47 protein-coding genes (2 of these 47 running past the window's edge) are annotated in these 57,472 nt (G+C 73.3%); 30 read left to right on the forward strand and 17 right to left on the reverse strand.

Annotated elements, in window-relative coordinates:
* Both QEZ54_RS16675 and QEZ54_RS16680 read left to right on the forward strand, forming a co-directional pair.
* Nucleotides 1–83, forward strand: the end of a protein-coding gene (locus QEZ54_RS16675) for a hypothetical protein (protein ID WP_281305528.1). Its footprint begins 208 nt before the window's first position; the window shows 83 of its 291 coding nt (coding positions 209–291); the start codon falls outside the window, past its left edge; its stop codon occupies nucleotides 81–83.
* A 10-nt stretch (nucleotides 84–93) separates the two neighbouring features.
* Nucleotides 94–987 (forward strand): hypothetical protein, encoded by an 894-nt coding sequence (locus tag QEZ54_RS16680; RefSeq protein ID WP_281305529.1) that lies wholly within the window; start codon nucleotides 94–96, stop codon nucleotides 985–987.
* Between the two features lie 65 nt (nucleotides 988–1,052).
* On the opposite strand, the gene QEZ54_RS16685 is transcribed toward QEZ54_RS16680, so the two are convergent.
* Complete coding sequence (locus QEZ54_RS16685; RefSeq protein ID WP_281305530.1) at nucleotides 1,053–2,600, reverse strand: MFS transporter; 1,548 nt, start codon at nucleotides 2,598–2,600, stop codon at nucleotides 1,053–1,055.
* Nucleotides 2,601–2,733: 133 nt separating this feature from the next.
* Here QEZ54_RS16685 and QEZ54_RS16690 point away from each other — a divergent pair, with 133 nt between their 5' ends.
* A complete protein-coding gene (locus tag QEZ54_RS16690) occupies nucleotides 2,734–3,348 on the forward strand; it encodes a TetR/AcrR family transcriptional regulator (RefSeq protein ID WP_281305531.1) in 615 nt (204 codons plus the stop codon).
* A gap of 289 nt (nucleotides 3,349–3,637) precedes the next feature.
* Here QEZ54_RS16690 and QEZ54_RS16695 read toward each other — a convergent pair whose 3' ends face one another.
* The 3 genes from QEZ54_RS16695 to QEZ54_RS16705 form a co-directional block, all read right to left on the reverse strand.
* The gene (locus tag QEZ54_RS16695) at nucleotides 3,638–3,847 is read right to left on the reverse strand and encodes a DUF1737 domain-containing protein (protein WP_281305532.1); all 210 of its coding nucleotides are present in this window, start codon (nucleotides 3,845–3,847) and stop codon (nucleotides 3,638–3,640) included.
* Nucleotides 3,848–3,991: 144 nt separating this feature from the next.
* Entirely contained in the window at nucleotides 3,992–4,636 is a 645-nt protein-coding gene (locus QEZ54_RS16700; protein ID WP_281305533.1) for a response regulator transcription factor, read from the reverse strand.
* Nucleotides 4,633–5,808: a histidine kinase gene (locus QEZ54_RS16705; RefSeq protein WP_281305534.1), complete on the reverse strand. Its 1,176-nt coding sequence runs from the start codon at nucleotides 5,806–5,808 to the stop codon at nucleotides 4,633–4,635. The genes QEZ54_RS16700 and QEZ54_RS16705 overlap by 4 nt, the downstream gene beginning before the upstream one ends.
* 146 nt (nucleotides 5,809–5,954) lie before the next feature.
* On the opposite strand from QEZ54_RS16705, the gene QEZ54_RS16710 reads away from it, so the two are divergent.
* From QEZ54_RS16710 to QEZ54_RS16735, 6 genes are all read left to right on the forward strand, one after another.
* Nucleotides 5,955–6,713, forward strand: a complete 759-nt coding sequence (locus QEZ54_RS16710; RefSeq protein WP_281305535.1) for an ABC transporter ATP-binding protein — start codon at nucleotides 5,955–5,957, stop codon at nucleotides 6,711–6,713.
* On the forward strand, nucleotides 6,710–9,271 hold the full coding sequence (locus QEZ54_RS16715) for an ABC transporter permease (RefSeq protein WP_281305536.1): 2,562 nt from the start codon (nucleotides 6,710–6,712) through the stop codon (nucleotides 9,269–9,271). The genes QEZ54_RS16710 and QEZ54_RS16715 overlap by 4 nt, the downstream gene beginning before the upstream one ends.
* 325 nt (nucleotides 9,272–9,596) lie before the next feature.
* Nucleotides 9,597–10,826: a hypothetical protein gene (locus QEZ54_RS16720; protein WP_281305537.1), complete on the forward strand. Its 1,230-nt coding sequence runs from the start codon at nucleotides 9,597–9,599 to the stop codon at nucleotides 10,824–10,826.
* The gene (locus QEZ54_RS16725; protein ID WP_281305538.1) at nucleotides 10,810–11,580 is read left to right on the forward strand and encodes a hypothetical protein; all 771 of its coding nucleotides are present in this window, start codon (nucleotides 10,810–10,812) and stop codon (nucleotides 11,578–11,580) included. The genes QEZ54_RS16720 and QEZ54_RS16725 overlap by 17 nt, the downstream gene beginning before the upstream one ends.
* Before the next feature lie 246 nt (nucleotides 11,581–11,826).
* Nucleotides 11,827–12,126, forward strand: coding sequence for a hypothetical protein (locus QEZ54_RS16730; RefSeq protein ID WP_281305539.1), 300 nt, complete (start codon nucleotides 11,827–11,829; stop codon nucleotides 12,124–12,126).
* 22 nt (nucleotides 12,127–12,148) lie between these two features.
* The gene (locus QEZ54_RS16735) at nucleotides 12,149–12,538 is read left to right on the forward strand and encodes a hypothetical protein (RefSeq protein WP_281305540.1); all 390 of its coding nucleotides are present in this window, start codon (nucleotides 12,149–12,151) and stop codon (nucleotides 12,536–12,538) included.
* 70 nt (nucleotides 12,539–12,608) lie between these two features.
* Here the strand turns inward: QEZ54_RS16735 and QEZ54_RS16740 are convergent, their stop codons facing one another.
* Genes QEZ54_RS16740 through QEZ54_RS16750 form a run of 3 tightly spaced genes read right to left on the reverse strand, consistent with a single transcriptional unit; the run spans nucleotide 12,609 to nucleotide 25,896 of the window.
* Nucleotides 12,609–17,879, reverse strand: a complete 5,271-nt coding sequence (locus QEZ54_RS16740; RefSeq protein WP_281305541.1) for a non-ribosomal peptide synthetase/MFS transporter — start codon at nucleotides 17,877–17,879, stop codon at nucleotides 12,609–12,611.
* Nucleotides 17,876–21,076 carry an amino acid adenylation domain-containing protein gene (locus QEZ54_RS16745; protein WP_281305542.1) on the reverse strand — a complete coding sequence of 1,067 codons (3,201 nt, stop codon included), beginning with the start codon at nucleotides 21,074–21,076 and terminating at the stop codon, nucleotides 17,876–17,878. Before QEZ54_RS16745 ends, QEZ54_RS16740 begins: the two co-directional genes overlap by 4 nt.
* Nucleotides 21,077–21,078: 2 nt before the next feature.
* The gene (locus QEZ54_RS16750; RefSeq protein ID WP_281305543.1) at nucleotides 21,079–25,896 is read right to left on the reverse strand and encodes a non-ribosomal peptide synthetase; all 4,818 of its coding nucleotides are present in this window, start codon (nucleotides 25,894–25,896) and stop codon (nucleotides 21,079–21,081) included.
* Nucleotides 25,897–26,292: 396 nt separating this feature from the next.
* Between QEZ54_RS16750 and QEZ54_RS16755 the strand changes: the two genes are divergently transcribed.
* The 4 genes from QEZ54_RS16755 to QEZ54_RS16770 all read left to right on the forward strand — a co-directional run bounded on the left by QEZ54_RS16755 (nucleotide 26,293) and on the right by QEZ54_RS16770 (nucleotide 30,318).
* A complete protein-coding gene (locus tag QEZ54_RS16755) occupies nucleotides 26,293–26,703 on the forward strand; it encodes a DUF1232 domain-containing protein (RefSeq protein WP_281305679.1) in 411 nt (136 codons plus the stop codon).
* 95 nt (nucleotides 26,704–26,798) lie between these two features.
* Nucleotides 26,799–27,605 carry an MOSC N-terminal beta barrel domain-containing protein gene (locus QEZ54_RS16760; protein WP_281305544.1) on the forward strand — a complete coding sequence of 269 codons (807 nt, stop codon included), beginning with the start codon at nucleotides 26,799–26,801 and terminating at the stop codon, nucleotides 27,603–27,605.
* A gap of 332 nt (nucleotides 27,606–27,937) precedes the next feature.
* Nucleotides 27,938–29,563 carry a family 10 glycosylhydrolase gene (locus tag QEZ54_RS16765; protein ID WP_281305545.1) on the forward strand — a complete coding sequence of 542 codons (1,626 nt, stop codon included), beginning with the start codon at nucleotides 27,938–27,940 and terminating at the stop codon, nucleotides 29,561–29,563.
* Nucleotides 29,564–29,652: 89 nt separating this feature from the next.
* Nucleotides 29,653–30,318 carry a spermidine synthase gene (locus tag QEZ54_RS16770; RefSeq protein ID WP_281305546.1) on the forward strand — a complete coding sequence of 222 codons (666 nt, stop codon included), beginning with the start codon at nucleotides 29,653–29,655 and terminating at the stop codon, nucleotides 30,316–30,318.
* Nucleotides 30,319–30,331: 13 nt separating this feature from the next.
* Here the strand turns inward: QEZ54_RS16770 and QEZ54_RS16775 are convergent, their stop codons facing one another.
* Nucleotides 30,332–30,505 (reverse strand): hypothetical protein, encoded by a 174-nt coding sequence (locus QEZ54_RS16775; protein ID WP_281305547.1) that lies wholly within the window; start codon nucleotides 30,503–30,505, stop codon nucleotides 30,332–30,334.
* A 41-nt stretch (nucleotides 30,506–30,546) separates the two neighbouring features.
* Nucleotides 30,547–31,428, reverse strand: a complete 882-nt coding sequence (locus QEZ54_RS16780; protein ID WP_281305548.1) for an oxidoreductase — start codon at nucleotides 31,426–31,428, stop codon at nucleotides 30,547–30,549.
* 155 nt (nucleotides 31,429–31,583) lie between these two features.
* Between QEZ54_RS16780 and QEZ54_RS16785 the strand changes: the two genes are divergently transcribed.
* From QEZ54_RS16785 to QEZ54_RS16800, 4 genes are all read left to right on the forward strand, one after another.
* The gene (locus tag QEZ54_RS16785) at nucleotides 31,584–32,789 is read left to right on the forward strand and encodes an RNA-guided endonuclease TnpB family protein (RefSeq protein WP_281305549.1); all 1,206 of its coding nucleotides are present in this window, start codon (nucleotides 31,584–31,586) and stop codon (nucleotides 32,787–32,789) included.
* A 188-nt stretch (nucleotides 32,790–32,977) separates the two neighbouring features.
* Entirely contained in the window at nucleotides 32,978–33,820 is an 843-nt protein-coding gene (locus QEZ54_RS16790) for a hypothetical protein (RefSeq protein ID WP_281305550.1), read from the forward strand.
* Nucleotides 33,821–33,914: 94 nt separating this feature from the next.
* Complete coding sequence (locus QEZ54_RS16795; RefSeq protein ID WP_281305551.1) at nucleotides 33,915–35,105, forward strand: MFS transporter; 1,191 nt, start codon at nucleotides 33,915–33,917, stop codon at nucleotides 35,103–35,105.
* Nucleotides 35,106–35,656: 551 nt separating this feature from the next.
* A complete protein-coding gene (locus QEZ54_RS16800) occupies nucleotides 35,657–37,228 on the forward strand; it encodes a pectate lyase (protein WP_281305552.1) in 1,572 nt (523 codons plus the stop codon).
* A gap of 188 nt (nucleotides 37,229–37,416) precedes the next feature.
* Here QEZ54_RS16800 and QEZ54_RS16805 read toward each other — a convergent pair whose 3' ends face one another.
* On the reverse strand, nucleotides 37,417–39,462 hold the full coding sequence (locus tag QEZ54_RS16805) for a diguanylate cyclase (protein WP_281305553.1): 2,046 nt from the start codon (nucleotides 39,460–39,462) through the stop codon (nucleotides 37,417–37,419).
* 223 nt (nucleotides 39,463–39,685) lie between these two features.
* Nucleotides 39,686–40,150, reverse strand: a complete 465-nt coding sequence (locus QEZ54_RS16810; protein ID WP_281305554.1) for a hypothetical protein — start codon at nucleotides 40,148–40,150, stop codon at nucleotides 39,686–39,688.
* Between the two features lie 306 nt (nucleotides 40,151–40,456).
* Between QEZ54_RS16810 and QEZ54_RS16815 the strand changes: the two genes are divergently transcribed.
* The 6 genes from QEZ54_RS16815 to QEZ54_RS16840 all read left to right on the forward strand — a co-directional run bounded on the left by QEZ54_RS16815 (nucleotide 40,457) and on the right by QEZ54_RS16840 (nucleotide 47,454).
* Nucleotides 40,457–41,467 carry a hypothetical protein gene (locus tag QEZ54_RS16815; RefSeq protein ID WP_281305555.1) on the forward strand — a complete coding sequence of 337 codons (1,011 nt, stop codon included), beginning with the start codon at nucleotides 40,457–40,459 and terminating at the stop codon, nucleotides 41,465–41,467.
* Between the two features lie 192 nt (nucleotides 41,468–41,659).
* Nucleotides 41,660–42,175: a hypothetical protein gene (locus QEZ54_RS16820; protein WP_281305556.1), complete on the forward strand. Its 516-nt coding sequence runs from the start codon at nucleotides 41,660–41,662 to the stop codon at nucleotides 42,173–42,175.
* Between the two features lie 295 nt (nucleotides 42,176–42,470).
* Complete coding sequence (locus QEZ54_RS16825; RefSeq protein ID WP_281305557.1) at nucleotides 42,471–43,175, forward strand: hypothetical protein; 705 nt, start codon at nucleotides 42,471–42,473, stop codon at nucleotides 43,173–43,175.
* 44 nt (nucleotides 43,176–43,219) lie between these two features.
* Nucleotides 43,220–43,729: a DUF664 domain-containing protein gene (locus QEZ54_RS16830; protein WP_281305558.1), complete on the forward strand. Its 510-nt coding sequence runs from the start codon at nucleotides 43,220–43,222 to the stop codon at nucleotides 43,727–43,729.
* A gap of 164 nt (nucleotides 43,730–43,893) precedes the next feature.
* A complete protein-coding gene (locus tag QEZ54_RS16835; RefSeq protein WP_281305559.1) occupies nucleotides 43,894–45,807 on the forward strand; it encodes a carbohydrate binding domain-containing protein in 1,914 nt (637 codons plus the stop codon).
* Between the two features lie 351 nt (nucleotides 45,808–46,158).
* Nucleotides 46,159–47,454, forward strand: coding sequence for a S1 family peptidase (locus QEZ54_RS16840; protein ID WP_281305560.1), 1,296 nt, complete (start codon nucleotides 46,159–46,161; stop codon nucleotides 47,452–47,454).
* An 87-nt stretch (nucleotides 47,455–47,541) separates the two neighbouring features.
* Here the strand turns inward: QEZ54_RS16840 and QEZ54_RS16845 are convergent, their stop codons facing one another.
* Complete coding sequence (locus tag QEZ54_RS16845; RefSeq protein ID WP_281305561.1) at nucleotides 47,542–48,105, reverse strand: TetR/AcrR family transcriptional regulator; 564 nt, start codon at nucleotides 48,103–48,105, stop codon at nucleotides 47,542–47,544.
* Nucleotides 48,106–48,160: 55 nt separating this feature from the next.
* Between QEZ54_RS16845 and QEZ54_RS16850 the strand changes: the two genes are divergently transcribed.
* Nucleotides 48,161–49,222 carry an FAD-dependent monooxygenase gene (locus QEZ54_RS16850; protein WP_281305562.1) on the forward strand — a complete coding sequence of 354 codons (1,062 nt, stop codon included), beginning with the start codon at nucleotides 48,161–48,163 and terminating at the stop codon, nucleotides 49,220–49,222.
* A gap of 13 nt (nucleotides 49,223–49,235) precedes the next feature.
* Here QEZ54_RS16850 and QEZ54_RS16855 read toward each other — a convergent pair whose 3' ends face one another.
* Nucleotides 49,236–49,613, reverse strand: a complete 378-nt coding sequence (locus QEZ54_RS16855; RefSeq protein WP_281305563.1) for a helix-turn-helix domain-containing protein — start codon at nucleotides 49,611–49,613, stop codon at nucleotides 49,236–49,238.
* 104 nt (nucleotides 49,614–49,717) lie between these two features.
* On the opposite strand from QEZ54_RS16855, the gene QEZ54_RS16860 reads away from it, so the two are divergent.
* Complete coding sequence (locus QEZ54_RS16860) at nucleotides 49,718–50,080, forward strand: DoxX family protein (protein ID WP_281305564.1); 363 nt, start codon at nucleotides 49,718–49,720, stop codon at nucleotides 50,078–50,080.
* 251 nt (nucleotides 50,081–50,331) lie between these two features.
* Nucleotides 50,332–50,778, forward strand: a complete 447-nt coding sequence (locus QEZ54_RS16865; protein ID WP_281305565.1) for an ATP-grasp domain-containing protein — start codon at nucleotides 50,332–50,334, stop codon at nucleotides 50,776–50,778.
* Between the two features lie 95 nt (nucleotides 50,779–50,873).
* On the opposite strand, the gene QEZ54_RS16870 is transcribed toward QEZ54_RS16865, so the two are convergent.
* The gene (locus QEZ54_RS16870) at nucleotides 50,874–51,635 is read right to left on the reverse strand and encodes an ester cyclase (RefSeq protein ID WP_281305566.1); all 762 of its coding nucleotides are present in this window, start codon (nucleotides 51,633–51,635) and stop codon (nucleotides 50,874–50,876) included.
* Between the two features lie 107 nt (nucleotides 51,636–51,742).
* Nucleotides 51,743–52,339, reverse strand: coding sequence for a TIGR03086 family metal-binding protein (locus QEZ54_RS16875; RefSeq protein WP_281305567.1), 597 nt, complete (start codon nucleotides 52,337–52,339; stop codon nucleotides 51,743–51,745).
* 240 nt (nucleotides 52,340–52,579) lie between these two features.
* Between QEZ54_RS16875 and QEZ54_RS16880 the strand changes: the two genes are divergently transcribed.
* Nucleotides 52,580–53,206 carry a hypothetical protein gene (locus QEZ54_RS16880; protein WP_281305568.1) on the forward strand — a complete coding sequence of 209 codons (627 nt, stop codon included), beginning with the start codon at nucleotides 52,580–52,582 and terminating at the stop codon, nucleotides 53,204–53,206.
* Between the two features lie 129 nt (nucleotides 53,207–53,335).
* Here the strand turns inward: QEZ54_RS16880 and QEZ54_RS16885 are convergent, their stop codons facing one another.
* Entirely contained in the window at nucleotides 53,336–55,048 is a 1,713-nt protein-coding gene (locus tag QEZ54_RS16885; protein WP_281305680.1) for an ABC transporter ATP-binding protein, read from the reverse strand.
* 161 nt (nucleotides 55,049–55,209) lie between these two features.
* Here QEZ54_RS16885 and QEZ54_RS16890 point away from each other — a divergent pair, with 161 nt between their 5' ends.
* On the forward strand, nucleotides 55,210–55,626 hold the full coding sequence (locus QEZ54_RS16890) for a MarR family winged helix-turn-helix transcriptional regulator (RefSeq protein WP_281305569.1): 417 nt from the start codon (nucleotides 55,210–55,212) through the stop codon (nucleotides 55,624–55,626).
* A gap of 33 nt (nucleotides 55,627–55,659) precedes the next feature.
* Here QEZ54_RS16890 and add read toward each other — a convergent pair whose 3' ends face one another.
* Complete coding sequence (gene add, locus QEZ54_RS16895) at nucleotides 55,660–56,613, reverse strand: adenosine deaminase (protein ID WP_281305570.1); 954 nt, start codon at nucleotides 56,611–56,613, stop codon at nucleotides 55,660–55,662.
* Nucleotides 56,614–56,784: 171 nt separating this feature from the next.
* Here add and QEZ54_RS16900 point away from each other — a divergent pair, with 171 nt between their 5' ends.
* Both QEZ54_RS16900 and QEZ54_RS16905 read left to right on the forward strand, forming a co-directional pair.
* Entirely contained in the window at nucleotides 56,785–57,099 is a 315-nt protein-coding gene (locus QEZ54_RS16900; RefSeq protein ID WP_281305571.1) for an STAS domain-containing protein, read from the forward strand.
* Nucleotides 57,100–57,172: 73 nt separating this feature from the next.
* Nucleotides 57,173–57,472, forward strand: partial view of a cyclase family protein gene (locus tag QEZ54_RS16905; RefSeq protein ID WP_281305572.1) — the 5' end (the start) only. The gene runs 612 nt beyond the window's last position; the window shows 300 of its 912 coding nt (coding positions 1–300); it begins with the start codon at nucleotides 57,173–57,175; its stop codon lies beyond the right edge, outside the window.

A 57,472-nucleotide genomic window follows, 5' to 3' on the forward strand; every position in this document is an offset into this window, starting at 1 on the left:
CGCGGACGGAGCTGTCCTACCGGGCACCGCACTTCCACGGCGCCCACGGCCGGATCAAGGTGCTGGCCCTCAGCGGTACGTAGACTCCTGGCGGTGAGTGGCGGACCGCTGGACGGCGTCGACACGGTGCGGTGGCACCGGCTGCACCACGCGTACGGGGCGGCGACCGACGTGCCCGATCAGCTTCGCGCGCTGCGCGGCCCCGACCCGGACCGGCGCGGCGCGGCCCTGTCGCGGCTGTCCGGCAGCGTCTACCACCAGGGCACCAGGTGGCAGGCCAGCCAGGCGGTCGTGCCGTTCCTGGTCGCGCTGGTCGACGACGCCGGGACGCCGGACCGGGCCGCCGTCCTCGAACTGCTGCGCAAGGTCGCGATCGGCGACCGGCGCGACGACGAGCTGCCCTTCGACCCGGCGCGCGCGTTCGCGGCGGCCGACGCTTTCGACAGCGTCCGCGACGGGAGCCTGCTGCTGCGGTTCTTCGCGGAGGAGGACGAGTTCACCGAGGACGAGATCGGCGTGCTGGACGGCGCGGCGGTGAGCTGGGCGGCCGACAGCTACTTCGGCGCGGCGGCCTGCCTGGACGCCGTCGTCAGCTGGGTGTCGGACCCGGACGACGAGGTGGCCGCCAGGGCGGCGGCCCTTACCGCCTGGTTCCAGCCCACGGCTGCTCGCGTGGCCGCGCTGGTCGCGGTGCCCGAGGGCCGGACGCGGGTCAGGGCGAGCGCGAACCTGGTGCTGGCCCATACGCCGTCGGCGGATCCGCGCGTCGACCTGCTGCTGCGCGAGCTGACCGGTTCGGACAGCGAGACGGTCGCGGTCACGGCGGCTGTCGCCGAGGCGTACCGCCGCGGGGGAGCGGTGTCCGAGGAGGCGTTGTCGGTCCTGGCCGGCGTGGCCGAGCGGGACGATCTGGCGGCGGTCGCGGGGTGGGACCGGGCCCTGCGCGGTTTCGTGATGCTCGCGCTGCGGCGTCTCGGCCTGGGCTGAGAAACGGCTCGGGCCGTGGCCGCCGGTGTCGGCGGCCACGGTCCGGGGTGAGCGGAGCCGGGGCGTCAGCCGACCTGAGCGTGGCCGGCGGCGTCGCGGCGGCCCAGGTGCGGGTGCAGCTCGACCGGCTCGGCGGGCAGGTCGGCCACGCCCGCCGCGACGGACTCGGCCCGGCGGCGACGGGCCGAGGGCAGGATCAGCGACGCGACCACGGCCAGTACCGCGACCCCGGCGCACACCCAGAAGCCGGAGGTGAACGCCTGGTCGGTGGGCAGGCCGCGGGGCGTGGTGTGGCCCGCGATGACGGCCGCGACCACGGCCGTGCCGATGCTGCCGCCGATGGTGCGCACGATGCTGTTGACGCTGGTCGCCTCACCGGTGTGCGTCGCGGGGACCGACTCGATGATGGCGTTGGACATGGCCGCGAAGGCCAGGCCCATGCCCGCGCCGGTGAGCAGCCCCGAGACGACCAGCTGCCAGAGCTCGTCGTGGACGGCGGCGGGCAGCGCGTACGCGGCGGTGACGAGGGTGGCGCCCAGGAACAGCGGCAGCTTGGGGCCGTAGCGGCGGTCCAGCAGGCCGGACAGGGGACCGAACACCAGCATCATCAGCGTGGTCGGCATCAGGAACAGGCCCGCCTGCGAGACGGTCTTGCCGAAGCCGTACCCGGTGGCGGCGGGCAGTTCCAGCAGCATCGGGATGAGCAGGAACGTGCCGAACATGGCGAACCCGAACGCCAGGCCGACCAGGTTCGTCGCCCAGACGCCCCGGATGGCGAGCAGGCGCATGTTGATGAGCGGCTCGCGTACCCGCAGCTCGACCAGGACGAAGGCGATCAGCGCGACCACGCCCACGGCCAGCAGGGTGACGGTCTTGGTCTGGTCCCAGCCCCACTCGCGGCCCTTGCTGATCGCCAGCAGCAGCGACACCAGCGACACCGACAGGATCGCGGCGCCGAGCACGTCGAGACGGCCGGGGGTGCGCACCGGCGACTCGGGCACGCCGAACAGCACGCCCAGCAGGGCCACGCCGATCAGCATCAGCGGGAACCAGAACAGCCACTCCCAGGACAGGTGCTCCACGATCGGCCCGGCCAGCACGATGCCCAGGCCGGCGCCGATACCGAAGATGGCCGAGAGCAGGCCGACGGTGACGCTGACCTTCTCGCGCGGCAGCTCGTCGCGGACGATGCCGATCGACAGCGGCATGATCGCGCCCGCCGCGCCCTGCAGCGCCCGCGCCGCCACCAGCACCGGCAGCGTCGTGGACAGCGCCGCCAGCAGCGTGCCCGCCGCGAGCAGCACCAGCACGACCAGCATCATCTTGCGCTTGCCCACCATGTCGCCCAGGCGGCCGAGGATCGGCGTCAGCACCGACGCCGACAGCAGGTACGCCGTGAGCACCCAGCTGATGTCGCCGGTGGAGCTGTGCAGGTCCTGGGCGATGATCGGCAGCGCCGGGGCGACCAGCGACTGCAGCACCGCGAAGGCGAGGCCGCCCAGTGAGAGGAACAGCACCACCAGGGTGCTGTTGGCGTGGCGGCCGCTGCGGACCGCCGGTTCGGGCACGGCGGCCGGGTGGGCCGCGCCGGTGGGCGCGCCCACCGTCTTCACTACGTGTTCCATTGCTTCCCGCCGAAGTAAACGTCTGATTACTTCGACGTTATGCCGGAGCTTCCCGCTAAGTCAACAGTCGTTTACATCACATGACTCGGCAGTTACGCTATTGACGGAGGAGGACGAGCCGATGACTGTGGGAACCGACCGGGACTCGGGTACCCGGCGACGCGACGCGGCCAAGACGCGCCAGCTGCTGCTGGAGGTCGCGCGACGCCGCTTCGCCCGCGACGGGTACGCGGCCGCCACCGTGCGCGACATCGCCGACGAGGCGGGTGTCAACGTCGCACTGATCAACCGCTACTTCGACTCCAAGGAAGGGCTGTTCGAGGCCTGCCTCGGCTACGCCGTCGAGGAGCTGGCCCGCGCCGCGGGCGACGTGCCGCGCACCGACATACCCGCCGCGATCGCGCAGCAGGCGGCGGGCACCACCCCCGAGGGCGGGCCCAACCAGGTGCTGCTCCTGCTGCTGCGCTCCTCCGGCGACGAACGCACCGAGCAGATGCGGCTCGGCGTGCTGCGCCGCTTCGCCGAACGCCTGGCCGCGACCGCGGGCTGGCAGCCCGACCGGCCCGACGACGGCCAGCTCATGCTGCGCGCCCAGCTGGTGCTCTCCGCCGCCATCGGCGTCACCCTGCTGCGCGCCTCCGGCCTGCAGCCCCTCACCTACGCGGGCGAACGGGACCTGGTCGAACCCCTGCGCGACCTCGTCAACGGAGTCCTGCGCGCCACCCGCCCCGAGTAGGCGCACCGGTCGAGACGCTCGGCGCCGGATCGAGGCCCTGTCGGACGGCACGTGGCCGCGCCGCCCGACAGGGACTCGATCGAACGCGAGGCCAGTCGAGGTCTTGCAGCTCCGCACGCAGCCCGGCCACCCGCGCCATGTAGTCGCTCTCGGCGAGCTCCCCGGGCTCCGGGCGTGCAGTTTCGGGGAAACTGCACGAAAGGCAGCCGAGATTCGTGCAGTTTCCCCGAAACTGCAGACGGCTCGGGCGCCCGCGTCCGCGCCCGCGCGGAGTCTGGTGTGGGCGGGGTCAGTGGTCGGCGAGGCCGCCGGGCCAGACGACGGCCTGGGCCGCGATGATCTTCTCGCCGTCGAAGGTGATCGAGGCGCTGCCGTGCAGGCGGTAGCCCAGGTCGAGCACCTCGCTGACCCTGCGGCAGAACTTGTCGTCGTCCGCCCCGGTCAGCAGCCGGTATCGGGGCAGCCCCTGCGGAGGCTGGTTCGGCAGGCCATCGCTCATATCGCCAGCATGGCACGAACCGCCGCCCCAGCTCAGGCGGTCGCGACGGTGGTCGTCGCGATCATCCGAGTCGCCGGGCACCCGGGCGTATCTTGACCGCCCGTACCCCCCGATCGCCCGGCGACTCGACCCGCACCCGGCCGGTCAGGGGAGGAGGCGGTGCTCCCAGGCCCAGGCGGCGATCTCGACGCGGTTGCGGGCGCCGAGTTTGGCCTGGACGCTGCCCAGGTGGGTCTTGACCGTGCCCAGCGAGATGAACAGCTGCGCGGCGATCTCGGCGTTGGTCAGGCCCCGGGCGGTCAGCTTGACCACGTCGAGTTCGCGCGGGGACAGGCCCTGGTCGTCGCCGGTACGGCCGGGCAGGTGCGGCGTCAGGTGCGCCAGTAGCCGCACCGTGACGGAGGGGCTGATCAGCGAGTCGCCCGACGCGGCCGCCCGCACCGCCTCGACCAGCAGCGCCGGTCCGGAGTCCTTCAGCAGGAAGCCGCAGGCGCCGTTGCGCAGCGCGGCATGCACGTACTCGTCGAGGTCGAAGGTGGTCACCACGACGACCTTCGGCGGGTCGGCCACGCCGGGGCCGGCGAGCTGGCGCAGCGCCTCCAGCCCGTCGAGGCGGGGCATCCGGATGTCCATCAGCGCCACGTCGGGCCGGAGGCGGCGGGCCAGGGCGACCGCTTCGACCCCGTCGGCGGCCTCGCCGACCACCTCCATGTCCGGCTGCGCCCCGATGATCATGCCGAAGCCGGTACGCACCATCGCCTGGTCATCGGCGATCATCACCCGGATCACAGCGCCTCCCGCCAGGTCAGCGGCATCGCCACGTCGACGAGCCAGCCTCGCTCGATACCCGGACCGGCGTTGATCCGGCCACCGACTGCCCGGACCCGCTCGCCCAGCCCGACCAGCCCGTAACCGCGCTCCCGGGCACCGACCGGGCGCGGCGGGGCGCCGTCGTCGGCCACCCGGACGAACAGCCAGCCGGACGCGCGGCGCACCGACACGTCCACTACCCGCGCGTTGACCGCGTGCCGCCGTACGTTGGTCAGCGCCTCCATCACCACCCGGTAGGCGCTGGTGGAGACCTCGACCGGCAGGTCGTCCAGCAGCCCGTCGACATGCAGCCGGGCCACCGCGGGGCTGGACTGGTTGAACCGCTCCAGCAGCGGCGGCAGGTCGCCCGCCCCGGCCAGCGGCGCCAGCGGCGCCTCCGGTTCGCGCAGCACGCTGACCATCCGGCGCATCGACGCCATGGTCTCGGCTCCGGCCGCCTCGATCTGTTCGAGGGCGACCAGTGCCCGCCGCGGGTCCTGCTCGGCGACGTACCGGGCGCCCTGGGCCTGCACGATGATGCCGGTCACGTGGTGGGCGATGAAGTCGTGCAGGTCGCGCGCGAACTCGGCGCGCTGGGCCGTGCGGACCTCCTCCAGTGCGCGCCGCCGCCCGGTGTCCATCATCCGCATGTACACCCCGGCGGTGCCCACGCCCGCCGCGGCCAGGCCGAGCAGCATCCCGATGATGATCATCCGGTTGTCGGTGCCGCTGCGCAGCGGCAGCAGCGTCACGGCGGCGCCCAGGCCCAGCACGGCCCACGGCGCGGTCCAGGCCGGTGCCAGCCGAGCGGTGACGTACAGCAGCCCCAGCAGCCCGGCCGTCTCGGCCAGCCCCCAGCTGCCGCCGCCGTAATCGGCGGACCGGCCGAGCAGGAAGAGCAGCCCGGTGACGCCGAGTGACCCCACCGCGCCGAGCAGCGCGAACCACGGCAGCGGCTTCGAGCCGGGTCGGTGCGGGAACAGCCAGATCGCGGCGACGGCCAGGGCGGGCAGCACCCGGACCAGGATGTGCAGCGGGTTCTCGTACAGCATGCCGTAGCGCAGGTCGATTAGGCCGAGCACGGCGAGGCCGACGAAGGCGGCGAACCGGCCCAGGAGCAGCAGCCAGGGGCGCAGGGGGGAGGTCGTCATCGTCACCCAGGGTAGCCACTGGTCGGCGGGGCCGGATCGGCCGAAAGTCATAGCGGCGCCGGGGGCGAACCCCGCCCGCGGCCGATGCGCCGGGCACCGCCGCCACGGCAGGCTCTGCTGCGACAACGGGCTTCCCTGGAGGACATGTGAGTACGCAGCAAACCGTCACCACACCGGTCTACGCGGTGGCCGCGGTGGACCTGGTCAAGGTGTACGGCCGCGGCGACGCCGCGGTGCGCGCCCTGGACGGCGTGACGGTCGGCTTCACCCGGGCCGAGTTCACAGCGATCATGGGCCCGTCCGGGTCCGGCAAGTCGACGCTGATGCACTGCCTGGCCGGGCTGGACAACGCGACCTCGGGGCAGGCGCTGCTCGGCGGGACGGACCTCACCCGGCTCGACGACCGGGTGCTGACCAAGGTCCGGCGGGAGCGGATCGGCTTCGTCTTCCAGTCGTTCAACCTGCTGCCGCAGCTCAGCGCGGTACGCAACATCACCCTGCCGCTGGACCTGGCCGGGCGCAGGCCGGAGCCGGAGCTGTTCGACTACCTGGTCAGCTCGCTGGGGCTGGGGGACCGGCTCGACCACCGGCCCAGCGAGCTGTCCGGCGGGCAGCAGCAGCGGGTGGCGCTGGCCCGGGCGCTGGTGTCGCGGCCGGAGGTGGTCTTCGCCGACGAGCCGACCGGCAACCTCGACTCGGCCTCCGGCGCGCAGGTGCTGGCGCTGCTGCGCGACGCGGTGCGCGACCTCGGCCAGACGGTCGTCATGGTCACCCACGATCCGACCGCCGCCGCGTACGCCGACCGGGTCGTGCTGCTGGCCGACGGGCGGGTCGCCGGTGACCTGGACCGGCCCGAGCGGGCCGCCATCGTCGAGGCGCTGGCGCAGCAGGCGGTGCCGCGATGAACCGGGCGGTGCTGCGTACGCAGCTGGCCGGGGTGGCCCGGCACCCGGCCCGGCTGCTGCTCACCGGGCTGGCCGTGCTCGTCGCCTCGTTCACGGTCTGCGCCACGATGCTGGCCCAGCAGGTCACCGAGCGCACCCTGCTGCAGAACCTGAGCGGCACGCCGGAGCAGGTCGCGTTCGTGCTGGGCGACGAGTCGGCCCCGGCGCCCGCGCACGCCCTGGACCGGGTCCGGGCGGTGCCGGGCGTGGCCGAGGCGGTGGGCAGGTTCGCCACCGGGGTGCAGCTGGGCACCGGGTCGTCCGGCGCGTACCTGCAGGTGACCGCCGATCCGGGCACCGGCCCGCTGGCGCTGGCCCGTGCGGTCGAGGGGCGGTATCCGCAGGCCCGGTACGAGATCGCGATCACGCCGCGTACCGCCGACCGGATGAGCCTGGCCGTTGGCTCGGTCCTGCACGCCCGGACGGGTCCGGACACGCCGCCGGTGGACCTGACCGTGACCGGCGTCGTGGAGACGCCGTACGACTTCGGCGCCCAGTCGTACGCGCTGGCGGAGACCGTGGTCGCGCTGGCGCCCGACGGCCCGAGCGGCCGGATCGAGGTGCGGCTGGCCGACGGGGCGTCGGAGTCCGAGGTGCGGTTGCGGCTGCGGCAGGTGCTCGACAGCGAACCCCGCCCGACCATGTCCGACGGGCAGCAGCTGCCGGTCCCGGGCCTGCGCACCGGCGCCGAGGTACGCGCCGAGGAGGCGGTCGCCGCGCTGGAGGAGATCGAGACGATCTTCACGTTCGTGTCCGTCTTCGTGGCCGTCGCCGTGATCGCCGCCGCGCTGGTAGTCGCCTCCACCTTCCGGATCGTGTTCGCCCAGCGCACCCGGCAGCTCGCCCTGCTGCGCGCGATCGGCGCCGGCCGGGGCGGCATCGCCCGGGCGCTGGCCGTCGAGGGCGCGGTCACCGGCCTGGTCGCCAGCGTCACCGGGGTCCTGGCCGCGTTCGCCGTCGGCTACGGCCTGCCGCCGCTGTCCGGGCTGTTCGGCGCGCAGATCCTGGGGCCCGGCACGCCTCCGCCCGCCGCGCTGGCCGTGGTCGCGGGCGCGGTGCTGCTGACCGTCGGCGCGGTGCTGGCCCCGGCGCGCTCGGCCGCCCGCGTCGCCCCGCTGGCCGCCCTGCGGACGGCGCAGACCACCGCGTCCCGGCGCGACATCGGGGTGCTGCGGTTGGGGGCCGGACTGCTGCTCGCCGCCGCGGCGGTCGGGTCGGCGCTGCTCGTGGGGACGATGCTGCCGGGCCGGGACCCGGAGAACTACGACCCGATGCCGGTACTGCTCGGCGTCGTGGCCTCCGGCCTGCTGGCGTTCCTCGCCCTGATGCTGCTGGGCCCGCTGCTGGTACGCCCGGTGCTGTGGATCGTCGGGTGGCCGCTGCGCCGCCTCGGCCCGGTCGGGCGGCTGGCCGTCGGCGGCATCGGCGGGGCGCCGCGCCGCGCCGCCGCGATCTCGGTCGTCGTCGCCCTCGGCGTGACCCTGATCGCCGGGGTCCTGGTCGGCAGCGCGTCGATCCAGGTCCTGGCCGACCGGGAGATGGCCCTGTCCACCCCCGCCGACTTCGAGGTCACCGCCGACGGGCAGCCGATCCCGGCGGCCGTGGCCGACCAGGTCCGGTCCCGCCCCGAGCTGGCGCACACCGCCGGGTACCGGCGCCTGGACGAGCTGCACGTCGACGCCGACCCGCAGGCCGCGTACGACGCCAACGACCTCGACCTGGCCGCGCTGCCCGCGCTGGGCGGAGTCGACGTCGAGGCCGGGTCGCTGGCCGAGGCGGGGCCGGGCCGGGTGGTGCTGGCCGGGTACCTCGCCGACATCCTGGGCAAGCACTCGGGCGACCAGCTCACGCTGTCCCGGGAGGGCCGCAGCGTGCAGGTGAAGGTGGTCGCGGTCCTGCCCGGAGCGGCCCCGCTGCACTCGTCGATGATCCTCGACCGGACCGACCTGGACCGGCTCGGCGCGGCGGCCGGGTTCACCGGCATCCTGGCCGACGCGGCCCGACCCGGTGAGGACGGCCGCACCGCCGGTCAGCAGGCCCTGCACCGGATCGCCGCCGACAGCGGCGGGCTGGGGGTCGTGGTGCTTGCCGACGAGCGCGACGCGCACCAGGACGTGCTAAACGCGGTGCTCTGGATCGCGATCGGCCTGGTCGGGCTCACCGTCCTGATCGCCGTGGTCGGGGTCGGGGCGACCACCGCGCTGTCGGTGGTGGAGCGCATCCGGGAGTCGGGGCTGCTGCGGGCGGTGGGCCTGTCCCGGGCCGGGCTGCGGACCATGCTGACGACCGAGTCGGGGCTGTACGGCGTCCTCGGGGCGGTCCTCGGGCTGCTGCTCGGGGTGCCGTACGCGTGGCTGGCGGTGCGGGCGCTGGGCCTGGACGCGCCGCTGGTGCTGCCGGTGCCCGCCCTGGCCGGACTGTTCGCGGCCCTGGTCGCGCTCACCGCCCTGGCCGGGGTGCTGCCCGCCCGGCGCGCGTCACGGGTCAGCCCGGTCACCGCCCTGGGCGCCGACGACTGAGCGCCGCCCCACCGGCTCGGCGTCACCGCCGCGGCGACGTTGGGAAGGGTCCCTTCCACATCGGATTCCGATAAGAAGGGACCCGTCCTTTCGTGCGGGTAGGTTCGGCCGTCGCCGCTTGTCGATGTTCGTCGTCTATGGACAGAATGTGCTCTGGCGGCTGACCGGTTGACCGCGAACGGCGATCTTGCTGGGTTTGTGGGCGAAGATCGCGGCCCGTGGCAGAATTCGCGGCAGCCCGGGGGGCGGGGGAGCGCGCAGGTGTCGAGGGCACTTCTCGACCGGCGGCGGCGCCCCTCAGGCAGAGAAGGGGAGGCGCGGGTCGATGCGCACAGCAGCACGGGCGGAAGCCCGCCTCGATGACGCGGGCAGCATCCTGGTCGCGCCACCGGCGCTGCGGGACCATGACCTGACCAGGGACTTCTTCGGGCGCGTGATCACTCCGGAGGAACTTTCCTCCGGTGTGCCCGGGGTCGCCGGCAAGACCGTCTACCTGTGCGGAGACGTGTCGGCGGTGCGCGGCCGCGAACTCGACGGGGCCGCGAGGGTCTTCGTCGTCAGGGAGCTGTCACAGGGTCACGACGAGGTCGCGGGTGGACCTCGGCCGGTCGTGGACATCGGCCGGGTCCCTGTGCGCGTACACGGCGTGGGCGTGTACTACCGGCGCTTCTTCGACCGCGGCTCCGATCGCTTCGACCGGATCTGTGCGGAGCACACCTTCCAGTCCCTCACGGAGTCGACCAAGCCCGGTACGTCCCACCGCACCGGAATCTATCTGACCCCCGTCACGCAGGACCGCGACGAACTGCACTTCCGCCTGCTCCGGTGCTCCACGAACCTGTCCGGGCCGACCGAGAACTTCCGGGCGACGGACACCGGCATCGTGGACGCCCTGAACGTCGAGGCGGCCGCTGTCTTCCGGAACCACGCACCGCTGAACCACGTGCTTGCGCAGGTCTACCGCAACACCCCGACCACCGCCGAGCGCAAGCAGGCCAAGGCGAAGATCTCGGCGCATGCCGACAAGACCAAGGACATGCCCGCCGACGGCATCATGGCCTTCTGCACCTTCTACGACGGTATCGAGCAGCTGCGCCCCATGGCCGACGACGCCTTCGACCACGGTGCGAACGGTGTCAGCGGCCTCACCAGGCTCCACTTCCGCCTCAAGGAGCCGGCCGGAGAACCTGCCGGACAGGCGCTCCCGCTCCAGTTCACCCTGACCCTGTATCCCGACTCCGTGTTCTTCATGCCGCTGTCCACCAACCGGCTGTACACGCACGAGATCCGGCCTTCGACGCTGGACGCCCGCCTGCTCCCGACCCGCCTGGGGTACGTGGTCCGCTGCTCCGGCGCCGAAGCCGTGCACAAGGACGGCCGGACGTTCCTCAAGCGGAGCGGCGACCTGGTCGAGCTGGGACCGCCCACCCCCGAGGGCATGGACGAGCTGCGCAGGCTGTACGCCGAGGAGAACCGGACCCGAGCCGTCGTCGACTACGGCGACGGGTTCCGCTTCAGCATGAACGCGGGAGACTACCGTGCCCCCCGAATCTAGCCTGCCGGACGAAGTCCGCTCCTACGCACTGGTCGCCGCCGCCGATCTCTTCGAAGAGCTGTTCGCCTCGGCCCGGTTCGAGGACCTGGGGAAAGGCAGACTCGGGACCACAGTGGTCAAGTGCGACGAGACGGGTGGCATACCGCTGGTGCGGACGACCACCCGCTACCGCACCCCGGCGCAGCACTTCCAGCCCGTGCACGAGCGGCTGGCGCGACAGATCCAGGAGCGGGCGGAGTTGTCCGTCGGCTTCGACAACGCCCTCGTCGAGTGCTACACGAACGCCTACCGGACCATGGGCAGCCACTCCGACCAGGCTCTCGACCTGGCGGACGGGTCGTTCATCGCCGTCTTCTCCTGCTACCGGCACCCCGGCGTGAGCCAGCCTCGGAAGCTGGTCTTCGAATCGAAGGAGCCCGGGGCCGACGGTTTCGAGATCCCGCTGGCGCACCACGGTGTCGTCGTGTTCTCCGTCGCCACGAATCGACTGCTCAGGCACAGGATCGTGCTGGACGCGGCCGGCCCGGTGCCCGACAACCAGTGGCTGGGCGTGACCTTCCGTACGTCGAAGACCTTCGTGCGGTTCCGGGACGGGGACGCGTACCTCCCGGACGGTGCGCGCCTTCTGCTGGCCGATGAGGAGCAGCGGGCCGAGTTCTACCGACTGCGGCGCCGGGAGAACCAGGAGACGGACTTCGCCTACCCCCTCCTGACGTACACGGTCAGCGGGAGTGATCTGGTGCCGCCCGTCTGACGACTGCGGGGAGCGTGGTCAGTAGGGTCCGCAGCGTGGCGGTGGAACTTGACGGGGTACGGGAAGTGGCGGCGCGGATCGCCGGTGAGTTGACCGCCGCCGGGGCCGTGGCGGTGGTGCTGGTCGGCAGTGTGGCGCGCGGTGACGCCCGGCCGACCTCGGACGTCGACCTGGTGGCGGTGGGCGAGGGGCCGGAGTACCGGTTGTCGGTCCGCGACGGGCGGCAGCCCCCGCGCCGCGGCGGTGATGCGCGGCCTGCTCGCGGTGCGGCTGGCCACGATCCTGGCGGTGCACCACCGCCTCCTCTACGACACCGAGAACCGGCTGTGGGATCTGGTTGCCGAGGCCGAGGGGCCGCAGTGGTCGGCCGCGCAGGACCTGGCCCTCGGCGTCACCCCGGGCACCGGCGGGGCGGCGGACCGGGCCGCCCTCGACCTCTATGCCGCGACCGCGCGGCGTACGCGGGAGCTGCTCGACGCGGAGCAGTCGGCGGTCGTGCGGCTGGCGCTGGAGACGGCGGGAATCCGGCAGCTTCCGTTGACATAATCTTAGATATAGCATTCGATCTATGCGAAAGATTGCTCTCTTCTTTGCCGCTATTGCCGCGACGGTGCTGATGGGCGCCACTCCGGCCGCGGCCGCGACCGGCTGGACCTTCCACAGCGGCGGGTACGACGACGACGTCTTCTTCCAGACGCCGTGCATGGACAAGGGCGCGCAGCTGCTGGCGGCCGGCACCATCGCCGACTACCAGTGCCGGGTCAACTCCGGCAACGGCTACTGGGACCTGTTCGTCGTCAGCGGCACGTGGACCTACCGCAGCGCCCACTACAACAACGACGTCTTCGGCACCGCCTGCGCCAACGCCGGTCAGGCGCTGATCGCCAACGGCACCATCACCACGTACCAGTGCCGCTTCGACAACACCAACTACGTCAAGCTCTGGGTCATCGTCTAACCCTCGCCGGAGTTGGGAAGGGACCCTTCTACATCGGATTCCGATAAGAAGGGTCCCTTCCTTGCGCGGGCTAGGCGCGCCGGCGGTCGGCGGCGGCCTGGACCTCGTCGAGGGTGTCGGCGATGTCGGCGCCGGCCACCGCGTCGGGCAGGTCGTCCTCCATCCGGCGCAGCGGGCGGTAGGCCAGCCCGAGCAGGCCCCAGACCGCCAGCAGCAGGCCGCAGCCGACCAGGATGAGCCCGTTGCCGCGGCCGTCGCCCACGCCGACGATCCGGCCGACGGTGCCGGCCAGCGCCCCGCCGGGTGCCAGCAGCGGCTGGACCGCCTCGGCCAGCGGCGGTGCGGTGAGGAACGCCAGCGGTGTCATCGCCACCGCGAGCATCTGGTTGGTCGCCAGCACCCGCCCCTGCAGGTCCAGCCCTACCTTGACCTGGATGATGGACAGCCAGTGGGCGTTGAGGACGCTCAGCGAGGCGTACCAGATGAGGCTGCCCACGGCCGCGACGGCCAGGGTCGGCCGCACTCCGACCAGCAGCGCGCCGAGGCCGACGCCGGAGACGAAGCCGACCATGCCGAGGGCGCGGCGCCGGGAGCCGCCCCACAGCACCATCGCCAGCGCGCCGAGGCCCGCGCCGAGGCCGCTGCACGCGGTCACGACGCTGACGCCGGTGGCGCCGCCGAAGGCGTACACCGTGGGCACGGTGACGGCGAGCGCCAGCATGGCGAGGTAGTTCTCGACGATGAAGAAGCCGATCATGACCATGAGTGGTCGCCGCCGGACCAGATACCGCCAGCCGCCCGCGATCGCCCTGGTGAAGGTCTCCTCCTGGCGCCGGAACAGCCGGTCCGGCAGCCGCACCGCCAGCAGCGTCAGCAGGCCTGCCAGCAGCGACAGCACGTCCACCGCCACGACGCCCGGCAGCCCCACCGCGATGATCAGAGCCCCGCCGGCCAGCGGGGCGATCAGCTGCCCGAGGCCCGGCCCGAGGTTGGCCAGCGCGTTCGCCTGGCCCAGGTACGGCTTGGGCACCAGCTGCGCCACCGCTGCCAGGTACGCGGGCCGGTGGAACGCGGTCACCGCCGACAGCAGCCCGACCAGGACCCCGACCCCGGCGATGCTGAGCCGGCCCACGGCCAGCAGTCCGACCATCGCGGTCATGATCAGCGCCCCGGCGCCGTTGCACGCCAGCATGATGCGCCGCCGGTCGATCCGGTCGGCGACGGCGCCGCCCAGCGGCAGCAGCAGGATCGCGGGCAGCAGCGCCAGCATGGTGACCAGCGCGTAGTCGGCGACCCGGCCGCTGGTCCGGTACGCCCACACGCCCAGCGCGAACGAGCTGAGCGCCGCGCCGATGAGCGACACCGACTGCCCGGCCGCCATCAGGTAGAACTCGCGCAGGTCGCGGCGGGCCGCTTTACCGGTGACCCCGTCGGCGGTACGCGGCCGCGGCAGCCGCCCGGCCCGCCAGTCCGCCGCCGCCGCGGCGACCCGGTCGGCCAGCCACGACGCCTGGTGCTTGAGGAAGTAGTGCCCGGCGCGGGGCACCACGGCCAGCTCGACCCGGTCGGCGAACGCGCCCCACTCGGCGTACCGCTCCTCGTAGAGCTCGGTCGACCGGTCCCGGGCGCCGATGACGCACAGCACCGGGGCGCGCAGCCGCCGCCGGTCGGGGCGGGTCAGCTCGTGGGTGAACCACGACTGCGCCTGGTCCACGTCGTGGCGCAGCCCGCGCAGGATCACGTCGGCGTCCAGGCCCTCGTCGTCGTCCAGGCCCCCGAGCGTACGCAGGAAGTCGCGGTAGGCCCGGTCGGAGGTCCAGAAGGTCGCCGAGAAGCGGCGGTGCAGCCAGGCCGACACGCGTCCGGGCAGCCGGGCGGCGGGGAAGCTGCCGCCGACGACCAGGCCGACGACCTCGCGGCCGTCGGACTCCAGGCGCAGCGCCAGCTCGGTCGCCGCCGCCGAACCCACGCAGTGGCCGTAGACGAGCACCGGTCCGGCGGGCAGCTCGGCCGTGATCCGGTCGATCAGGTCCGGCAGCGGCAGCTGCGGCTCCTCTGGGCGGGCCGGGTCGTGTCCGGGCAGCTCCACGGCCAGCACCGCCGCGCCGGGCAGCCGCTGCGCGAGTTCGGTCGCGAACGGACCGTACGCGGCCGCCGAGCCGCCGCCATACGGCACGCACAGCACGGTCAGGGTGGCCGCGGCCGGACCCGCCAGGCGGTGCAGCAGCCCGTCGGGCGGGCCGCCGCCGTCCAGGTGCGCGGCCAGCTCGCGGACGGTCGGCCGGGTGAACAGGTCGATGACGCGCAGCTGCGGGTCGATGGCGCGTACGGCCCGCACCGCCTTGAACGAGTCGCCGCCCAGGGCGAAGAAGTCGTCGTCGATGCCGAGGTCGTCGCATTCGAGCACCTGCGCCCAGGCTGCGGCGACAAGCTGCTGCATGGGCGTGGACGGCGCGACGCGGCCGGCGGCCGAGGGCGGCGCCGGTTCGGGCAGCGCGGCCCGGTCCACCTTGCCGTTGGGAGTCAGCGGCAGCGCCGCCAGCGGCGTGATGGTGGCGGGCACCATGTAGTCGGGCAGCCGGTCCCGCAGCGCGGCCCGTACCGCCGTCTGGTCCGCCTCCGCCGGGGTGATCCAGGCGGCCAGGCGCCGGGTGTGCGCCTGGCCCACGGGCAGCACCACGGCCTCGGCGACGCCGTCGACCTCCCGCAGCGCGGTGGCGACCTCGTTCAGCTCGACCCGGAAGCCCCGGATCTTCACCTGGTCGTCGACCCGGCCGAGGATGTCGACCAGCCCCGACGCGTTGACCCGGACCCGGTCGCCGGAGCGGTACCAGCCGTCGGTGAAGCGGTCGTCGGTGTGGTTCAGGTAGCCCCGGGCCACGCTCGGCCCGCCGATGCGCAGCTCGCCGGGGACTCCGGTGGGCACGTCGCGCCCGGCCGGGTCGGTCACCCGGCAGCGCACGTCGTTCAGGGGTAGGCCGATCGGCACGATGCCGTGCCGCCGCTCGGCGGGCACCTGCGCCACCGGGCAGGCGAACACGGACACCGTCGTCTCGGTCGGTCCGTAGTGGACCTGCACCTCCAGGTCCGGCCGGGCCCGCTCCACCCGCTCCACCAGGTCCCACGGGACCGGCTCGCCCGCCAGGACGAGCAGCCGCCGGGGCAGCAGCCCGGCGAGGTCGCCGTGCGCGGCGAGCAGCTCCAGGTGGCTGGGGACCATCTTGATCGCCTCGACCGGGTGCGCGGCCAGGTACAGGGCGAACGCCTGCGGGTCGGTCGCGGTCTCGCGGTCGACCAGGTGCGCGGTCGCGCCGGTGGTCAGCGCGCCGAGCAGGTTGGTCAGGCCGAGGTCGGCGGCGTGCGTGGACACCAGGGCGTACGACCCGGGCCGCCCGATCCGGTCCGCGACCGCGCTCAGGTAGTGGGTGATGTGCCGGTGCTCGACGGCGACACCCTTCGGGTGCCCGGTCGACCCCGAGGTGAAGATGAGGTACGCGAGCTGCTCCATCGCCACCGGCACGGCCGCGGCGGGCTCGCCGGCCACGTCGGCGACCACGATCGCGTGGCGCCCCGGCACCCGCCCGGCGTGCTCCGGCTCGGTCAGCACGAACCGCGCTCCGGCCTTGTCCAGGATCCCGGCGAGCCTGCCGTCCGGGTAGCCCGGATCCACCGGCAGGTACACCGCGCCCGCCTTGAGCACGCCGAGCATCGCCACCGGCAGGCTCACGCCGCGCTCGGTGAGCACCGCGACCGGCTCCTCCGGCCGTACCCCGGCGGCCAGCAGCCGCCCGGCGACCACGGCCGCCCGGTGCTCCAGTTCGGCGTAGTCGAGCGTCCCGTCGGCGGCCACCACGGCGACCGCCTGCGGGCTGCTCACCGCGTGAGTGGAGATCAGCTCGTGCAGCGGCCGGTCGAGGGGGTGGTCCGCCGCCGGGCCGTCCGGTCCGGTGGTGAGGTCCGCCTCCAGCGGCAGGTCGCCCACCGGCCGGTCCGGGTCGGCCACGAGCCCCACCAGGAGGGTATGGAACCAGCCCGCCAGCCGGTGCGCCGTACCCTCGTCGAACAGGTCGGCGCGGTAGAGCAGGCCGCCCCGGTAGCCGCCCCCCGCGGTCCGGGACAGGGCCAGGTTGAGGTCGTACTTGGTGGTGCGGATCGGCAGTTCCACGTCGGTGGCGCCGGGGAGCAGCGGCGGCGGGGATGCCGTGTCCAGCACGTTGAGCAGCACCTGGAAGATCGGGGTGGTGGCCAGGTTCCGCTCCGGCTGCAGCCGGTCCACGATCCGTTCGAACGGCGTCTCGGCGTGCCCGAACGCGTCCAGCGCCCGCTCGCGTACCCGGGCCAGCAGTCGGCGGCCGGTCGGGTCGCCCGACAGGTCGGCGCGCAGCACCAGCGTGCCGATGAAGCAGCCGATCATCGGCTCCAGGCTGGGGTGGTGGCGGCCCGCGTGCGGCACGCCGACGGCGACGTCGTCGGTGCCGCAGACCCGGGCCAGCATCGCCTGCCAGGCGGCCAGCAGCACCATGAACGGGGTCGCCGCGGTCGCGGCGGCCAGCTCGCCGATCCGCCGCGCCAGCTCGGCGGGCAGCTCCACCGGGATCTGCCCGGCGGTCCAGTCGGCCACGGCGGGCCGGGTCCGGTCCACCGGCAGGTCCAGCACCGGTTCCAGGCCGGACAGCTGCCCGGCCCACCAGTCCAGCTCCGCCTCGGGCGCCGGGCGTCCGGCCTGCCAGCGGGCGAAGTCGGCGTACTGCAGCGCGGGTGCGGCCGGGGCGGTGGTGCCGGTGGTGCGGTGGGCGTACAGGGCGCCCAGCTCGGCCAGCATCAGGTCGGCCGACCACGCGTCGCAGGCGATGTGGTGCACGACCAGCAGCAGCACGTGCTCGTCCGGGGCCGACCGGAAGACCGCCGCGCGCAGCGGCGGGTCGGTGTCCAGCCGGAACAGCCGGTTGCGGCAGGCGAGCAGCTGCTCGGTCAGCCCGGCCGGGTCGGTGTCGACGACCTCGACCGGCACCCGGTCCGGGTCGCCGAGCAGCGCGAACGGTTCGCCGTCGCGGTCGACGAAGGTGGTCCGCAGCACGTGGTGGCGGGTGGCCAGGTCGCGTACCGCCGCCGCGAGCGCGTCGGTGTCCAGCGGCCCGCGCAGCCGTACGGCGGCGGTCACGTGGTAGGCGGGGCTGTCGGGTTCGAGCTGGTGCAGGAACCACAGCCGGGCCTGGGCCCGCGACAGCGGCGCGGGCTGGTCCGGGTCGCCGACGGGGATGCCCGCCGGGGCCGCGATGGTGCGCCGGGCCTGGGCCAGGCGGGAGCTGAGCAGACTCTGCCTGCTGTCGGTGACGGTCACTGCTCCACCTCCGCCAGGATCAGCGCCTCCAGCGCGGCCGCGAACCCGGCCAGCACCGGCTGCTCGAACAGCAGCCGTACCGGCACCGGCAGCTCCAGCGCCTCGCGCAGCCGCCCGGCGACCAGCGTCGCCGCCAGCGAGTGCCCGCCCAGGGCGAAGAAGTCGTCGTGCACCGACAGCCCGTCGCGGCGCAGCACCGCACCCCACACGTCGGCGACCAGCTCCTCGGCCTCGGTCCGCGGGGCGACGTGCGCGTGCTCGGCCGCCCGCGGTTCGGGCAGCGCCCGGCGGTCGAGCTTGCCGGAGGCGTTGACCGGCAGCGCGTCCAGCAGCGCCCAGCGGCGCGGCACCATGTGGTCGGGCAGCGTCGCGTGCAGCAGCGTCTCCAGCTCCGACGTCGACACGGCCGCACCCGGCTGCGGCACCACGTACCCGGCCAGGTGCGCGTCGCCGCCCGTGCCCAGGACCGTCGCGGCGGCCTGCGCCACGCCCGGCAGGGTCCGCAGCTGGGCCTCGATCTCGCCCAGCTCGACGCGGTGGCCGCGCACCTTCACCTGGCCGTCGTCGCGGCCGACGAAGTCCAGCAGCCCGTCGGCGCGCCAGCGCACCAGGTCACCGGTGCGGTAGCAGCGTTCCTCCGGCCGTACCGGGTCGGCGACGAAGGCGGCCCCGGTCAGGTCCGGCCGGTCGCGGTAGCCGCGGGCCACCCCGGCGCCGCCGATCCACAGCTCGCCGACGGTGCCGGGCAGGGCGAGGCGCCCGGCGGCGTCCATCACGTACACCCGCTCCCCGGCCATCGGCGCTCCGATCGGGACGGTCGCGCCCACGGGCTCGGCCATGCGGTACATGGTCGAGGTCACGGCGGTCTCGGTCGGGCCGTAGCCGTTCCAGGCCTGGCCGGTGCGGGCGATCAGCTCGCGGGCCAGTCCGGGGTCGACGGCCTCGCCGATGGCGACCAGGCGCACCGCCGGGGCCTGCCAGCCGGCCGCGACCAGCATCCGGAACGTGGTCGGCGTGCCCGTCATGACGGTGACCCCGGCCTCGGCGATCCGCCGCGCCACCAGGTGCCCGTCGACGGCGTCGCAGCGCTGCACCAGCGCCAGCCGCAGGCCGTTGCTCAGCGCCACCCACAGCTCCAGCCCGGCCACGTCGAACGACAGCGCGGTCAGGCCCAGCATCACGTCGTCGGCGGTGACCGGCACCAGTTCGCAGTTGGCCGCCACGTACGCGGCGAGGTTGCCGTGGGTCAGCTCCACGCCCTTGGGGCGGCCGGTCGAGCCGGAGGTGTAGAGCACGTACACCAGGTCGTCCGGGCCGACAGCGGGCAGTGGGACGGGCTCGGCCGCCAGCGCGTCGGCCAGGTCGAGCAGCACCGCGCCGGTGCCCTCGGCCAGCTCGGCGGCCAGTGCCCAGGTGTCGGCCGTGGCCAGCACCACGCCCGCGCCCGCGTCGGTGAGCTGGTGGCGCAGCCGGGCCACCGGCTGGTCGGGCTCCAGCGGCACGTACGCCGACCCGGCCCGCATCACCCCGACCAGCGCGGCGGGCAGGTGCCGGTGCCGGGGCAGGCACAGCCCGACGGGGGCGCCGTTCCCGGCGCCGCGCGACAGCAGCGCCGCCGCGATCGCCGCCGAGTCGCGGTCCAGCTCGCCGTAGGTCAGCGTGCCGTCGACGGCGTCGACGGCGATAGCCTGCGGCCGGTCCGCGGCCTGCGCCAGCACCGCGTCCAGCACGGTGGCGGGCGCGTCGGCCGGCAGCCGCGGCCCGGTGCCCCGGGCGATCAGCTCGGCCCGTTCGGCCGGGTCGAGCAGGTCCAGCTCGGACAGCCGGAGGTCCGGTGTGGACACGATGCCGTCCAGCAGCCGCTCGAACCAGCGGGCCCACCGCCGCACGGTGGCCGGATCGAGCAGGTCCGCCCGGTAGCTGAGGAAGCCGTGGTAGTCCTCGGCCCGGCCGGTCAGCGACAGGCTCAGGTCGAACTTGTTGGAGTCCAGCGGCGACTCCAGGCGGGTCACCGCCACGCCCGGCAGCGTCGGCTCGCGCAGCGGGGTGTCCAGCAGGAACAGCATCGACTGGATGACCGGGGTGGTGACGGTGGTGCGCTGCGGCGCGATGGCCTCCACCACCCGCTCGAACGGCGCGTCGGCGTGGGCCAGCGCGTCCAGGGCGGTGTCGCGTACCCGGGCCAGCAGCTCGCGGCCGGTCGGGTCGCCGGCCAGGTCGGTACGCATGACCAGCGTGTTGAGGAAGCAGCCGACCACGGCCTCGATGTCGCGGTGGCGCCGCCCCGACTGGGGCACCCCGACCGCGACGTCCTGGCTGCCGCACAGCCGGCCCAGCAGCGCCTGCCAGGCCGCCAGCAGCACCATGAACGGCGTGGCGCCCGCGGCCCGCGCGGTCTCCCGCAGCCGCCCGGTGAGCTCCGGCGACAGGGTCAGCGGCACGTAGCCGCCGGTCCAGTCGGCCACCGGCGGGTACGGGCGGTCCGTCGGCAGCGCCAGCACCGGCTCCAGCCCGGCCAGGCGGCGCACCCACCAGCCGGTGGCCTCCGGATCGGCGGGCAGCTGCTGCTCCCACTCGGTGACGTCGGCGTACTGCAGGCGCGGCGGCGCGAGCGCCTCACCCCGGCCGAGCCGGGCGGCGTAGCAGGCGGCTAGCTCGTCCAGGATGAGGTCCTGCGACCAGGCGTCGGTGGCTATGTGGTGCACGGTCAGCGCCAGCACGTGCTCCTGCCCGCCGAGCGCCAGCAGCAGCGCGCGCAGCGGCGGCTCCCGGTCGAGCCGGAACGGGCGGCGCACCTCCGCCGCGATCGCCGCGTCCAGCCCGGCCGGGGTGACGTCGACGCGGGTCAGCGGCACCCGGTCGGCGGGTCCGGCCACGGCGACCGGGTCGTCACCGGTGTGGGCGATGACGCTGCGCAGCACCTCGTGCCGCTGTACGACCTCGCGCAGCGAAGCCAGCAGCGCGTCGGCGTCCAGCGGGCCGGACAGGCGCAGCACGTGCGGCACGTGGTAGATGGCCGGGTTCTGCTCGAACTGGCTGTTGAACCACAGGCGGCGCTGCGCCGCCGACAGCGGCTGCGGCGCCAGCGGGTCGCGGCGGGCGGGGATGGCCGAGCCGGGTTCGGCGCGTACGGCGGTCCGCGCAGCGGCGACCCGCCGCTCCAGCAGGGTACGCATGGTGTCGTCGGTCGTGGTCATGGTCACTCCCCCCGGCGGCCGGACTCGGCCGTGATCTCGGCGATGACAAGGTCTTCGAGCTGCCGGGCGAAGTCCGACAGCACCGGGTGTTCGAACAGCAGCCGCACCGGCACCGCGCAGCCGAGCCCCTCGCGCAGCCGGCCGACGACCCGGGTCGCGGCCAGCGAGTGGCCGCCCAGGCCGAAGAAGCTGTCGTCGGCGCCGATGTCCGCGGCCGTCAGCGTCTGCGCCCAGGCCTCGGCGACGAGCTGCTCCATTGCCGACCGCGGCGGGGTGTGCGGCCGGTCGGCCCCGGGCTGCGGCAGCGCGGCCAGGTCCACCTTGCCGCTGGGCATGACCGGGAACGCGTCGAGCACCACCCAGCGGTGCGGCACCAGGTACTCGGGCAGCCGGGTCCGCAGGTGGGCGGCGGCCTCGTCGCCCGTGACCGCGCTCCGGCCGACCACGTACCCGACCAGGTGCGCCTCGGCGCCGTGGCCGTGCGCGACGACGACGGCGTGCGCCACCTGCGGATGGTCGCGCAGCACCGACTCGATCTCGCCCAGCTCCACCCGGTAGCCCCGGATCTTCAGCTGGTGGTCGCGGCGGCCGCAGAAGGCCAGCTCACCGTCGGCGCGCAGGCGCACCAGGTCGCCGGTGCGGTAGCAGCGGCCGCCGGGGGAGTGCGGGTCGGGCACGAACGCGGCGGCGGTCAGCTCCGGGCGGCGGTGGTAGCCCAGCGCGGGTCCGGCGCCGCCGATCCACAGCTCCCCGGCCGCGCCGGGCGGGGCGAGGCGGCCCAGCGGATCCATCACGTAGAGGCGCTCGCCGGGCATGGCGTGCCCGATCGGGACGGTCTCGGCGACGTCCAGCACCCGGTACGCGGCCGACAGCACGGTCGCCTCGGTGGGGCCGTACGCGTTCCACAGCTCGCCCACCCGGCCCAGCAGGTCCCGGGCCAGGGCGGGGTCCAGGGTCTCGCCGCCGCTCCAGATCCGCAGGTCGGCCTTGCCGGTCCAGCCCGACGCCAGCAGCGTGCGCAGCATCGTGGGCGGCACGTTCATCGCGGTGACCCCGTGCGCGTGGATGCGTTCGGCCAGGCGGTGCCCGTCCACGGCGGCGTCGCGTTCGACCACGACGACGCAGGCGCCCGAGGACAGGCTGGACCACATCTCGGCGCAGGAGGTGTCGAAGCTGAGCGTGGCGACCGCGAGCATGCGGTCGCCGGGGCCGATGCCCGGCACGCGGCCGAGTGAGGCGGCCAGCGACGCCAGGCCCCGCTGCGCCACCGCCACGCCCTTGGGCGTCCCGGTCGAGCCGGAGGTGTAGAGCAGGTACGTCAGGTCGTCGCCGCCGACCGGGTCGAGTTCGACCGGTCCGGCCGAGGGGGCGGTGTCCAGGTCGAGCGGCCTGGTCCCGGCCACGGTCGCGGCGGTCTCGGCGGTGGCCGTACGGCACAGCACCACCCTGGCCCCGCCGTCGGCGGCCAGCCAGGCCAGCCGCTCGGCGGGCAGTTCGGGCTCCAGCGGCAGGTACGCCGCGCCCGCCCGCCACACCCCGAGCAGGGTCGAGGGCAGCCGGTGGTCGCGGGGCAGGCAGACGCCGACCACGTCGCCCCGGCCGACGCCCGCGCCGCGCAGCACCCCGGCGATCTCGGTCGACAGGTCCCACAGCTGCTGGAACGTCAGCTGCCCGGCCGCACCGACCGCGGCCGTGTCCCCGGGGCGCGCGGCGACGTGCGCGGCGATCGCGTCCACGACGGTCGGCGCCGCGTCCAGCGCGGGCCCGACGGCCACGCGCAGCAGCTCGGCCTGCTCGGCGTCGGTGACCAGCGGCAGCCGCGCCAGGGGCCGGTCGGGGTCGCCGGGCAGTCCGGCGAGCACCAGCAGCAGCCGGTCGGCGAACACGGCGGCGGCGTCGGGGTCGAGCAGTTCGAGGTCGTACTCGACTTGCAGTTCGACGCCGTCGACGGTCTCGTTGACGAACACCGTCAGCGGGTTCTGGGCGGCGCCGCAGCCGAGTTCGCCGAGCAGGTCGACGGCGACCGGGCCGGAGCGGGCGCGTACCGGCATGCCGGACGGCTGCGCCGAGAGCACCACCGGGGTGATCATCGCACCGCGCGACTGGGTGCCGATCGCGTGGAACAGGTCGTCGGTGGACGGTCGCGGCAGGTCCAGGGCGCGGGCGGTGGTCGCGGCGGCGGTGCCGAGGGCGTCGCGCAGGCTCGCGCAGCCGTCCAGCCGCAGCCGTACCGGCAGCACGTCGACCAGCGGTCCGAAGACCCGGTCGAGTTCGGGCTCGGCGCGCCGCGCCGCGACCGCGCCCACGAGCACGTCGGCGCGCGCGGTGAGCCCGGCCAGCAGCAGCCCCAGGCCGGTGAGGTACGCGGTGAAGGCGCTCGTCCCGCAGTCCGTGCTCAGCTCGGTGAGCCCGGCGACCAGCGCGGGCGGCAGCGGCCGGGTCAGCCGCCCGCCCTGGAACCCGCCCTTGCCGGTGAACAGGTCGCTCGGCGGGGTGGCCCCGGCCAGCTCCCGTCCCCACTGCTCGGCGGCCTGCCCGGCTCGGGTGTCCGGCCGCAGCGCGACGTCGCCGACCTGCACCCCGGGCGCCTCGGCGGACCCGGGCCGGCCCAGCTCGGCGGCGAGGTCGGTGAGCAGCACCCCCACCGACCAGCCGTCGCAGGCGAGGTGGTCGCTGACCGCGACCAGCTCGGCCGTGCCGGCGCCGTGCCGGATCAGCTCGACCCGCAGCAGGGGCACTGGCGCGGCCAGGTCGAACGCGTGCCGGGCCGCGGCCTCGGCGATCCCGGCGGCGCGGTGGTCGCGCTGGTCGGCGGGCAGGTCGCGCAGGTCGTGCTCGGTCACCGGCACGTCCGTGTACGCCCCGACGACCGCGACCGGCTCCCCGTCCTGCTCGACCACCCGGCTGCGCAGCACCTCGTGCCGCGACACCAGCGCGCCCAGCGCCCGGCGCAGCTCGTCGGCGGTCACCGGGCCGGTCAGCCGGGCCCGGAACGCCACCGTGGTCACCTGCGGCACGCCGCTGATCTGCCGCAGCGTCCACAGCTCCCGCTGGGTGGGCGTCAGCGGGTAGCGGCCGGTCCCGGCGTGCCGGGTCAGGCCGGGTCGGGACGGCTCGGCCGCACCCGCGGCGACCAGGGCGGTCAGTGCCGCCGCCGTCGGTTCGGCGAGGAACGCGGCCAGCGGTACGGCGGTGCCGAACTCGCGGCCGACCAGCGCGCACAGCCGTGCCGCGGTCAGCGAGTGCCCGCCGAGGTCGCCGAAGCGGTCGAGCACGCCGACCGGGGGCAGGCCGAGCACGTCGCCGACGAGCGCCGCGACCGCCGCCTCGGCAGGGGTGCGCGGGGCGAGGTAGGGCACGGTGGTGTCCCGCCGTGCGGCGACCTCCGGCAGCGCCGCCTTGTCGATCTTGCCGTTCGGGTTGAGCGGCAGCCGCTCGGCGCACCGGAACCGGGTCGGCACCAGGTGCTCGGGCACCCGCTCGGCCAGCCAGGCGCGCAGCTCCCGCTCGTCGAGGGCGTCGGCCTCGACGTGGGCCTCCAGGAAGGCGGCGCCGTCGGCGTCGGTGCGGGCGAGCACGCAGGCGCGGCGTACCGCCGGGTGGCGCACCAGCACCGCCTCGACCTCGCCGGGCTCGACCCGGTAGCCGCGGACCTTGACCTGGTCGTCGGCCCGCCCCGCGAAGCGCAGCACGTCGCCGTCGCGGCGGACGAGGTCGCCCGAGCGGTAGACGCGGCCGCCGTCGGGCTCGACCGTGAAGGCCGTCGACACCCGGCCGAGGTAGCCGCGGGCCACCACCGGGCCGCCGATCCACAGCTCACCCAGCTCGCCGTCGGGGACCGGGCGGCCGTCGGGGTCGCGCACGGTCAGCACGGCGCCCGCGACCGCGCGCCCGAGCGACGGCTCGCCCGCCTCCTCGCGGGGCACGTCGGCGATGGCGCAGGTGGTGGTGCACTCGGTCGGACCGTAGAGGTTGCGTACCCGGGCCACGCCCGGGTTGGCGTAGATCCGGTCGACCAGCGCCCGGGTCAGCGGCTCGCCCCCGGCGAACACCGCGCGCACGCCGTGGGGCAGCGGCTGGCGCAGCAGCGCGGCCAGCGCGGACGGTACGCCGTACACGGTGGTGACCTCGTCGCGGGCGGGCAGGGCGGGCAGGGCCAGCAGGTTGTCGGCCAGGATGACCGTGCCGCCCGCGATCAGCGGCAGGAACAGCTGGCTGATCGACGGGTCGAAGCAGACGGAGGCGGTGGCCAGCATGCCGCGCAGGTCCTCGGCGGGGTACGCCGCCTGCTCCCAGCGCAGCAGGTTCATGGTCTGCCGGTGCTCGACCACGACGCCCTTGGGCCGGCCGGTGGAGCCGGAGGTGTAGATGACGTACGCGGCGTCCGCCGGGGTGCCGGTGTCGGCCGTCGGGGTGTCGGGCTGCGCGGTGTCGGGCTGCGCGGCGTCGAGGACGAGCGCGGCGGCGCCGAGGCCGTCGACGGCGGGCTGAGCGGCCCGGGTGGTGAGGACCAGGGACATGCCCGTGTCGGCGGCGATGAAGGCCAGCCGCTCGGCGGGGTAGGCCGGATCCAGCGGCACGTACGCCGCGCCGCTCTTCAGCACGCCCAGCAGGGCGGGCAGCAGGTGCTCGTCGCGGGGCACGCACACGCCGACCAGTGCGCCGGGTCCGGCGCCGGCCTGGCGCAACCGGGCGGCCACGCGGTCGGCGTGGGCGTCGAGTTCGCCGTACGACGTGCGCACCCTCCCGGCTATCACCGCCACCCGGTCCGGTCCACGCCGGACCTGTTGTTCGAATGCGACGTGGATCCGTTCCGTCATGCAGAATCTCCCCAGCTCACGGCATGCCTGACCGCCCTCCGGTAGGAGGCACGCATCGGCGCATGCGCATCTGACAGTGGCGAAGCGTACCTGCGTTCCGCCAGTCGTCCGAACATCTTTCGCGTCTGCTCCGGATAGGACGAACGGCCAATGGAGAATGCCCGCATGTCTACCTGGACCGTTTCGCACAAACGTACGAATATGCCTGTCTGAACTGGCAAGACGTTCGGCCCGCGCGCCGGGGGTGCGTTACCGGTGGGTGCGCCGACGTCCGGCATCGGAACAGGCCCACCGCTGGAGATCGCGCCATCCGATCACGACCCGCTACAGGCGTACTACAGCTCTGCTACGGCGTCCGCGACCGGACCGCGGATGATCTATCGTTGGGCGGTGGCGATGAGGCAGTGGCTGGTGGGGCTCGGGGTCGGGTTCGCCCTGCTGCTGCTGTCCTGGGCCCTGCTGATCCTCGCGGCCCGCCTGCTGCCCCCGGGCATCGCCCGGGACCTGGCCGCGTTCATCCCGGACTGCGTCACGACCGTGCGCCGCCTGCGCAAAGACCCGCGCGTCCCGCGCCGCGCCAAGATCGCCATCATCGCGGCCGGGATCTGGGTCGCCAGCCCGATCGACCTGATCCCGGAGTTCCTGCCGGTCATCGGCCCGCTCGACGACATCATCGTGGTCGCCCTGGCGCTGCGCTACGCCGGCCGCCAGGTGCCCCGCGACGTGCTCCTGGCCGCCTGGCCCGGCGACCCCCGCCTGATGGAGCGCCTGCTCGGCGCCCCTCGCGAGCTGCCCCCTGAGCCGTAGCCGCCACCTGCCGGCGTGCGGCTTCCGGCATGATGGGCCGGAACGCGGCAGTGGACCTGGGGAGCTGACCAGATGCGTGCACGGGCGGACCGTCCATGGGTGTGATCACCGCGATCCACCGCTACCCGGTGAAGAGCGCCTGGGGCGAATCGCTCGCCGAGGGCGAGGTCGAACCCGGCGGCCTGCGCGCCGACCGGCGGTGGGCCTGCCTGGACCAGGCCGACGGGACCGTGGTCAGCCTCAAGCACCCGCGCCGCTGGTCGGGCATGCTCGCGGTCCGGGCCGCCGTCGCCGCCGACGGCCGGACCGTCGTGCGCGTCGCCGGGCAGGACCACCTCGCCGGGACGGCCGGGGCCGACCGGGCCCTGAGCGAGTGCCTGGGTCGGCCGGTGCGGCTGAGCCGGGAGCTGCCCGCCGACGCCCGGCTGCACCGCCTGCTGCCGGACGAGGCGGGCATGGTGCCCGACTGGCTCGCCGCCGACGCCGGGCAGGAGCTGGTCACCGGGGTCGCGGGCGGCAGCGACGGCCGGTTCGTCGACTTCGGCGCGGTCCACCTGGTCACCACCGGCGCGCTGGCCCGCCTGGCCGCCGAGGTCGGCCACGGCGTCGATCCGCTGCGGTTCCGGCCGAACGTGGTGCTGGACGCGCCCGCCGACCCGGAGCCGGGCACCGAGCTGCGCGCGGGCGAGGTGGTGCTGCGGGTGCGCTTCGCGACGCCGCGGTGCGTCGTGCCCGCGGTCGACGCCGCCGGCGGCCCCGTCGACCGCGCGCTGCTGGCCGCCCTGGCCAGGCACCACCGGGCCGAGCTGCCGGGGATCGGCCGCGCCGCCTGCTTCGGCGTGTACGCCGACGTGGTGGTCCCCGGCCGAATCGGTGTCGGCCAGCGGCTGTCTGCCGGTTGACCTCGTCTGACCGGTGGCCGCGCGCGATCGGGAATCGGTGTCGGCCAGCGGCTGTCCGCCGGGTGACCCTCGCCTGACCGGTGGCCGCGATCGGGAAGGGGTGCTCGTCCGCGGCTCACACCGCACCGGTTGTGCGTACACCATATGAGGTGTGAGGCCGCGCGGAGAACGTCTTGGCGGCGGCGTCGGCTGTGTCGCTAATGCGCCGAAGTGGACGGTTCGCCGTCCGGATCGCCGACGTGGATTCGGATCCGGGTGATCGAAAGACTTGCGTTCTTGGCCGGATGGTGAAATTTTCCTTTGCACTGAACCACTCTTGTGGAGGAAATCTCATGCGGAGGAGAATCACCGCTGCGGCGGTGACCACGGCGCTGCTCGGGGCGCTGCTGCTGCCTGGAGGCGCGCAGGCCGACCCGGTCGCCGAAGGAGCGTCCGCGCAGGGCGCCGCAGACTGCGTGGTCAACCCGGCGCTGCCCAAGCGCCAGTTCCGGGCGATGTGGATCGCCAGCGTCGTCAACATCGACTGGCCGGGCGCGCCGGGCCGCAATGAGGAGACGCTCAAGGCCGAGTACCGGGCCTGGCTCGACCTGGCGCAGCGGCTCAACCACAACGCCGTCATCGTGCAGGTCCGCCCGACCGCCGACGCGTTCTGGCCGTCGCCGTACGAGCCGTGGTCGGAGTGGCTGACCGGCGCCCGCGACGGCAACGGCCCCGGCTGGGACCCGCTGGCGTTCCTGGTGTCCGAGGCGCACGCGCGCAACCTGGAGTTCCACGCCTGGTTCAATCCGTACCGGGTGTCCATGCCGCAGGGCGCCGGGGCCGACCCGAACCTGCTCGCGCCCAACCACCCGGTGCGCCAGCACCCCGAGTGGGCGCTGGCCTACCCGGTCAACGCGGCGGGCAGCCGCCTCTACTACAACCCCGGCATCCCGGCGGTACGGGCGTTCGTGCAGGACGCCATCATGGACGCGGTCGACAGGTACGACATCGACGGCGTCCACTTCGACGACTACTTCTACCCGTACCCGGCCGCCGGCCAGGACTTCCCCGACGCGGCCACCTTCGCCGAGTACGGCGCGGACTTCGCGAGCAAGGCCGACTGGCGCCGCCACAACATCGACGTGCTCATCCAGGAGCTGAGCGGCCGCATCAAGGCCAGCAAGCCGTGGGTGAAGTTCGGGGTGAGCCCGTTCGGCATCTGGCGCAACAAGGCCAGCGACCCGCTGGGCTCGGAGACCAACGGCACCCAGTCCTACGACGCCAACTTCGCCGACACCCGCAAGTGGGTCAAGGAGGGCTGGCTGGACTACATCGTGCCGCAGGTCTACTGGAGCATGGGCTTCGCCGTGGCCGACTACGCCAAGCTGGTGCCGTGGTGGTCCGACGTCGTCACCGGCACCGACACGCAGCTCTACATCGGGCAGGCCGACTACAAGATCAACCTGGCCGGGCAGCCCGCCGCGTGGTTCGACCCGTACGAGATGAGCAAGCACATCACGTTCAACCGGGACTACAACGTCGCCGGGAGCGTGCACTTCTCCGCCAAGGACGTCAAGGCCAACCGGCTCGGCGCCACCGACATCGTCGCCGCCGAGCAGTACAGCAGGCCGGCGCTCGTACCCGCGATGTCGCACCTGCCCGCCGAGCCGCTGATGTTCCCGGTCGTCACCTCGGCCGTGCGCCAGGCCGGCGGCATCGACCTGGCCTGGCGGCCGATCGCCGACGACCTCGGCCCGTTCGGCAAGGCCGCCTCCTACGCGGTCTACCGCTTCGACGGGTTCCAGCCGCGCCTGGGCGCCTGCGACCTCGCCGACGCCAGCCACCTGGTCACCACCACCCGCGGCACGTCGTTCACCGACACCACCGCGGTCCCCGGGCAGCGTTACACCTACTACGTCACCTCGGTCGACCGGCTCTGGAACGAGAGCCCGGCCAGCCCGCCGCGCCTGGTCCCCTGACCCGGAAACCGGGCACGCCCGCAGCCTGCGGGCGTGCCCGGCACGCTTTGAACGCGACATATCCGGGCAACGCGGGTAGCTTGCTGGACATGGAGAGTGCTACCACCGTCGACCGAGCCGTCACCTCGCGCGGAGAGCTGGTGCTCCGGGAGAGCGACGGACACTACGAGGTGATCAGCAACGGCGTGTTCCTCATGGATACCCGGGCCGGGCAGTCCGAGCGCCTGCTGGTGCGGGCCGCGCTGGACACCGCCCCGGACGGCGCCAGGCTGCTCATCGGCGGCCTCGGCGTCGGCTTCTCCCTCGCCGAGGCGGCCGCCTCGGCCCGGCCCGCCCACATCACGGTGGCCGAGATCGAACCGACGCTGGTCGCGTGGCACCGCGGGCCGCTCGCCCGGTTCAGCGCCGGGGCCATGGACGATCCCCGGGTACGGGTCGTCACCGCCGACCTGACCGCGTGGCTGCGCACCAGCGCCGAGACCTTCGACGCCATCTGCCTGGACATCGACAACGGCCCCGACTGGACCGTGTTCGACGGCAACGCCGCCCTGTACACCGACGACGGCCTCGAACTGCTCCGCCGGCACCTCACCCCGGCCGGGGTCCTCGCCGTGTGGAGCGCGGGCGAGTCGCCCGCCTTCGCCCGGCGCCTCGACGCCGCCGTCGGCCCGGTCCGGACCCTGCGCGTGCCGGTCCCGCGCGGCGAGCCCGACATCGTCTACCTGGCCTGGCCGCGCGGGACGGAGCCGCGCTGAGCGCGGTCCGCCGTCACATGGGCGGCGGCGGCACCGGCGGGATCGGCGACGGGCTCGGCGCGGGCGGCTGCGGCGGCGCGGGCACCGGCGGGACCGGCGGCTGCGGCGGCTCCGGCATGGGCACCGGCGGCTGTACGGGATCCATCGGGTCGGTCATCTTCGCCTCCAGCGGTTCGATGCCAGCCATGTACCCGCGGCGGCACCGCCGTCAAACAGCCGTTCGAGGGCTCAGGCGCCCGGCTCGGCCGCCCCGGTCCGCGCCGCCGACCGCAGGCGGCGCTCGGCGATCCGGCCGAGGGCCGCGAACAGCGCCACCACCACCCGGTCGAACAGCCGGTCCGGCAGCAGCCAGCGGGCGAACACCGCCGCCTTCGCGCCGCGCCCGACCGCGTAGCGGGTACGCGGCCGCCGGACGGTCGCGGCCCTGAGGATCGCCGTGGCGACCACTTCGGGCGGCGAGATGTGGTCCGGCTCGGCCGACAGCGCCGCCGCGTACCGCCGGGCGGGTCCGGCGTAGGCGCCCCCACCCGAGACGGCCAGCAACAGCTCGCCCGCCACCTGCGGGAACTCGGTCGCGATCCCACCGGGCTGGATCAGCACCACGTCGACGCCCAGCGGCGCGACCTCCACCCGCAGGCAGTCGCTCAGCCCCTCCAGCGCGTACTTGGTCGAGTGGTACCAGCCGCCCAGCGGCTGGTACAGCCGTGCCCCGACGGAGGAGACGTTGATGATCCGGCCGCCGCCCCGCACCCGCATCTGGGGCAGGACCAGCTGGCACAGCCGCGCCGCGCCGAACACGTTCACCTCGAACTGCCGCCGCGCCTCGACCAGCGGCACGTCCTCCAGCGCGCCGAACGAGCCGTAACCGGCGTTGTTCACCAGGACGTCGACCCGCCCGCACTCCAGCACGACCCGGTCCACCAGCGCGATCACGGCGGCGTCGTCGGTCACGTCGACGGCGGCCGTACGCACGCCCAGCGCCGCCAGCGGCGCCATCCGGTCCAGCCGGCGGGCCACCGCGTACACGGTGAAGTCGTGCTCGTGCAGCGACCGCGCGGCCGCCGCGCCGATCCCGGCGGAGGCTCCGGTCACGATGGCGACCCGGTTCATCAGATTCCTTCCGTGGATACTCCGGCGTTCAGGCCGGGGAGGAAACGGAGCCCCTGTGGAGCAGGACAGGCAGAGCCGGTCCGCGGCCAGGGCGGACCGGTGTCCGCCCGCACCTCGACCTGAGGTCGGCCGTCTGTCCTGTTAGGATGTTCGGTGTGACCGGGGCGGTGAAGCGGGCGTTCAAGTTCCGCTTCTACCCGACCGAGGCGCAGGCCGCGCAGTTGTCGCGGACGTTCGGGTGCGTCCGGCTGGTCTACAACCTGGCCTTGGCCGCCCGGACCGAGGCGTGGACCCTGCGCCGGGAACGGATCAACTACAACGCGACCTCGGCCCTGCTCACCGTGTGGAAGAAGACCGACGAACTGGCGTTTCTCAACGAGGTCTCGTCCGTGCCGCTGCAGCAGGCGCTGCGGCACCTGCAGACCGCGTTCACCAACTTCTGGGCCAGACGCGCCAAGTATCCGAGGTTCAAGTCCAGGAAGCGTTCGCGCCGGTCGGCGGAGTACACCGCCAGCGCGTTCCGTTGGCGCGACGGCACGCTGACCCTGGCCAAGATGACCGAACCTCTCGATGTCGTGTGGTCGCGGCCGCTGCCGCAGGGCTGTACGCCCTCGACGGTGACCGTGTCGTGCGATGCGGCCGGACGCTGGTTCGTGTCCCTGCTCTGCGACGACGTCATCGCCCCGACCCCCGCCTGCGGCGCGGTCGGGATCGACGCCGGCCTGGACAGCCTGCTCACCCTGTCCACCGGCGAGAAGATCACCAACCCCCGGCACGAACGCGCCGACCGCAAGCGGCTCGCCTGCGCGCAGAGGAACCTGGCCCGTAAGCAGAAGGGCTCGGCCAACCGGGCCAAAGCCCGGATCAAACTCGCCCGCGTCCACGCCCGCATCACCGACCGCAGACATGACCACCTGCACAAACTGACGACTCGGCTCGTTCGTGAGACTCAAACGATCGTGATCGAGGACCTCGCCGTGCGCAACATGGTCAAGAACCACCGCCTGGCCCGCGCGATCTCGGACGCGGCCTGGCGGCAGCTGCGCACCATGCTGGAGTACAAGACGGCCTGGCACGGCCGCACCCTGGTCGTCGTGGACCGCTGGTTCCCCTCGACCCGGCTGTGCTCGACCTGCGGCGCACTCGCGCAGCGGATGCCGCTGGGCGTACGGACGTGGACGTGCCGCTGCGGCAGCGTCCACGACCGTGACGTCAACGCAGCACGCAACATCCTGGCCGCCGGACTGGCGGTGACAGCCTGCGGAGACGATGTAAGACCTCAACGAGAATCCTCTCGGACGGGGCAGTCGTCGGCGAAACAGGAACACCCGAGGGCGACCAAGGGAATCCCCGTCCGCTAGGGCAGGGAGGATGTCAAGTGACTCCACTCGCGCGAGGTGACGACGCGGTGATCTTTGGACCACGGCCGTACGGCGTCAAGAGGTCTGACGGCTTTCCGCTTCCACGGCGGGCGCCGATCGGCCGCACCCACCGTCGGATCTCCGACTTGAGCTGGGCAGAGTCGCTCGATCAACTTACCGTGTCGGCCATGACCCCCTCACCGCCGCTCCACGCGGATCCGCGCGACGCCGCCCGGACGCGTACCCGCCACCAGGCTCCTCGGGCCTCCGCCGTGCTGACGCTGGCCGGGGTCCTCACGCTGGCCCTGCTCGGCACGGCCGCCTGCGGCGGAAAGAAGGACGACCCGCAGACCGGCGCCACCGCGAGCACCGAGGTCAGCACCGCGCCCAGCGCGAGCACCGCGCCGAGCACCCCGGCGTCGGCCAGCCCGGCGCCGCAGCCGACGTCCGGTGGCGACAAGCCGCCGTCGTTCCCGACCTCGGCCAAGGACTACGGCCTGGCCACCCTGGCCGCCTTCGCCAGCGGCAGCAAGTCCAGACTCGACCTGTACGCCAACCAGGCGGCGGTCGCCCAGTTCATGGGCCACGGCAAGCCCGACAGCCAGTGGACCAACCTCGCCTGCGAAGCCGTCGGCGACGGCCAGACCGCCTGCGACTACCGCAACGCCCACGGCGACGACGCCCGGCTGACGATGATGAACACGCAGCTCGGCCACCCGACCGCCACCACCGACGTGTTCCTCAACCGCACCCAGTACGCCAGCGCCGCCAACCAGTACGTCACCGACTTCATGGCAGCCTGGCAGGACGGCAACAAGCAGCGGATGACCCGCTACTCCAACTCCGCCGTCGCGGGTGCGTTCCTCGGCAAGACCCCGCCCACCGGCACGCAGGTCAACGCCGTCCAGTCCGGCAGCAAGTGGACCGTCGAGGTGACCGGCCTGCCGCTGGGCTCGGGCAACTGGACGTTCACCGTCGACGGCGGCAAGCTCGGCGGCGGCAACGCGATCACCGCCGGCAAGGCCGACTGATCTGATCGGACATCCGCTGCCCGGAACACGCGGGCAGCGGATGTCCGACACCGCTGGTAGCGTCGGACCGCCCCCGACACAGTGGACGGTGATCATGCCCGCGGCGCCCGCCGACCACCGGTCGCTGCGGCGCGCCCGGATCGCGGTCAGCCTCCAGTTCGCCCTGTACGGCACCATCCTCGGCACCTGGACCGCCCGCATCCCCGCGATCAAGCAGCACCTCGGGCTCACCGACGGGCAGCTCAGCCTCGGCCTGCTCGCCTTCGCCGCCGGGGCCATCCTCGGCATGCAGGCCGCCGGACGCCTCGTCGACCGCCTCGGCAGCGCCCGCCTGCTGCTGCCGGTCGTGCTCGCCGACGGACTGCTGCTGGTCGCACCCGCCCTCGCCGGGAACCTGGCCGTCCTCGTCGGGTGCCTGCTCGCCTTCGGCACCGCCCACGGGCTGCTGAACATCACCATGAACGCGGCGGCGGTGCGGACCCAGCGGGCCTGGCAGGCGCCCATCATGTCGTCGTTCCACGCCGTGTACAGCGTCGGCGGGTTCCTCGGCGCGGCCGTCGGCGGCCTGTGCGCGTACGCGGGACTGGGCGCGGCCGCCACCTTCGCCGCCGTCACCGGCCTGGTCGTGGTCACCGCCGTCCCGACCGCCCGCTGGGGGCTCGCCCCGGACGCGCCGGAGGCCCAGCCGCCGGCCGACCGCCGCGCGGCCCCGCTGCCGGGCGTGACGCTGCTCGGCGTGCTCGTCTTCTGCTGCCTGGTGGGGGAGGGCGCCGCCGCCGACTGGAGCACCGTCTACCTGCGGGACAGCCTCGGCAGCACCCCGGGCTTCGCCGCCGCCGCGTACGCCGCCTTCTCGATCATGATGATGGCCGGGCGGCTCGTCGGCGACCGCCTGACCCGGACCCTCGGCCCGGTCCGGCTGGTGCGCGCCAGCGGCCTGCTGGCCGCCGCCGGGCTCGGCGCGGCGCTGCTGGCCGGGCATCCGGTCGCGGCGGTGGCCGGATTCGGGTGCCTGGGCGCCGGTCTGGCGTGCATCGCGCCGCAGGTGTTCTCGGCGGCGGGCAGCCAGGACCCGGCCCGGGCCGGGCAGGCGATCGCCCGCGTGGCCAGCCTCGGCTTCCTCGGCTTCGTGGTCGGCCCGCTCGTGATCGGAGCGGCGGCCGAGGTGACCGGCCTGCCCGCCGCGCTGTCCGTCCCGGCGGTCCTGGCCCTGTTCGTCGCGGCCTCCGCAGGCGCCCTACGCCCCCGCCCAGCGACCCCCGCGCCATCCCCAGCCGCAGGCTGACCCACACCCCCGCGCCGGGCCGCGTCCCGGGGGCTTGCTGCAGTTTCGGGGAAAGTGCGCGAATCTTGGGCGCGATTCCGGCAGTTTCCCCGAAACTGCAGCCACGGTCGGCCGCCGCCGCGGCAGCAGCGGCGGCGGCGGCGGCAGGGGGCCGGGTCACGGCGCTGCAACAATCCTGCAAACGGTCATTCATTGACTTCGGTTGGCTCGCGCTGCACCGTAGTGGTTGGAATGCGCTTTCCAAGCGGCGGCGGGACCGGGCGACCCGCTGCGTACCACCGGGGCGCGCACGGGCGCGGGCAGTCCGATCGCGCCTGACCGGGCAGCTCCGGTGCGCCCGGCGGCCCCACGGCTCCAGCGGTTCGAGCTGGACGCGACTGCCGGCGGCATCGGCCGCCGGACCGCGCCGCGACGACCGACCCGATTCAGATCGAGCACAGCATCCACGCCAGAGGTGGTGGGTGGCCGCACCGGGCGACCGGTCAGGGTCCCGACCGCCTGCTCGGCGACCCCTGACGACGGCAGCAACCGAACCCGAAGGCGAGACCAGCATGAACCGAAAAGTCCTATGGCGACTGGCCGCGACCGTGGCCACCACGACGGTCGCCGCCGCGGTCGGCGTGGCCCTGTCCGTGCCGCAGGCCTCGGCCGCGACCGGTGGCGTCACCGGCTTCGCGACCCAGAACGGCGGTACCACCGGCGGCGCGGGCGGCGCGACCGTGCGGGCGACCTCCGGCACCGCGATCCACACCGCGCTGTGCACCCGGGCCAGCAGCAGCACCCCGATCATCATCCAGGTCGAGGGGACCATCAACCACGGCAACACCACCAAGGTGTCCGGGTCCAGCTGCAACACGGCCGCCGACAAGATCGAGCTCAAGGAGATCAGCAACGTCACGATCATCGGGGTCGGCGGCGGCGCGATCTTCGACCAGCTGGGCATCCACATCCGTGACTCGAACAACATCATCATCCAGAACGTGACGGTCCGGAACGTCAAGAAGTCCGGCTCGCCCCTGTCCAACGGCGGCGACGCCATCGGCATGGAGAGCACCGTCCGCAACGTCTGGGTCGACCACGTCAACCTCCAGGCGTCGGGCGGCGAGGCCGAGGGCTACGACGGCCTGTTCGACATGAAGGACGACACCAGGTACGTGACGCTGTCCTACAGCACCCTGACCAACTCCGGCCGCGGCGGCCTCATCGGCTCCAGTGAGACCGACACCGGCAACGGGTTCATCACGTTCCACCACAACCTGTACCAGAACATCGACTCGCGTACGCCGCTGCTGCGCGGGGGCATCGCCCACATCTACAACAACTACTACGTCAGCCTGAACGAGTCCGGCATCAACTCCCGGGCCGGGGCAAAGGCGAAGGTCGACAACAACTACTTCAAGAACTCCATCGACGTGCTGGGCACGTTCTACACCGACGCGGCCGGGTACTGGCAGGTCAGCGGCAACATCTTCGACAACGTGACCTGGTCGGCGCACGACAGCGACCACAACCCGGCCGGGCCGAACCCGGTCTCCAACACCACCGTCAGCATCCCGTACGCCTACACCCTCGACCCGGCCAGCTGCGTGCCCAGCGTTGTCGCCGCCACCGCCGGTGCGAACAAGGGGCTGCAGGTCTCCAACGGCAGCTGCGTTCCGACCTCGCCGACGGCCGGACCGAGCAGCAGCCCGTCGCCGCGCCCGAGTGCCAGCACCTCGCCGACCAGCTCGCCGTCGCCGACCCCGAGCCAGCCCAGCGGCACGAACCTGAGCCTCAGCGGGGACTCCGACGGCTCCAGCAAGGCCAGCGGCACCAGCTACGGCAACGTCCGCGACGGCAGCATGACCACCTACTGGTCGCCGGCCGGCACCACCGGATCCATCTCGATCAAGTGGAGCACGGCCACCCGGGTAGCAAAGATCAACATCCGTGAGGCCTCGGGCGCGGTGGGCCTCATCGGCAACTGGCGGGTCATCAACGCCGACACCGGTGCCGTCCTGGCCACCGGTAACCGGGCGGGTGTCGTCAGCTTCACCGCGACCTCGCTGAAGAAGATCACCTTCGAGATCACCAGCGCGAGCGGCACCCCCAAGGTCGCCGAGTACGAGACGTACGCCAGCTGATCAGCACAGCCCGCACCGCGCCGCGGCCCTCACCGGCCGCGGCGCGGTGACCGATGAGCCAGCACGCCGGCCGGTGGTATGCCTCCGGCCGCACAGCATCCGGGTCCGCACCGTCACCGCCGGCGGGATCAGCCGCAACACCGTCTTCACCAGCTCCGGAGTCCTGTCCCGGTACCGACCGCGCGTGCTCACCGGCTCGGGCCCGCCTGGCTGAGGCCCGCACCCGGTTCGGCAGCCTCATCGACCAGGCCGAGCAGCGCGTCCACGACCGCCGGGTCGAACCGCGTACCCCGGCCCCGGGCCAGCTCGCTCCTGGCCTCGGACTCGCTCAGCGCGGCGGCGGGCGGCCGGCCCGCGCACAGGATCGCCCAGGCGTCGCACACGGCGATGATCCGCGCGCCGACCGGGATGTCCGTGCCGGCCAGGCCGAGCGGGAAGCCCGTACCGTCGAAGTTCTCGTGGTGGGCCGCGACCAGCGGCGCGAGATCCGGCCGGTCCGCCAGCTCGACCAGCAGGCGGGCGCCCTCCTGCGGGTGGCGGCGCACCTCCTGCGCCGAGGGCGCGACCGCCGGGGAGGCGACCTTGCCGACGTCGTGCAGCCGGGCCGCGGCGGCCGTGCGGCGCTGCGTCGCCGCGTCCAGCCCCAGCCGTACGGCCGTACGGATCGCCCACGCCGCCACCGTCGCCCCGTGCGCGGGCTCGCCCGCCGCCGCGTCGATCCGGTCGGCCAGCCATACCAGCCCCGGTGGCAGCTCCGCCACCGGATCAGGCCTCGTGGGCGCCAGCCCCGAACCCACGACCCGGTCCCGCCCCAGCGCCTTCGCCCGGTACAGCGCCTGATCCGCCGCCTCGACCAGCTTCGCCACCTCGACCGGCCCCGCCTCGGCGGCGGCCACCCCGAACGACGCGGTCAGCAGGATCCGGGCGGAGCTGCCCCGTACCGTCACCGGTGTCCGGCAGAGCCCGGCCCGGATCCGTTCGGCCAGGTCGACCGCGGCCTGCCCGTCGGTGCCCGGCAGCAGGCAGGCGAACTCCTCGCCGCCATACCGGCAGATCAGGTCACCGCCGCGGACCGACCGCCGCAGCAACCGCGCCACCTCGGCCAGCACCGCGTCCCCCGTGGCATGCCCGTACGTGTCGTTGACCTCCTTGAAGTGGTCCAGGTCGAGCAGGATCACGCTCAACGGGGTGCCGTGCCGCTGCGCCGAGTCGGCCTCCACCACCAGCATCTCCTCGAAGTACCGCCGGTTGTACAGGTCGGTCAGCGAGTCGGTGACCGCCTCGCTGCGCAGCCGCTCGGCCACCCGCGAGCGCTCCCGCGACGCCCCGACCTGCCGCACCAGCAGCCCCACCAGCACCAGCAGCGTCACGCCCAGGGTCACCCGGGACAGCTCGCCGACCACGATCAGATCGGCCAGGGCGACCCCGCAGACGGTCACCACGGCCACCATCACCGGCACGAACGACAGGTCCGGCTCGACCGTGGGCCGCTCGTCGGACTCCGCCGAGCGGCCGGCGACCACGGCGGCTATGCACAGCAGCACCGCCTCGGCCTGCCAGCCCATGTTCAACCAGCCCGCCGACTTGTACTCGTGCGCCAAGGTCAGGTACGCGTACGACGCGTCGGTCAGCGCCGCGATCCCGAAAGCCGCCCCGGCGATCACCATGGACCGGGGCGCCCGCTGCGGGCCGCTCAGCACCACCGCCGCCAGCACGCTGACCAGGGTCACCGACAGCACCGGGTAGATGAACGCGGTGATCGCCGAGGCGTCCCAGCTCTGCGGCATCAGCGGCCCCAGCAGCAGCTGCCAGCCGAGCGCGGCCCCGCCCGCCGCCACCAGCAGCGCGTCGATCATCCGGCGGGTCTGCCGCAGCAGACCCGCCCCCAGCCCGACCACGATGGCCGGCACCGCCAGCAGGTACGAGATGAAGTAGCCGATGTCGGCCGGCGACGGGACCGGCACCTGGCCGGATTTCCGGTAGGCGTAGTAGGCCCAGGTGGACTCGCCGGCGAACCACAGCAGGTTCGAGCACGCCAGCAGGGTCCAGGCGGTGTGGACCCGGTGGCTGGTGCGGCGGGCGGCGTAGAAGCTCAGGGCGGCGGCGGCGCCGATGGGTACGAGATACACGACGTTGCCGACGAAAAGGGACGCGGATCGCGAATCCTGGGTGAAGAACACCAGCGAGGCGTAGAACACCAGCCAGGCGATGCCGAGGAGCACAGTCGTCAGCACGACCCGGTCGGGAGCGGCTCCCTTCAACCGGGTCGGCCCGATCCTCTCCCTCAGCCTCGTGGCGACCTCCGGCCCTGCCCACTGCACGTCCGTACCAAGTCTCGCGCGCCGAGCCCCGGTCCGAGAACGAACCGCGGGGACCAGAGCGGCGGCGGATCGTCGCCGCGTGCGTGCGATAACGCGAGCGGGCTCCGGTGGTGCCTGAGGACCCGGGCCCCGGCCCCTACCCCCGGTCAGCCGGGTCGGCCGACGGCGGCGTGCTGCGGGCGGGGATCGAGGCCGAGACCAGCAGCGCCAGTGCCCAGCAGCTGACGGCGCTCCAGGTGACCAGCGCGCTGGTCTCGCCGCCCGCTGACTCGGTGAACTCGGCCACCAGCGCGATCACGGCGATGACCAGTGCGAAGCCGCCGAGGAACCCGGCGGGGAGCCGGTGGCCGTGGCGCCAGGCGGCATGGGCGGCGTAGGCGAGCAGCGCGGCGACGGCCAGGGTGAAGACCACCAGCAGAACGGCCGTGACCAGGCCCGCGCCGCTCAGCGCCATGTCGTTCCGGCCGAACACGTCGCCCGAGGTGATCAGCAGCATGAGCACCGCCGCCGTCGCGGCCGCGCCGACCGCGCACAACCAGGCCGCGACCAGGCGGGCCGCCTGCGGCCGGGTGGCCTGCGGCATTCCCGGGGGTTCAGACATGGCGCCAGCGTACCCACGCTGTCGATGGCGGTCGATGAGGTCGCCGCCGGGGCCGTGGGTCGGATGGGCCCATGCCGTCTGATCAGAGGGGTCGAAGCGTCCGGACCCGCCGTCGGTCACCGAGACGGGGGCGATCGTATGGCTTGCCCGTTCAGAGGATGGAGGGTTTCTTAACAGTTCTTTCACGAGTCCGCAACAGACACCGGCGGTCGGCATCCTGACTGCGTGACAGGTACCTCGCGGGGGACTGTGGAGTACACGCCGTCACCCGGCGTGATCATCCATCAACCATGAAAGCGAGCGCCTGTGAGGACACTCCGGCGGACCCTGTCCGCGGCGGCGGCCGCAACCGTGCTGTCCGTGTCGATGCTGCCCGCCCCTGCGGCGGCGAGCGGCGGGGCGGCGAGCGGCGGCCTGCACGCCGTCGACCTCGGCACGCTCACCGGCACCTGCTGCAGCATCGCATCAGACATCAACGACCAGGGCATCGTGGTCGGGGCGAGCCAGGTCGGCACCGGCGAGAACCCGCCGGAGCGGGCGTTCCGGTGGCGCAGCGGCACCATGACCGACCTCGGCACGCTGGGCGGCCCGAGCGCCTCCGCGCAGGCGGTCAACAACAACGGCTGGATCGTCGGGTACAGCATGCTCGCCGACGGGGTCACCACGCACGCGTTCCTGTGGCGTCCCGGCCAGGGCATGACCGATCTCGGTTCGCTGGGCGCCGACAGCGTCGCCGTCGACGTCAACGACTCCGGCGTGGTCGTCGGCTACTACGTCGACGACGCACAGCTGCACGGCTTCCGCTGGGCCAACGGCGTGCTGGCCGAGATCACCACCACATCCGGTCTGCCGTTCGTCCCGTCGGGGATCAACCGCTACGGCATGGTCTCCGGCACCGCCGAGGACCAGCCCGCGACGTGGAAAGCGGGTGCGGTGCGCCTCTACGGGCTCACCGGCGCCGAGGGCACCGCGGTCAACGACGGCGGCGACGTCGCCGCCGTCACGGGAGCCCCCTACTACGTGCCGTTCGTGTGGCGCGCCAGCGACATGAACGAGCCGCTGTTCACGCCCGCCGGCACCCTGTCCGCCGGGACAACCGACATCAACGAGGCACGCCACGTCGTCGGGTGGCGGCAGGACGCGGCCGGGGTCCGCGCCGTGTTCTGGTCGCCGACGGGGACCCCGCACCTGCTGCCGGGCCTGGTCCCGGGGGCGCAGTCGCGGGCGTACGCGGTCAACAAGTACGGGCAGGCCGTCGGCCAGGGCAACCTCAGCACCACCACCGGCGAGTACCACGCCGTGCTCTGGACGCACTGACCACGGTGGCCGGCGCCCCTGCCAGGGACGTCGGCCACCTCCGTCCGCCGCGTCCCGCGCGACTACCGGTTCAGGCGATCTCCCGGACCGCGATTCCGCTCGCCGGGTGCCGGCCATCCGGTTCGTACCGAATCCCGGCACGCTCTGTGATCATGATTGGATGTCGTGATGCGCGGAGAACGTGTCGGAGCGATGATCGGTTCCATCGGCGGCCTTGTCTTCATTCTGATCAACGCCGGGCAGCTGTCCGCACCGGTGGACACGGTGGTGCGGATCGTCGGTGTGCTGGGCTTCGTCGCCGTGGTGTGGTTCGCGGTGATCCGGCCCTCAGGTGCGCGAGGCCCGGCCGAAGCGCCGTCGCGGCGGGCGATCCGGATCTACGGCACCTCGGTCACCGCGATGGTGCTCGGCATCTTCGTCGGGGCCAACGTCATCAACAACGTCCTGCACCAGCCCGTGCTGACCCTGCCGTGGGTGGTGCTGCTGGTGGGCGCGCACTTCCTGCCGTTCGCCGGGGCCTTCCACGCGCCCGTGTTCGCCCGCCTGGGCTGGACCATGATCGGCCTGGCGGTCGCCGGAGGCGTTCTGGCGCTGACCGTCGACGATGCGGCTTCGGCGTGGACCGGAGTGCTGGCCGGCATCTGCCTGCTCGCGTTCAGTGCGGCCGGGTCGCAGCAGGCCCCAGCACGGGCTGAGCCGGCTCACTGACGGCGGCAGCGGCTCGGTTCCGAACATGCCGATTCCGCCTGGTGCAATCCGCCACCGCCGCGGTCGCCGAGGTCAGGTGTGCGTGGTCTGGCAAGGCGAGTGTCAGCGGCGAGTGGGCGGGCCGGTCGACGATCTGTCCCCAGCGGTCTGGAGCCGGCAGTGGCCAGCGGTTTCACCGTGACCATGATCGTACGTTCGGGGGGCCGGCCATGACCGGACGTGGGTATCGCCCCGGTCTTGGGCGTTCACTATTTTAGTGAACGTGACGGCGCCACCGCGGATATCTGCTGAGGAGATGGCTGATGCGATCCATGCGATCGTGCGGCGGCGCGACGACGTCGACGACCCGCACCGGGAAGCGCTGACTCAGGACCCGCTGGAAGTTCTGTCCTATCTGCGAAAATACTCGGCTGGGATGCCGCAGTGGGTGCGCGAGGCCGACGTCGTCGACGGGTTGAAGCTGCGGGTGTGGCTGTGGTGGTTGTGCGAGGAGCACGAGGACTGGCTGCTGGCGCGCAGCGAGCAGTTCGGGGTGTCGAGGGCTGCGGTCGGCGAGGTGTTCGGCATCGGCAGCAGTCAGGGCGTGGCCAGCCGCATCAAGCGCAAGCGTGAGCTGATCCGCGGCGGGACCGCTCAGCAGGAGCAGCGGGTGCCGTTGGAGCCGGCGCAGCAGCTGCTCGCGGCGATGATGCCCGGCGCGGATCCGCGTCAGCCGTGGCTTGATCGGCGTCGCGGCGAGGTCGACGCGCTGTCGCAGATCATCAGCGAGGGCCAGCGGCTGCTGCCCGACGATGAGGAGGAGCTCCACCTGGACCTCATTGCGGTCGGTGAGAACGTCCGCGACGGGGTGTATACGCCGGGTGCGTTCGTGCAGTTGGCCGTGGCTGCGGGTGAGCTGGCGGCGGTGGCGGCGGTGCAGGCGCTGCCGCCCGATGACGCCCTGCGGCAGGCGCTGCGGCGCGTCGACGTGCTGTACGAGGGTTGGCGGCGGCTGCCTTGACGACCCGCGGCAGCAGCGGTCGGCGCGGCCTTGATACTCGGCGGGTGACGACCTCGCCGCCCAGCCCCACCCAGCCGATGGAGTCCCGCAACGCGGTGCTCGCGGCCTATCTCGACTACTTCCGTGCGACCGTACTCGCCAAGGCTGCCCAGTTGCCGCCCGACGAGCTGCGGCGCAGCCGTCTGGCCTCCGGCTGGACCCCGTTGGAGCTGCTGAAGCACCTGCGCTGGGTGGAGCTGCGCTGGATCGAGTGGGGCTTCGAGGGCCGTACCTTCGAGGACCCCTGGGGCGACTGGCGTGACGAGCGCTGGCATGTCGACCCGGACGAGTCGGTGGCGGAGGTCGTCGCCGCGCTGCGCGCGCAGGGCGAGCACACCCGCGAGGTCATCCTGGCCGCCGACCTTGCCCAGGTGGGGCCGCCCGGCCCGCGCTGGGAGAACGCCGAGCCGCCGACGCTGGAGCGCGTCCTGCTGCACCTGCTGCAGGAGTACGCCCGCCACGCCGGGCACCTCGACATCGTCGCCGAGCTGGCCGCGGCCGACCGCCCGGCGTAGCGCCCGCGAGCATTTGTCCGATCTGGCGTGAGCCCGCCAACCTGTGGGCCACGCCACTTCGCTATAGGCAAGCTTCTTTACTGTTAACTGTCTTTCTTGTATGTTCACGGAAACGCCCCTGTCCCGTTCGTCGATGTCTCGTTCCCCCCAAAGGAAGGTCGACAATGCGTTTCCGGCACAAGCTCGTCGCGGTGGCCTCGGCCGCGGCGACCGTCGCCGCCGCGGTCGTCATGACGGCCAGCCCCGCCTCGGCGGCGAACCTGCTCAGCAACCCCGGCTTCGAGTCCGGCTCCCTGTCGCCGTGGACCTGCAGCGCCGGCCTCGGCTCTGTCGTGTCCACGCCGGTCCACTCCGGAACCAAGGCGCTGCAGGCCGCGCCCAGCGCGTCCGACAACGCCCAGTGCAAGCAGACGGTATCGGTGCAGCCCAGCACCACCTACACCGCGACCGCGTGGGTACGCGGCGGCGGCGGCTACGTCTACCTCGGCATCACCGGCGGCACCTCCACGTGGAACCCGAACGCGGCGTCGAACTGGGTGCAGCTGTCGGTCAGCTACACCACCGGCGCCTCGCAGACCTCGCTCGAGGTGTACGTCAACGGCTGGTACGGCCTGGCCGCGTACAACGTCGACGACGTGTCGGTGGACGGCCCCGGCGGCACCGGTGTGCCCGGCACCCCCGGCACCCCGTCTGTCGGCACCGTCACCAACACCTCGATCGCCCTGTCCTGGGCCGCCGCGAGCGGCACGGTCACCGGCTACCGGGTGTACGAGGGCAGCACCGTCGTCGCGACCGTGACCGGCACCTCGGCCACGATCAGCAGCCTGGGCACGTGCACCAGCCACAGCTACACCGTGGCGGCGTACAACGGCTCGGGCGAGTCGGCCAAGTCCGGCGCCGCCTCGGCGACCACCACCGGCTGCACCAGCGGCGTTCCGTCCGTGCCCGGCAACTTCCGGGTCACCGGCACCACCGCGTCGAGCATCTCGCTGGCGTGGAACGCCTCCACCGGCACCGTGACCGGCTACCGCGTGTACGAGGGCACCACGGTCCGCGCGACCGTCACCGGCACCACGGCGACGATCAGCGGCCTGGCCGCCTGCGGCAGCCACACCTACACCGTGGCCGCGTACAACGGCTCGGGCGAGTCGGCGAAGTCGGCCTCGGCCGCCGGCACCACCACCGGCTGCCCGACCGGCACCGCGATGGCCGCGCCGTACTACTACAACGGCTGGGGCAGCCCGCCCAACATCGCCACCGTCATGAGCGCGACCGGCGTCAAGCAGTTCACGATGGCGTTCATGCTCTCCGGCGGCGGCTGCGTGCCGATGTGGGACAGCTCGCGTCCGCTGACCGGCGGCGTGGACCAGGCCACCATCAACACGATCCGCGCCAACGGCGGTGACGTCGAGATCTCCTTCGGCGGCTGGCAGGGCAACAAGCTCGGCCCGAACTGCTCCTCGGCCTCGGCCCTGGCCGGTGCCTACCAGCAGGTCATCAACGCGTACAACCTGAAGTACCTCGACGTCGACATCGAGAACACCGACGAGTTCGAGAGCGAGGTCGTGCAGGACCGGATCCTGGGCGCCCTGAAGATCGTCAAGCAGAACAACCCCGGCATCAAGACGATCCTCACCTTCGGCACCACGACCACCGGCCCGTCCTACTGGGGCACCCGCCTGATCAACCAGGCGGCCGCCACCGGCGCCAACGTCGACGTGTTCACGATCATGCCGTTCGACTTCGGCGGTGGCGCGGACATGGCCGCGAGCACCATCAGCGCCGCGACCGGCCTGAAGAACGCGCTGAAGACGGCGTTCGGCTGGACCGACGCGCAGGCGTACGCCCACGTCGGCATCTCGGGCATGAACGGGTACTCCGACCAGTCGGAGATCACCACCACCGCGCAGTGGACCAGCATCCGCAACTGGGCCAACACCAACCACATCGCGCGCCTGGCCTTCTGGTCGGTCAACCGCGACCGTGGCTGCGCGGGCGGCGGTCTGCAGGAGTCGTGCTCGGGCATCGCCCAGTCCGACTGGGCCTTCACCGCCATCACGGCCGGCTTCACCGGCTGATTCCAGCTGTGCGTAATGGGAAGGGCCGCCCCGGCACGCGGGGCGGCCCTTCCCTGTCTCGCCCCGACCCGACCCCTCACCTCCTCCGCGCCCGCCCTGCCCCCCACTGCCATAGGCGCTGGCCTATCACGTCTATTTCGATCGAGCCGCATCCGATGCGATAGGCCACCGTCTGTGGAAGGCGTCGGCGGCGGGCGCCCGGGGCGTCGTCCCTGTCGGGCGGGCATGCTCGGTGGGCCGGCTCGGCGGTAGGCCCATCCCCGACAGTCGCAAGGCCGACGGGCCGTGGCGCGCCGCCGTCGTACGCCCGCATCGTGAGGGCACTTCGCCCACCGATACGAGGAGATGACGATGGCTCGATGGAAGCGGCCGGCGTTCGGGGCCGCCGCGCTGGTCCTGGCCATTGCGGTGCTGCCGCCCGGCGCCGCGACGGCGGCCCGGCAGGCCGAAGCGGCAGCGGCGGCGGCCGCCGCCGCGGCGGATCCGTTCGCCGAGGAGGCGGTCGGGTTCGCCAAGGAGCGCGGCATCAGCGAGACCGAAGCCCGACAGCGGCTGGCTTGGCAGCTGGTCGCGCCGGACCTGGACGAGCGGCTGGCCCGCGAGCTCGGCACCCGCTACGGCAACGTGTGGATCGACGTGCGCGACGGCGACCGGGTCAAGGCCGGGGTGACCGGAGAGGTCGACGACCAGGTGCGGGGCGTCGTGAAGGCGGCCGCGGCGGCGGTGGGCCTCACCGACGGGTACGACGTCGTCGCGGTCAAGCGGTCGGCGGCCAAGCTCGCGGCCGACAACGACTGGCTGGCCGAGCAGGTCATCCGCACCAACCCGGGCGCGGAGGCGCCGCTGAGCGTGGGCGTCCGTACCGACCTCAACGCGCTGATGCTGCACATCCCGCGTACGGGCACGCTCACGGCGGCGCAGAAGGATCTGATCACGACGGCGCAGGCCCGGCTCGGCGCCGGACTGGTCCTGGGCACCTCCAACGGGGCGTTCAAGCCGTTCGCGTGCGACGTGCCGTACTGCGACAAGCCGCTGCGCGGCGGGGTGAAGATCAACCACCCGTCGACCTGGTGCACCGCCGGGTTCATCGCGCAGAGCAAGGTGGACAGCGTCAAGTACGTCGTCACCGCCGGGCACTGCACGGCCGAGCACACCGGCACCTGGAGCAGCAAGAACACGGCGCTCACGGCGACCGACATCGGGCCGGTGCACCGCACGTTCCTCGACACGTACATCGGGGACATGGCGATCATCCGGATCAGCGACTCGTCGGCGACCGGCTGGAATCCGCAGCCGTGGGTGCTGGTCACGTTCAGCTTCCAGACCACCGAGAACACGACGTACCACATCGCGTCGGACAAGACGAGCGTCGTCGGGATGCGCATCTGCACCACCGGTGCGGCCACCCGGGTCACCAACTGCTCCCACGTGGAGGAACTCGGCCTGACCGCGAGCGTCGACGGGCTGACCATGCGCAACCTGGGCCTGACCGAGAACTGCGCCAAACCCGGTGACAGCGGCGCGCCCATGTTCGCCAGCCACGTCGGCTACGGCATCCTGATCGGCGGCGACGAGGACGACTGCGAGGTCATCTACCAGGGCATCCGCGCCGCCGAACGCGAACTGAACGTCAACATCCTGCACTGACCCGCGCCCGCCGGGCTGCGTGCGGTTTCGGGGAAAGTGCTCGAATCGAAGCCATGATTCCCGCACTTTCCCCGAAACCGCACCGCGTCACGCGGTGGTGATGCCCGCGAGCATCGTGTGGATGGCGGGGGTGGGGTCGAAGGCGGGGTCGGGGCAGGCGAGTTGGATGGCGACCAGGCCGTCGACCAGGGCGAGCAGGCTCAGGTAGTCGGTGCGGGGATCGGGGGAGCCGAGCCGGGCGACCCAGGGGACGCCCCAGCCGGCCAGCCGGTCGCGCGCGGCGCCGATCTTCTCCTGTAGTTCGGGCTGAAACGCCGCCTCGTGGAAGACCGCGTGCCGGGCCAGGGTCAGGTGCCGCGCGGGTCCGGTGAGCTGGTGCACCATCGCCGCGATGAGCTGCGCGAACTCTGCGGTGGAGGTGGGTGGGGCGGTGCGCTCGGCGACCAGCTGCTGCCATACCTGCGTCTCGATCTCGACGAGGCGGTCGAGCACCGCGCCGACCAGGGCGTCGCGGGTGCGGTACCCGTTGGAGGTCGATCCTTCGGGCAGGCCCGCCTGCGCGTCGACGGCGCGGTGGGTCAGCGCCCGCAGCCCGCGCGTGCCGAGCACCGCGATGGCGGCGTCGAGGATCTGCTGCCTGCGATCGGACATGAGAGGAACACTACACCTGTAGTCAGGTGCACTACAGGTGTAGTACGTTGCGGGTATGACGAGAACAGCAGCCGTCGTGGGCGGCGGCATCGGCGGTCTGACCACCGCGATCGGCCTGCTCGCCGCAGGCTGGCAGGTCACCGTGTACGAGCGCGGCCAGGCCCTGCCCCCGACCGGCACCGGCCTGGGCATCTGGCCGTCCGCGCTGCGCGCCCTCGACGCCCTCGGCGTCGGCGCAGCCGTGCGCGCCGTGGGCCGCCCGCAGGGCGACGGCGCGATCCGGCGGCCCGACGGGCGGCCCATCGTGCCCCTGGACATGGACCGGATCCGGGCCAAGCACGGGGAACCGGTGCACCTGGTGCCCCGCCCCGCCCTGCTGCGCGCCCTGCACGACGCGCTGCCGACCGGCACCGTCCGCTTCGGCAGCCCCGTCGAGGACATCACCGCCCTGCGTGCCGACCACGACGTCGTGATCGGCGCCGACGGCATCGGCAGCCGCGTACGCGCCGCGCTGCTCGGCGACCGGCACGGCCTGCGCTACGCGGGGGCCACCGTCTGGCGCGGCACCGCCGACCTCGACATCTCCACCGGAGGCGAGACCTGGGGCAGCGGCGCCCGCTTCGGCGTCACCCCGCAGGGCCCCGGCCGCACCAACTGGTACGCGGTGCTGACCGTGCCCGAGAACCACCGCTTCTCGCGGCCCGACGCCGACGAACTGCGCCGCCACTTCGGCGACTGGCACGACCCGATCCCCGCCGTGCTCGACCGGTACGCCACCTCGGACGTCATCCGGCACGACCTGTACCACCTCGCGCCCGCGCTGCCGTCGTACGTGCTCGGCAACGTGGCGCTGCTCGGCGACGCCGCCCACGCGATGACACCCGACCTCGGCCAGGGCGCCTGCCAGGCGATCATCGACGGCGCCGCGCTGGCGGAGTGCCTGAGCGGCGCGGAGGTGGCCGACGGTCTGCTGGCCTACGACCGGCTCCGGCGTCGGCCGACCCAGCGCATGGCCGCCGCCTCGCTCATGGTCAACCGCCTGGCCCAGGCTCGCCGCTGGCACTTCGTCCGCGATACCGCCATGCGCCTGGCCCTGTCGTTCGGACCGCCCGCCTGAACCGCGGCGAGGATCAGTCGTCGCGCGAGTCGTAGGCCTGGTGGCTGCGCTCGATGTCCGGGTTGTGCTCGACCGCCCACTCGGCCAGCGCCACAGCCGGTCCGACCAGCGTGCGGCCCGTCGGCGTGAGCTCGTACTCGACCCGGGGCGGGACCTCGGCGAAGACCGTCCGCCCGACCAGGCCGTCGCGCTCCAGGTGGCGCAGGGTCAGGGTGAGCATCCGCTGCGAGATGCCGGGGACGCGCTGCAGCAGCTCGGTGAAGCGCATGCGCCGCCCGTGCAGCGTGGCGACCACGAGCAGAGTCCATTTGTCGCCGATGCGGTCGAGGATGCCGCGGACGGCCCTTCCGCCGTCGCCGCGGATCAGGCAGACCTTCTCGTACTCCGACATGGCGCTCCTGGTCGAGGTCAGGCACACGGATGTGCCTTTTGTAAGCCTCCCGATGGTGACCCATCATGGTGCCACTCACCACTCGTTACCGTTGGAGATGCGCCATGGTCATCGCGTACTGGATCGTCGCCGGGCTGCTCGCGCTGTTCTACCTCTATGCCGGCGGCAAGAAGGTCACGCAGCGCAAGGAGCGGCTCGCGCCGATGATGGGCTGGGTCGACACGGTGCCGATGCCGGCGGTCCGGCTCATCGGCGCCGTGGAGATCCTCGGCGCGGTCGGGCTGATCCTGCCGCCGCTGACCGGCATCGCACCGGTGCTGGCGCCGGCGGCGGCGGTCGGATTCGTGGTGCTGCAGCTGCTCGCGGGCGCGCTGCACCTGTCGCGGGGCGAGGTCAAGGAGACCGGCCTGAACGCCGCCCTGATCATCCTCGCCGCCGCCGCTGCCTGGCTGGCCACCGCGCTCTGACCTCAACACGTTCGCGCGGGTGCTCGGCATCGGGCCCGGCGACCTCGCGGCGCTGCTCGGTCTCGACCCGGTGGAGGAACTGGAGTATCCGTGGAGGGTTCAGCCCCCGGCCGAGCTCGCCGAACTGGCCTGGGCGGCCCGCCGCCTCTGCGACGAGCAGTTGGACCAGGCAAGGGAGTACGCTCCTGCCTGCCCGCCTCGACCCGACCGCGGAACTGCTCGCCGTGTCGGCCCAGCGGCGTGGGCTGGCTGTGGCGCAGTACGCCGGTCTTCGTCAAGCAGCCCCGGGAAAAGGACCTGCACGCCGGGGTGTCCGCCTGCCCGACCGCCTCCCCGCCGACACCGCGGTGCTGGTCAGCGACATCGTGACGTTCCTGGTGGAGTACCGGCTGTTCGTCCTCGACGCGACCGTCCACGCCGCGAGCCGCTACGCCGTCAACGGGCGGCTCGACCATGCGCCGCTGGACGCCTGCCCGCACCGCGACGCGGTGCTCGACTTCGCCTCGCGACTGCTCGCCGACTGCGCCGGCACCCTGCCCGGACCCTGCGGCCGGATCTCAACCCCGCCGGAGATGTCGATGCCACGGGGCATGCCCTTTCGTTCGGCCGGTCTGGTGCCAGTCGAGGCCGGCGGCTGCGGTCAGGGCTCGGCGGCCAGGGCGACAGCCCTCGTCGCATCGGCGGCGATCACCAGATGATTACGGGGCAGCGCGGTGGCTGAGTCAACACGAACACACCCCTGGGGTTGTGGCCACACCCCATGGGGTGTGGCCCGCGACGACGAGGTGGCCGGTCAGGCGGCCGGGCGGGCTCGTCCCGTCGCCGCCGTTCGATGCGACGTGTCGTCGGGCACCAGGCCGAGCTGCCGGTACAGGTGCAGGTTGTCCCAGTTCCACCAGGCTTCGCGGACCTTGCCGTCCTCGAACCGGAAAATGGACATACCCGACATCGTGCACTCGCGGCCGGTCGCCGCCACGCCGTGGAACTCGCCGTGGTGCACCCCGGCCCAGCTCCACCGGGTCGCGACCTCGTCGCCCTCGGCCACCTGGCTCTCGACGCTGAACCGGCAGTCGAACCCCCGCCGGTACCCCTCGACCTGCGCGCGCAGCGCGTCGAGTCCGACGGTCTCGCCGGCGCCGACCGCGCTGCCCTCCCCGGCCGGGTCGTGGCCGAGGTAGTCCGGCGCGAACAGCTCCGGCAGCAGGTCCAGCCGCCCCTGCGAGGCGATCAGGTCGAAGAACACCCGCGCGTTCATCTTGTTCAGCTGCTCGTCGCGGATGACGTCGAGGTTGGTGAAGGTCGGCGGCTGCCCGCACAGCGCGGTCATCTCCTGGAAGACCCGCTCGGTCTCGGGCAGTCGCGAGTTGCGCATCGCCTCCTCGTACGAGGGGAACTCGATGATCTCCAGGTAGTGGTCGGCGTCGTCGCGGTCGCGGCCGATGAGCGTGTGGGTGGCGGTGCGCCGGCCGGCGGTCTGCTCCAGCCACGTGTCCATCAGGCGGTTGAGATCGTCAAGGCGCTCGGTACGGCAGTCGATGATCTGAACGAACGGCATGGCGGACCTCCCTGCTCCAGGCCGCGCCGACGGCCGACGCGCGGCCTCCGTCCAGCGTATTCCGGTGCGGGCGGCCGCGCGGACGGGAACCGGGCGGCCGCCGACGGTCACGCCTGCGACGGGCTCCAGCGCGGGTCGCGGCCGGCGAAGCCGAGCGCCCGGTCGAACTCGGGGGCGTCGGCGGGCACGTCCACGACCGGCCCGAACAGGCCGACGCGCATCTCGGTGTACTCCGGCCGGGTCGTCGCCTCGGTGAACGCGAAGACGGCGCCGGAGCTGGCCGGGTCGCAGCTGAACTGCTGGCCGGTGGCGCGGGCCAGGTCCCAGCCGTGCAGGACCAGCTCGTCGAGGGCGGCCACGCCCATCATCTCGGCGGGCAGCGTCTGCCCGCCCGCCTGGGTCATGCCCTGCCACGCGGCGGGGTCGCTCCAGGCGGCGACCATCTCGTCGAGGCGCTGGGGCAGGATCTCGCGCCAGGCGGGGTCGAGCGTGTCGGCCGAGCCGGAACCGCGCTTGGAGTCGGCGCCGCCGGGCGGCGTGGCCTTCTCCGCGGCCAGCTTGAACGCGATCGTCAGCCCCATGATGTGGTCGAGCAGCGCCGCGACCGGGAACTCGGGGCAGGGCGTCGGGTTGGCCATGAGCTCCGGGGTGACGCCGTCGAGCAGCCGCACGACCTCGTAGGCGGCGGGTTTCATATCGATCATCGGCAAGATCCTTCGTCCAAAGTGGAGTTGGTCGCCGCACACGATACAGGTGCGGTCCGGCACGGGCGGGCCGTCCGCGCCGGTGCCCGTCGGCTCCCGGGGGAACGGGCGGCCGGCCGGACGGATATTGCGCCGGGGGGGCGGGCATGGAGTGGGCAGGGCGGCGGAAAGCGGGGCTGGTCGACCGGCCAGGCAGGCGATCGGTCCTGCCGGGGCGGCTGGTGAGGGTACTGTGGTGTCGTGCCTGGAACACGCTCACCGGCACAAGATGTGGCCCGTGCCGAGGCTGCCCGAGACGAGCTCGACGAGCTCGGACTCAAGTACTTCATGGACGTGCGCGCCACGGCGCGGCGCATGCTGGAGCATCTGGACCGGGGCAGCCGCACCGCCTTCGCGGCCGCCGTGGCCCGGCGGCTGTTCGCCGAGTCCGCGCTGCCCGAGCAGGAGCATCCGGACGTGCTCTTCTGGCGGCCCGTGCTGGACGCGGTCGACGACGGCCTGGCCGGAGGGCTGGACGCGACCGGCCGCGTGGCCGAGGGGCTGGGCCGGTTCTACCTGAGCCCGGCCTACACCGTCCGGCCGCACGACGATCCGATGAACCGCGACGACAACCGGATCATGGCCGCGTGCTACACCGCCGAGTGCTACCTGCACGGCTCGATGGAGTTCGCGACCTGGGCCGGGTGGCGCGGCTTCGACACCGCCGCGATCCACGCGGCCAGCGACCCGATGTGGCCCCGGCGCCGCCCGCCCGAGATCACGCCGTACGCGTGGGAGCTGGCGCACCCGAGCGTGCAGGCCGAACTGGACCAGCAGCTCGCCGACCTGGAACAGCTGGCCGACGGGGACCGGTCGTCCGAGCGCTGAGACCGGTGGCAGCTCACGCCTCAGTCACCGCGGAAGCGGATCGATCCGGTCCTGGCGGCCACCGTCGGCCTCGACCCCGAGGTGGCGGCGCGGCAGTTGCGCCAGCCGAGGCCGAGAGGCCCGCGCCCGCTACGAGGCGAGCGCCGCATAGCGGCCGCCGACCTCGAGCAGGGTGCGGTGCGAACCTGATTCGAGGATCCGCCCGTGGTCGACCACGGCGATCTGGTCGGCGTCGCGGACGGTGGACATGCGGTGCGCGATCGTGATGGTCGTACGCCCCCGGGCCAGCTCGTCCAGCGCCCGCTGGACCGCGCGCTCGGTCTCGGTGTCCAGGGCGCTGGTCGCCTCGTCCAGCACCAGGACGCGCGGGTCGCGCAGCAGCGTCCGGGCGATCGCGAGGCGCTGCTTCTCGCCGCCGGAGAACCGGTGCCCGCGCGAGCCGACGACGGTGTCGTACCCGTCGGGCAGGGCGGCGATCAGGTCGTGGATCTGCGCGGCGCGGGCGGCCTGCTCCAGTTCGGCGTCGGTGGCCGACGGCCGGGCGTAACGCAGGTTCTCCCGGATCGTGGTGTGCAGCAGGTAGGTCTCCTGGCTGACCACGCCGACGATCGCCGCGAGGTCGGTCAGGCGCAGGTCGCGCAGGTCGATGCCGTCGACGGTGATCCGTCCCGCGTCCGGGTCGTGCAGCCGGGCGATCAGCGCCGCCAGCGTGCTCTTGCCCGAGCCGGTCTCGCCGACCAGCGCCAGCGAGGTGCCCGCCGGGACGTCGAGGCTGACTCCGGCGACGGCGGCGGTGCCGCTGCCCGGGTACGCGTAGGTGACGTCCTCCAGGCGCAGGTGGCCCCGGATCCTCGCCGGGTCGACCCGGACCGGGTGCGGCGGGTCGGCGACCTCCACCGGCAGGTCCAGGTACTCGAAGATGCGCGCGAACAGGGCCAGCGAGCTGGTCAGCGAGACGCCGACGTTGAGCAGGCCCATCAGCGGGCGGAACAGGTTGCCCTGCAGCGCGGTGAACGCGACCAGGGTGCCGATGCTCAGCGTGCCGGCGGTGCCGGGCAGCCCGGCGCCGAGGTAGATCAGCGCGGGGATGGCGGCGAAGATGATGCTCATCGAGGCCATCCGCCAGCGTCCGGCCAGTTCGGAGCGCAGCTCCAGGTCGATGAGCCGCTCGGAGGAGGCGGTGAAGCGGTCGACCAGCGCGGCGCCGGTGCCCAGGGTCTTGCTGAGCTGCACGCCGCTGATGGACAGGCCCTCGTCGATGGTGACGTTGAGGTCGGCCAGTTCGCGCTGGCGCTGCGCGGTGATGGCCTGGCGCATGCGGGCCACGCGGCGGGTCAGGTAGATCGCCGGGGGCAGCACGAGCAGCGAGACCAGTGACAGCCGCCAGGACAGGGCGACCATGGCAACGGCCGTGGCGACGGTGGTGGTGAGGTTCGAGGCGATAGAGGTCGCGGTGGAGGTGACGACGGACTGCATGCCGCCGATGTCGTTGGTGATGCGCGACTGCACCTCGCCGGTGCGGGTGCGGGTGAAGAACGCGATCGACTGCCGGTGCAGGTGGGCGAAGACCTCGGTGCGCAGGCGGTGCATGATCTGCTGGCCGACGGTGGTGGAGATCCACGTCTGTACGACGCCGAGCGCCGAGGTCAGCGCGGCCACCGCGACCATGCCCAGCACGAGCCAGGCCAGCAGGGTCAGGTCACGCTGCGGCAGCGCGACGTCGATGGTCTCGCGCAGCAGGAACGGCGACGCCATGGCGATCACCGACGAGATCACGATGATCGCGGTGACGATGGCGAGCTGCGCGCGGTGGGCGGTGAACAGGGTGCCGATCCGGCGCAGCGAGACCTGGCGGGCCTGCGCCTTCTCCTCGGCGGTGACGGTGCGCGGGCCGCCGCGGCCGCGTTCGAAGGATGGGCGTTCCAAGGGTGGCTCCTTTGGTGAGGGATGCTGAGGTTACCTCAACATGAGGTAGCAACAGCAACCCCTGGTACGGTATTCCCGTGCACGAACACGACGAGTCCAGCCTTCCTGAGGCGTTCTGGGGGGTCGCGCGCCAGTTGCGCCATCTGACCAAGGACGCCCTCGCGCCGTGGCAGGTCAGCCCGTCGCAGGCACGGGCGCTCGGCGTGCTCGGCAAGGAGGACGCGCTGCGGCTCAACGTGCTGGCCGAGCAGCTGCGGATCGCCCCCCGCTCGGTCACCGAGGTCGTCGACGACCTGGAGGCGCGCGGCCTGGTCGAGCGGCGCGCCGACCCCGCCGACCGGCGCGCGACCCTGGTCGCGCTGACCGGACCGGGGCGCGAGACCGTCGCGGCGATCGGGGCCGCCCGCCGCGCCGAGGCCGACCGCTTCTTCGGCACCCTCAGCCCCGCCGACCGCGCCCACCTGATCCGCATCCTGAAGCAGCTCGCCACCTGACCGGAGAGACCGACCCGGGCCAGGGCGTCGACCTCACCGCCAGTCGTCGACGGCGGCGAGCAGCCGGGCTTTGCGGTCGGCGGGGGCCGCCGAGGCCGTGATCGAGTGGCGGGCCAGCGCGGCCAGATCCTCGTCGGTCAGGGCCAGGTGCTCGCGGGCCAGCGCGTACTGGCCGCTCAGGTCGTGGCCGAACAGCAGCGGGTCGTCGGTGCCCAGCGCCACCGGCACCCCCGCCGCCAGCAGCGACCGCAGCGGCAGCCCCGCCAGCTCCGCCACGCCCAGCGGCGGGTACGACGTCGGGCAGATCTCCAGCGCCACACCCCGTTCGGCCAGCAGCTCCACCGTGGCCGGATCGGCGTGGGCGGTCAGGCCGTGCCCGACCCGGGCCGCGCCCAGCTGCTCGACGCAGGCCCGCACATGCCAGGCGCCCTCGAAGAAGCCGCCGTGCGGCACCGCGATCAGCCCCGCCTCGGCCGCGACCCGGAATGCCGGCACGAAGTCCTCGACCCGCCCCCGCCGCTCGTCGTTGGACAGGCCGAACCCGACCACGCCCCGACCGGCGTACCGGGCGGCGAGCTCCGCCATGCGCACCGCCTGCTCCGGCGGCCCGGCCCAGCTCGCGACCAGGATGACCCCGACCTGGTCGCCTGCCGCCGCCAGCACCGTCTCCACCACCGCCTCGTAGCCGCCCAGCCGGTCGGCATAGGACGACGGGTCGACCTGCAGCTCGGTCCACCCGGCCCCGCACGCGGCGTCGTCCGCGGCGGCCTCGGCCACCACCCGGGCGACGTCCTCGGCCGTACGCAGCACCGCCCGCGCCAGGTCGTACCGGGACTGGAACGCCTCCCAGCCGTGCGCCCCCGCCGGGATCGCGTCCGGCACCGGCAGCCCCGCCCGCGCCGCGAGCTCGGCCAGCGTCGCCGGGCGCATGGACCCGGTCAGGTGCAGGTGCAGGTTCGCCTTCGGCAGCGTGGTCAGGTCGCGCACAACGGCCAGGCTACCGCCGCGGCCCGCCTGCCGACCCGACCTGCTCCGCCCCGTGTCGGCCGCCGGTCGGCCCCGCCCCAGGTCAGAGCCGGTCTCCGCCGGCCGCCCGACCTGGTGGTGCGCGGTTTGCGGCGGCCAGGTGGCGGGTAGGACTCCGGCGAGGAGGTGACCGTGGCGGACCGGATCGTCACCCATACGACCGTCGTGGCGGACGGCGTCTGCCGGGTCAGCCTGGCGGGCGAGATCGACATGTCCGTCACGGACGAGGTCACCGACTGGCTGCGTACCGCGATCGACACCTCGGGCTGCCGCCGGGTCGAACTCGACCTGGCCCAGACGCTGTTCCTGGACTCGACCGGCATCACCGCGCTGCTGCGGACGCGCCACTACGCCGACCAGCAGGGCGTCGTCTTCAAATGCGTCGACCCCGCCCCGTTCGTGCGGCGGATCTTCGAGGTCACCGGGGTGGCCGAGCACCTGACCTGAGCCGCCGGTCCGCGGACCGGGCGGCGCCGCACCACACCGCCGGGCGGTCCGGTCGCTGCGGCACAATGCGCCCATGATCGAGTATCGGGTGAGCTTCGACGCCGACGTGACCTTCGCCAACGGTGGCGGGCTGCAGGTGCAGGAGTTCCGGCTGGACATCCCGTCCGACTCCGTCACCGACGCCGAGGTGGCCGCCCTGCTGGTACGGCACCTCGGGCTGCTCATGGTCGACCGGGTGGACCTGCGCGGCGTCGAGATCCTGGCCGAACCGCACAAGGGCTCCCGCGGCGGCCCGTCCGAGCCGGCCGCCCCGGCCGGTGCGCCCACCCGGCTGGTCGAGCTGAACCACGTGCTCAGCGAGGGCGTCGTCACG

This window comes from Catellatospora sp. KI3 (assembly GCF_029948125.1).
Lineage (GTDB): Bacteria > Actinomycetota > Actinomycetes > Mycobacteriales > Micromonosporaceae > Catellatospora.

What these genes read in the sequence shown, in the direction of transcription:
- QEZ54_RS16795 (WP_281305551.1), top strand. Translation starts at nt 33,915, where the DNA reads ATGCCCGCGGCGCCCGCCGACCACCGGTCGCTGCGGCGCGCCCGGATC.
- QEZ54_RS16855 (WP_281305563.1), bottom strand. Translation starts at nt 49,613, where the DNA reads ATGTCGGAGTACGAGAAGGTCTGCCTGATCCGCGGCGACGGCGGAAGG.
- QEZ54_RS16780 (WP_281305548.1), bottom strand. Translation starts at nt 31,428, where the DNA reads ATGAACCGGGTCGCCATCGTGACCGGAGCCTCCGCCGGGATCGGCGCG.
- QEZ54_RS16820 (WP_281305556.1), top strand. Translation starts at nt 41,660, where the DNA reads ATGATCGGTTCCATCGGCGGCCTTGTCTTCATTCTGATCAACGCCGGG.
- QEZ54_RS16715 (WP_281305536.1), top strand. Translation starts at nt 6,710, where the DNA reads ATGAACCGGGCGGTGCTGCGTACGCAGCTGGCCGGGGTGGCCCGGCAC.
- QEZ54_RS16790 (WP_281305550.1), top strand. Translation starts at nt 32,978, where the DNA reads ATGACCCCCTCACCGCCGCTCCACGCGGATCCGCGCGACGCCGCCCGG.
- QEZ54_RS16800 (WP_281305552.1), top strand. Translation starts at nt 35,657, where the DNA reads ATGAACCGAAAAGTCCTATGGCGACTGGCCGCGACCGTGGCCACCACG.
- QEZ54_RS16750 (WP_281305543.1), bottom strand. Translation starts at nt 25,896, where the DNA reads ATGACGGAACGGATCCACGTCGCATTCGAACAACAGGTCCGGCGTGGA.
- QEZ54_RS16870 (WP_281305566.1), bottom strand. Translation starts at nt 51,635, where the DNA reads ATGCCGTTCGTTCAGATCATCGACTGCCGTACCGAGCGCCTTGACGAT.
- QEZ54_RS16875 (WP_281305567.1), bottom strand. Translation starts at nt 52,339, where the DNA reads ATGATCGATATGAAACCCGCCGCCTACGAGGTCGTGCGGCTGCTCGAC.
- QEZ54_RS16860 (WP_281305564.1), top strand. Translation starts at nt 49,718, where the DNA reads ATGGTCATCGCGTACTGGATCGTCGCCGGGCTGCTCGCGCTGTTCTAC.
- QEZ54_RS16760 (WP_281305544.1), top strand. Translation starts at nt 26,799, where the DNA reads ATGGGTGTGATCACCGCGATCCACCGCTACCCGGTGAAGAGCGCCTGG.
- QEZ54_RS16770 (WP_281305546.1), top strand. Translation starts at nt 29,653, where the DNA reads ATGGAGAGTGCTACCACCGTCGACCGAGCCGTCACCTCGCGCGGAGAG.
- QEZ54_RS16845 (WP_281305561.1), bottom strand. Translation starts at nt 48,105, where the DNA reads ATGTCCGATCGCAGGCAGCAGATCCTCGACGCCGCCATCGCGGTGCTC.
- QEZ54_RS16810 (WP_281305554.1), bottom strand. Translation starts at nt 40,150, where the DNA reads ATGTCTGAACCCCCGGGAATGCCGCAGGCCACCCGGCCGCAGGCGGCC.
- QEZ54_RS16765 (WP_281305545.1), top strand. Translation starts at nt 27,938, where the DNA reads ATGCGGAGGAGAATCACCGCTGCGGCGGTGACCACGGCGCTGCTCGGG.
- QEZ54_RS16850 (WP_281305562.1), top strand. Translation starts at nt 48,161, where the DNA reads ATGACGAGAACAGCAGCCGTCGTGGGCGGCGGCATCGGCGGTCTGACC.
- QEZ54_RS16840 (WP_281305560.1), top strand. Translation starts at nt 46,159, where the DNA reads ATGGCTCGATGGAAGCGGCCGGCGTTCGGGGCCGCCGCGCTGGTCCTG.
- QEZ54_RS16695 (WP_281305532.1), bottom strand. Translation starts at nt 3,847, where the DNA reads ATGAGCGATGGCCTGCCGAACCAGCCTCCGCAGGGGCTGCCCCGATAC.
- QEZ54_RS16730 (WP_281305539.1), top strand. Translation starts at nt 11,827, where the DNA reads ATGCGCGGCCTGCTCGCGGTGCGGCTGGCCACGATCCTGGCGGTGCAC.
- QEZ54_RS16775 (WP_281305547.1), bottom strand. Translation starts at nt 30,505, where the DNA reads ATGGCTGGCATCGAACCGCTGGAGGCGAAGATGACCGACCCGATGGAT.
- QEZ54_RS16720 (WP_281305537.1), top strand. Translation starts at nt 9,597, where the DNA reads ATGCGCACAGCAGCACGGGCGGAAGCCCGCCTCGATGACGCGGGCAGC.
- QEZ54_RS16735 (WP_281305540.1), top strand. Translation starts at nt 12,149, where the DNA reads ATGCGAAAGATTGCTCTCTTCTTTGCCGCTATTGCCGCGACGGTGCTG.
- QEZ54_RS16825 (WP_281305557.1), top strand. Translation starts at nt 42,471, where the DNA reads ATGGCTGATGCGATCCATGCGATCGTGCGGCGGCGCGACGACGTCGAC.
- QEZ54_RS16745 (WP_281305542.1), bottom strand. Translation starts at nt 21,076, where the DNA reads ATGACCACGACCGACGACACCATGCGTACCCTGCTGGAGCGGCGGGTC.
- QEZ54_RS16705 (WP_281305534.1), bottom strand. Translation starts at nt 5,808, where the DNA reads ATGACGACCTCCCCCCTGCGCCCCTGGCTGCTGCTCCTGGGCCGGTTC.
- QEZ54_RS16755 (WP_281305679.1), top strand. Translation starts at nt 26,293, where the DNA reads ATGAGGCAGTGGCTGGTGGGGCTCGGGGTCGGGTTCGCCCTGCTGCTG.
- QEZ54_RS16690 (WP_281305531.1), top strand. Translation starts at nt 2,734, where the DNA reads ATGACTGTGGGAACCGACCGGGACTCGGGTACCCGGCGACGCGACGCG.
- QEZ54_RS16835 (WP_281305559.1), top strand. Translation starts at nt 43,894, where the DNA reads ATGCGTTTCCGGCACAAGCTCGTCGCGGTGGCCTCGGCCGCGGCGACC.